The organism is Variovorax sp. W2I14 (assembly GCF_050435205.1).
Lineage (GTDB): Bacteria > Pseudomonadota > Gammaproteobacteria > Burkholderiales > Burkholderiaceae_C > Variovorax > Variovorax paradoxus_C.
This window is the reverse complement of record NZ_JBNDJX010000001.1, coordinates 228,177-282,616: the sequence shown is the minus strand read 5'-3', so window position 1 is coordinate 282,616 and position 54,440 is coordinate 228,177. Positions and strand designations below refer to the sequence as shown.

The following is a 54,440-nucleotide window of genomic DNA, read 5'->3' as shown; positions in this document are numbered from 1 at the left end:
CCCTTGGTGCGGGGCGTGATCTTGGCGCGGATGTCGTCCAGGTTGGGCATCCAGCCATTGGCCTCGTCGCACAAGTAATGCACCGGGGTGCCGCCCGAGAGGCTGGTGGAGGCGGTCCACAGGGGGTAGTCGGGGGCTGGCAGGAGGAGCTCGTCGCCGTCGTCGAGCAGCGCGTTCGTGGACATCGCGATGAGCTCGCTGGCGCCGTTCCCCAGGTAGATGTCATCGAGCGTGACGCCGGCAATGCCCTGCTTCTGGGTCTCGTGCATCACGGCCTTGCGCGCGGCGAAGACGCCCTTGCTGTCCGAATAGCCCGCCGAATTCGGCAGGTTGCGGATCATGTCCTGCTGAATCTCCTCGGGCGCATCGAAGCCGAACACGGCGAGATTGCCGATATTGAGCTTGATGATCTTCTGGCCGTCGTCCTCCATCTGCTTGGCCGCGTCCATGATGGGACCGCGGATGTCGTAGAGAACGTTGGCCAGCTTGGCCGATTTCTTGAGCTGCTTCAAAGGGCCCTCCCGGGCGGGTTTACGCGAGGATCAAAGGCCCCTGCAGGCCTCGTGTCACTGGGGAAAACCTATAATTTGACCACAGTTCACAGTGACCAGATGAAGCTCCAGCCAGACAAATCAGACGCCCAGTCCCTCACCGCACACGGCCCCGGCTGGGTCGCGATCAACAACGAAAAGGTCGAGGGCAGCGTGGTGGTCGGCTCCCGCGGGGAGCGTTTCGAGTGGAATTGCACCCGTTTCGACGAACTCGGTCCGGAACACTTCGCGCAGCTTGCCGAGCTCGGGGCCGAATTGATCATTTTCGGCAGCGGAACCCGCATCCGCTTTCCGCAGCCTGCCTGGCTCCAACCCCTGATGGCGCGGCGCACCGGCGTCGAGACCATGGACACCCCGGCGGCCTGCCGGACCTACAACATCCTGGCCGGCGAAGGCCGGCATGTGATTGCCGCCCTGCTGATCGAGAGCCCGTCGGCTGACTGAGAGGGGTATTTTCGGGGTAAAATAGCGGGTTGCGAACAGGCCAGCTACCCCAAAGTTAGCAACGACCAATCCTCCGTGCATCGAGTCTGCCCCGAAGAACTTGATCCATGGAATCTAACGGAGAAAACAAGTTTCATGGCGATCGTTGTCAACAAACCCATTCCTGAATTCGACGCCAACGCCACGGGCGGCCTCAAGGTCTCGAATACCTCGCATCTCGGCCACGTGCTGGTCATGTATTTCTACCCGAAAGATAACACCCCGGGTTGCACGACCGAAGCGATGCAATTCCGCGACCGCTACAAGGATTTCGAGAAGGCCGGCGCCACCGTTTTCGGCGTTTCCCGTGACAACATGAAGTCGCACGACGAATTCAAGGCCAAGCTCGAATTGCCCTTCGAACTCATCGCCGACACCGAAGAGAAGATGTGCCACATGTTCGGCGTGGTCAAGAACAAGATCATGTACGGCAAGAAGGTCAAGGGCATCGAACGCAGCACCTTCCTGATCGGCGCTGACGGCATCCTGAAGGCCGAATGGCGCGGCCTGAAGGTTCCGGGCCACGTCGACGACGTGCTCAAGGCAGTCAAGGCGCTCAAGAAGGCCGCCTGACGCCGCAAGACGCGACGAGGGGCCGCTTTGATGGATTGCGTGGGGAATGCCCAACGCAGTACGTAAAAGCCGCAAAGAGCCTCTGGCGCGTCATCTGCGGTGTGCATAATGGCCTCATGCCGTTGAGCTCCACGACCGCATCCCCCGAACAAAGCCGCCTTGGTCTTCAGGCGGCTTTTTCGTTTCTTGGTTTCCACTTTCCTGCGAGCGACTCCACACATGCCATTGCCTCCCGCCCCCACGAAACGCGCCGCATTGCTCTCGCCGGACGCGATCGACGCGCCCGCCCGGTCCTCGCACAGGGGGTCGCGCCGCTCCGGCGACCAGCGCGCTGACGAAACGACATCGAACGGACCACAGCCGCTGGAGTTGTTCGACAACCTGAGCTCCGAGGCAGCAGGTGGCGGCGAAGCCTCGCGTCCGTCGCGCCGGGCCAAGTCGCGGCCGGCGCCTGCATCCGCCCCCGCTCCGCAGCAACCTGCCGCCATCCAGGTCGAGACCCGGGTCCCCACAACACCCGCCCCGACCTACGCTCCCGCAGCGGCCGCGCCCCAGGCCCCCGCACGCCCCAAGCGCAGCAAGTCCGCCGGTCCAGCCAAGCTGTTCGTACTCGACACGAACGTGCTGCTGCACGATCCGATGTGCCTGTTCCGCTTCGAAGAGCACGACATCTTCCTGCCGATGATCGTGCTGGAAGAGCTCGACGGTCACAAGAAGGGCACCACCGAAGTCGCCCGCAACGGCCGCCAGACCAGCCGCACGCTCGATGCGCTGGCCGGCGCGCAGGACGCCGACATCGACAAGGGCCTGAAGCTCGACACCACCGGCCATCGCGAGGCTGGCGGCCGGCTGTTCTTCCAGACCGCCCCGCTCGACTACTCGCTGCCGATCAGCCTGCCCCAGGGCAAGGCCGACAACCAGATCCTGGGCGTCGTGCACGCATTGCGCGACGAATACGCCAAGGACCGCCCCGGCAAGCCGAAGCAGGAAGTGGTGCTGGTGTCGAAAGACATCAACATGCGCGTCAAGGCGCGCGCTCTGGGCCTCGCCGCCGACGACTACCAGAACGACAAGACGCTGGAAGACGGCGACCTGCTCTACGCCGGTTCGCTCGCCCTCCCGCCCGACTTCTGGACCCGCCAGAGCAAGACCGTCGAGAGCTGGCAGAGCGGCAGCAACACCTTCTACCGGATCAGCGGTCCGATCGTGCCCAACCTGTACATCAACCAGTTCGTCTTCTTCGAGGCGCCGGGCGAGCCGAGCATGTACGCGCGCGTCACCGAGATTCGCGACAAGACCGCGGTGCTCAAGACGCTCAAGGACTACAGCTCGGGCAAGAACGCGGTGTGGGGCGTGAACACGCGCAACCGTGAGCAGAACTTCGCGATGAACCTGCTGATGGACCCCGAGATCGACTTCGTCACGCTGACCGGCACCGCCGGCACCGGCAAGACCCTGATGGCGCTGGCCTCGGGCCTCACGCAGGTGCTGGACGACCGCCGCTACACCGAGATCATCATGACCCGCGCCACGGTGAGCGTGGGCGAGGACATCGGCTTCCTGCCCGGCACCGAGGAAGAAAAGATGGGCCCCTGGATGGGCGCGCTGGACGACAACCTCGAGTTCCTGGCCAAAGGCGATGGCGGCGGCGCCGGCGAGTGGGGCCGCGCGGCCACCAACGAGCTGATCCGCAGCCGCATCAAGGTCAAGAGCATGAACTTCATGCGCGGGCGCACCTTCCTGAACAAGTACGTGATCATCGACGAGGCGCAGAACCTGACGCCCAAGCAGATGAAGACGCTGATCACCCGCGCCGGCCCGGGCACCAAGATCATCTGCATGGGCAACCTGGCGCAGATCGATACGCCGTACCTCACGGAAGGCTCCTCGGGCCTGACCTTCGCGGTCGACAAGTTCAAGGGCTGGCCGCACGGCGGGCACATCACGCTGGCGCGCGGCGAACGCTCGCGACTGGCTGACTTCGCGAGCGACGTGCTCTAAAAAGCGCCTTCCTCGATCCCATCGAACCCGCGCATGCTCCCAGGGGCATCGCGGGTTTTTTTCGTCCCGTGTTGACAGGCTCCTGACAAGACGTTGTCAGGAGGCGGCTCGCACCATCAGGGCTCCTTCCAACACAACGAAAGAGAGCTCCTCATGCAGAACGCAATCACCTGGTTCGAGATTCCGGTCGCCGACTTGGATCGCGCCCAAGCCTTCTACGAAACCGTGCTGGCGCGCAAGCTGCGCCGTGAAAGTCTCGGCGGCGAAGCGTTGGCTATTTTTCCGTATGACGCTCCGGGTGTCGGCGGAGCCTTGCAGGCCGGCGCAAGTGCCTCTGCTCGCGCGGGCAGCAGCACCCGCATCTACCTCGACTGCATGCCCAGCATCGACGCCGTGCTCTCGCGCGTCGAGGCGGCCGGCGGACAGATCGTGGCGCCAAAGTCGGCGCTGCCGCCGGGCATGGGCTTCATCGCCCACCTGCGCGACACCGAAGGCAACGAGGTCGGCCTTCACGCCCTCGCCTGAACCGCCATGGCACAGCGCAACTGGATTGCAGTCGCCAGCGCCGAGCATGCGCGGCGCGGGCGCGACCACCGGCCGCTCGGCTTCATGCAGGTCGGCCACGGCAAGCTGGGTCCGCTCAAGCGCATCGCTGCGGGCGACCGCGTGGCCTACTATTCGCCGGCCACGGTGTTCGGCGGCACGGACAAGCTGCAGAGCTTCGTGTCGATCGGCATCGTGCTGCCCGGTGAGCCGTACGAATTCGATATGGGCGGAGGCTTCATCCCCTGGCGCCGCGACGTGAGCTATGCGGCCTCGCACGAGGCGCCCATCGCGCCGCTGATCGAGCGCCTCGCCTTCATCGAGACGCCCAAGCAGTGGGGCTACAAGTTCCGCTTCGGCATGTTCGACGTGACCGACGCCGACATGGCGCTGATCGCCCGGACCATGAAGGCCGACCTGAAAATGCTCGCCCTTTGAGCGGCATCACCCGAACAGAACATCGCAGACGCAGGAGAAGAATTCATGGAACCCGCCCGCCAACACCACGACGCCTTCCGTGTCGCCGGCCTCACGGCCCGCACGACCAATCGCGAAGAGAACGATCCCGCCACCGCCCGCATCGGCGCGCTGTGGGGCCGCTTCTTCGGCGAGCAGACCTATGAATCGACGCCCCATCGCACGAGCGACACGCGCATCTTCGGTATCTACTCCGCTTACGAGTCCGATGCCCACGGCCCCTTTGACATCACCGTCGGCGTGGCGGTGTCGGACGGCACGGACAGCGTAGCGATCGAAGCCGGCGACTACCTTGTCTTCAACGACCAGGGCGAGATGCCGCAGATGGTGATCGCCACCTGGCAACGCATCTGGCAGTATTTCGAGGCGCACCCGGAAATCGCGCGCCGCTACCGCAGCGATTTCGAAGCCTACGAGGGGCCCGACAAGGTGGCGATCCATATCGGAGTTGCATGAGCATGAAGAAGAGCTGGCGCGACAGGCTCGCCGGCTACCCTCACCTGCCGAACGTCAAGGAGATCCCTCCGCCCATGCAGAAGCGCCACGGCGAGGGCACCATCGCCACGCCTTCCCCTCGCGAGGTCGAGGAGGCGATGCGCGGCGTGCCCGAGGGCCGGCTCGCGACCGTGCTCGGCATCGGCGAGGACATCGCTGCGCGCCACCGCGCCACCATCGGCTGCACCGTGACCACGGCGATCTTTGCGCACATGGTCGCGCACGCCACCGAAGAATCGAAGACTCAGGACGGGACGCCTTACTGGCGCACCCTCAAGATCGGCGGCGAACTCAACCCGAAGTACCCCGGCGGCATCGAGGCGCAGATGGCCAGGCTCGAAGCCGAAGGCCACACGGTCGTGCAGCGCGGCAAGCGCTACTTCGTCGAAGGCTTCGCGAAGAAACTCTCCGGAACGCGCTGATGCGCCGCGCCGACCGCCTCTTCCAGCTCGTGCAGCTCATCCGCGGCCGCCGGCTCACCACGGCCGCGTTTCTCGCGCAGCGCCTGGAGGTCTCGGAGCGCACGGTGTACCGCGACGTGGCCGACCTGCAGCACCAGGGCGTGCCGATCGAAGGCGAAGCCGGCGTGGGCTACCGGCTGGGCGTGGGCTTCGAGCTGCCGCCGCTGATGTTCACGCAGGACGAGGCCTCGGCGCTCGTGGCGGCGGCGCGGCTCGCGCAGAGCTGGGTCGATCCGGCGCTCGCGCGCGACATCGAATCGGGGCTGGGCAAGATCCTCTCGGTGCTGCCGCCAGCCGCACGCGTTTCGGCGGAGGCGCTGGCGCTCTACGCACCCGCGCTGGGGCTGGATGACGTCATGGGCGCCCGGCTGCAAGCCCTGCGGGAGGCCGTGCAGGCGCGCCAGAAGCTGCACCTCAACTATCGCGACGTGTCCGGCGATGCCAGCGAGCGCACGGTGCGGCCGCTCGGCTGCTTCTACTGGGGAAAGGTCTGGACGCTCTCGACCTGGTGCGAGCTGCGCAACGACTTTCGCGGCTTCCGCGTCGACCGCATGGACGCGGTCGAGGTGCTGCCCGATCGCTTTCGCGACGAACCGGGCAAGACGTTGGCCGATCTGTTGCGCCAGGTGAAGGCCCGGCAAGTGGAGACGACGCCGCCTGAACCGCAGACATGGCCGTCAAAGGCCCAGGGTCCTTCGGCTCTTTGACTCGCGTCAGTACTGGTCGCTGTGGCTGTAGCCTTCCAGGTTCTCGAACTTGGTGATCGGCTTCAGGAAGGCCAGCTTGACGGTGCCTGTGGGCCCGTTCCGGTGCTTGCTGATGATCACCTCCGCCACGCCCGGCTCCTTGCTGTTCTTGTCGTAGTAGTCGTCGCGGTAGATGAACATGATGATGTCCGCGTCCTGCTCGATGGCGCCGGACTCGCGCAAGTCGCTCATCATCGGGCGCTTGTCGGTGCGGCTTTCCACGCCGCGGCTGAGCTGCGAAAGCGCGATCACCGGGCACTTGAGTTCCTTGGCGAGCATCTTCAGTCCGCGAGAGATTTCGCCCACGGCCGTCGCGCGGTTCTCGTCGCCGCTCGAGCTGGTGGACATGAGCTGCAGGTAGTCGACCACGATCAGCCCCAGGCGCCCGTACTGGCGCGCGAGCCGGCGCGCATTGGCGCGCAGTTCGCTGGTCGAGAGACCCGGCGTCTCGTCGATGTGCAGCGACACGGTGCGCAGCTTTTCAATGGCTTCGGTCAGGCGCGGCCACTCTTCATCGCTGAGCTTGCCGGTGCGCAGATGCCCCTGATCGATGCGGCCGATCGAGCCGACGATACGCACCGCCAGCTGGGAAGCGCCCATTTCCATCGAGAACACGGCAACCGGCAATCCTTCATTGAGCGCCACATGCTCGGCGATGTTGATCGCCAGCGAGGTCTTGCCCATCGAAGGACGCGCGGCCAGCACGATCATGTCGCCCGGCTGCAGGCCCGAGGTCATCTTGTCGAAGTCGTGAAAACCGGTGCGCACGCCCGTGATGTCGTTCGGGTTCTCGGCCATCTCGGTCACACGGTCGAGCAGTTCGACCACCAGGGCGTCCATGCTCTGGAAGCCCTGCTTCATCCGCGAGCCTTCCTCGCCGATGTTGAAGATCTTCTGCTCGGCTTCGTCCAGGATCTTGTCGACCGGCTTGCCCTGCGGGTTGAAGGCGTTGGTGGCGATCTCGTCGCTGGCCGAGACGAGCTTTCGCAGGATCGAGCGCTCGCGCACGATTTCCGCATAGCGCCGGATGTTGCTCGCGCTCGGCACGTATTGCGCGAGCGAGTTCAGGTAGACCAGTCCGCCGATATCGTCGGCCTTGCCCAGGCTCTGCAACCGCTCGAAGACGGTGATGACGTCGGCCGCCTTGCTGGCATTGATCAGTCCGCCGATGGCGGCGTAGATCAGCTTGTGCTCATGACGGTAGAAGTCGTCGTCGACCAGCAGGTCGCCCATGCGGTCCCAGGCGCCGTTGTCGAGCAGCAGGCCGCCGAGCACGCTCGATTCGGCCTCGATGGAGTGAGGCGGAATGCGCAGTTGGGCGATCTGGCGGTCGGCCGACGGATTACCGTCGGAGTAGGAGAAAACGGCGGACATGGACTTCCCTTGCAACCCTGCATGCTAAGCCGCGCACGGCGCTGCGCTTGTGGACAAGGTTGTGAATAAACAGTGATCTTCCAGTGCAGCGCGCTGGAAAACTCAAGGCACAAAAAAGAAAAGCCGCCCGAAGGCGGCTTCTGCGGCAGCGCACGAGGCGCCGCGAACGATCAGGCGGTTTCGCCGTAGACCGTGACGGTGATCTCGACGACCACGTCGGTGTGCAGCGCAACGGCAACCGTGCTGTCGCCGACGACCTTGATCGGGCCGTTGGGCAGGCGCACTTGCGACTTGGCAACCTTGTAGCCTTGCTTGCCCAGTTCTTCGGCGATGTCGCCGTTGGTGACCGAGCCGAACAGACGGCCGTCGACGCCAGCCTTTTGCGTCAGCTTGACGGTCGTGCCGCCGAGCTTTTCGCCTTGTGCTTGCATTTCAGCCAGCTTGGCGGCCGCAGCCTTTTCGAGTTCGACGCGCTTGGCTTCGAATTCGGCCTTGTTGGCAGCGGTGGCGCGACGAGCGCGGCCCGACGGAATCAGGAAATTGCGCGCGTAACCGTCCTTGACCTTGACGATTTCGCCGAGGGTGCCGAGGTTGACGACCTTGTCCAGAAGAATGACTTGCATGGTGTCGGCTCCTTAGACGCGGTGTTGGTCGCTGTACGGGACCATGGCCAGGAAGCGGGCGCGCTTGATGGCGGTGTTGAGCTGGCGCTGGTAGATCGCGCGCGTGCCGGTCAGGCGTGCGGGGATGATCTTGCCGTTTTCGCTGATGAAGTCACGCAGCGTGTCGATGTCCTTGTAGTCGATTTCCTCGACGCCAGCGACGGTGAAACGGCAGAAGCGCTTGCGCTTGAACAGCAGCGACTGGGTGTTGCGCTTCGGGCGCTTGTCTTTGTTGAATTTCTTGAACGTGGCCATTTGGGGACCTCTTGTCGAAAATTAATCTTGCTGAAAATCCTGGATGTGCAGGACCGGATGCTTGCCGTTGCCCGGTGTCGCGAGAAAACCCTGAAAACGCCAGAGACTTCCCATCGACTGTCTTGCGAGCCGTTCGGCGATGGCGCCGAAGGCAACGGCCTTGAGGGCCGTCTTCACCTGCCGGGGTTTGCCTGCTTCATCGAGCGTGGACTCGTGTTCGAGTCGAAGGTCGATGGCGGGCAGGCCGGCGGGCGTGTATCGCAAGGCTCCGAGTTCGGCAACCGAGGCGGTCAGCAGCAGCTGATTGACACCGGTTGCCAGAGCGGCAGCAGTCACGCCATCAGTTGTTGTTGGCGGCGTATTCGGCCTGCTGGGCCTTGCGGGCTTCTTCGCGCTCGACCGTCTTCATCATCGACGAAGGACCGGTTTCAGCCTTCTTCTTCTGGACGGTGAGGTGACGCAGCACGGCATCGTTGAACTTGAACGCGTGTTCCAGTTCGCCCATCACGGCTTGCTCGGCTTCGATGTTGACGCACAGGTAGTGCGCCTTGTTGAGCTTGTTGATCTGGTAAGCCAGCTGGCGGCGGCCCCAGTCTTCAACGCGATGGACCTTGCCACCGCCGGCCGTGATCAGGCCCTTGTAACGCTCCAGCATGGCCGGAACTTGCTCGCTCTGATCCGGGTGGATCAGCAAAATGATTTCGTAGTGACGCATGGCACTCCTTGTGGATTCTTCCGAGGAAGAGGAAAAGCCACCTGCAGCGTCGGGCGCAGTGTGGCAAGGCAAAGCCGGCGATTATAGCCCTGGAATTGACAATCCGGCAAGGCACCTCAGTCGTTGAGGGCCTTGTCCAGAGCGGCGGCCTTCTCCGCGCCGACCGCGGCACGGATCTTGGGTGCCAGCGCCAGCAGGTCTTCGTAGCTCGTCGCGCCTTCGACCTGCAGATTGAGCCGGAACCCCATCAGGCCCAGGCTGCCGGTAAGCTGGATGGCGATGGGATAGGCGTCCTTGTAGCGCTGCTGCTTGCTGCGGCCGGAGGCGTCAGCCGCGGGTGCGGCCGGAGCGACCCGCTTCGCCGCCTCGGCGGGAGCGCTTCCCTCCGCCGGCTCCAGAAGCCCCAGCGCAACCATGTGGTCAATGTCCTCCCGGACGATGCCCATGCCGTTGGCGAGCACCTCGTCGACCGTGCGCTTGCCATCGAAAAGAATGAACGCCGAGCGCTGGCGCGGCGTCATGGGAACCGAGCGGTCCTTCAAGGCCTGCTGGCCCGCTGGCGTCTTCACAAGAATCATGATGGTCTTCCCCTTCCGGGATACGCCCGTGAGTCTCAGAAGTCTGGCATCAAATACGCAATTTGTTTCAAAAACACCCACACCCCGCGGGAATCCCCCCATGGGGATTTCCGCAATCCGGCGTGGGCCGAAGCTCAGCGCTTGGCGAGTTGCTGCCAGGTATCGATCACGCTGTCGGGGTTGAGAGAGATCGATTCGATCCCCTCTTCCGCCAGCCAGAGCGCGAAGTCCGGATGGTCGCTGGGCCCCTGGCCGCAGATGCCGACGTACTTGCCCTGGTCCTTGCAGGCCTTGATGACACGGCTCAGGAGCGCCTTGATGGCCGGGTCGCGTTCGTCGAAATCGGCCGCCAGCAGCTCGAGCCCCGAATCGCGGTCCAGGCCCAGCGTGAGCTGGGTCAGGTCGTTCGAGCCGATCGAGAAGCCATCGAAGTACTTCAGGAACTCTTCCGGCAGGATCGCGTTGCTCGGCACCTCGCACATCATGATCAGCTTGAGTTCGTTCTCGCCGCGCTTCAGGCCGTGCTCGCCCAGGAGCGAAGTCACGCGCTCGGCCTGGCCCAGGGTGCGCACGAAGGGCACCATGATCTGCACGTTGACCAGGCCCATGTCGTTGCGCACGCGCTTGAGCGCCTCGCACTCCATCGCGAAGGCCTCGCCGAAATCGGCGCTCAGGTAGCGCGCCGCGCCGCGGAAGCCCAGCATCGGGTTCTCTTCTTCCGGCTCGTAGCGGCTGCCGCCGATCAGCTTGCGGTACTCGTTCGACTTGAAGTCCGACAGGCGCACGATGACCTTCTTCGGCCAGAACGCCGCCGCGATGGTCGCGATGCCTTCGGCCACCTTGTCGACGTAGAAGGCGCGCGGCGAAGCGTGCCCGCGGGCCACCGACTCCACGGCCTTCTTCAGGTCGTTGTCGACGTTCGGATAGTCCAGGATCGCCTTCGGGTGCACGCCGATGTTGTTGTTGATGATGAACTCGAGGCGGGCCAGGCCCACGCCGTGGTTCGGCAGTTGCGCGAAGTCGAAGGCGAGCTGAGGGTTGCCCACGTTCATCATCAGTTGGATGTCGATCTCGGGCATCACGCCGCGCTGCACTTCGGTCACTTCGGTTTCGAGCAGGCCGTCGTAGATGAAGCCGGTGTCGCCCTCGGCGCAGCTCACGGTGACCAGCGTGCCGTCCTTCAGCAAGTCGGTTGCGTCGCCGCAGCCGACCACGGCCGGAATGCCCAGTTCGCGCGCAATGATGGCCGCGTGGCAGGTGCGCCCGCCGCGGTTGGTGACGATCGCGGCGGCGCGTTTCATCACTGGTTCCCAGTTCGGATCGGTCATGTCGGTGACGAGCACGTCGCCGGCCTGCACCTTGTCCATTTCGCTGATGTTGTGCACCAGGCGCACGGGGCCGGTGCCGATCTTCTGGCCGATGGCACGGCCTTCGGCGAGCACTGCGCCCTTGCCCAGCAGCTTGTAGCGCTGCTCGGCCTTGCCCTGCTGCTGGCTCTTCACCGTCTCGGGGCGCGCCTGCAGGATGTAGAGGTGGCCGTCGGTGCCGTCCTTGCCCCACTCGATGTCCATCGGACGGCCGTAGTGTTCCTCGATGACCAGTGCGTACTTGGCCAGTTGTTCGACGTCGGCGTCGCTCAGCGAGTAGCGGTTGCGCTGCTCGGCCTTGACGTCGGTGGTCTTCACCAGCTTGCCGGTCGCCTTTTTCTCTTCGGGCGTCGCGAACTCCATCTGGATCAGCTTGGAGCCGAGGTTGCGGCGGATGACAGCCTTCTTGCCGGCGCGCAGCGTCGGCTTGTGTACGTAGAACTCGTCCGGATTCACGGCGCCCTGCACCACCGTTTCGCCGAGGCCGTAGCTCGAGGTGATGAACACCACCTGGTCGAAGCCCGACTCGGTGTCGATGGTGAACATCACGCCGGCGGCGCCGAGGTCGGAGCGCACCATGCGCTGCACGCCCGCCGAGAGCGCGACCACGTCGTGCTCGAAGCCCTTGTGCACGCGGTAGCTGATGGCGCGGTCGTTGTAGAGGGAGGCGAACACCTCCTTCATCTTGTGCAGCACGTCGTCGATGCCGACCACGTTCAGGAAGGTTTCCTGCTGGCCCGCGAACGAAGCGTCGGGCAGGTCTTCGGCGGTGGCCGAGGAACGCACGGCGAACGAGGCTTCCGGGTTGCCGGCGCTCAGCGTGGCAAAAGCCTCGCCGATGGCTTTCTGCAGGTCGGCCGGGAAGGGCTGCGACTCGACCATGGCGCGGATCTCGGAGCCGGCCGTGGCCAGGGCGCGCACGTCCTCGGTGTCCAGCGCGGCGAGGCGCTTGCTGATCTTGTCGGCCAGGCCGTCGTGGGCCAGGAACTGGCGGAAGGCGTGGGCCGTGGTCGCGAAACCGGTGGGCACCCGCACGCCCTGGGGCAGCTGCGAGATCATTTCGCCGAGGCTGGCGTTCTTGCCGCCAACCGCCTCGACGTCGGTCATTCTCAGGTTTTCAAACGGTACGACCAGGGCGGTCGCGTCGAAAAGTGCAGACATGGGGAAGCTCCAGAAGTTGAAACCGGTGCTGCATGCAGGCGGCACGGCACGATCGTTGTCGTTGCTTTGGGTGCGGAAGCGGCGTGCATGAGAAGAATGGGGGGTCGGGAAAGCGGATTCCCGATAATGGACCGGATTGTAGGCGTGGCAAGGTCGCCCGCGCCGCAGGACAAGGCCGCAAGAGCAACACCATGCAGACACGCACTGTTTTCTTCATTTCCGACGGCACCGGCATCACCGCCGAGACTTTCGGCAACGCCGTGCTCGCCCAGTTCGAGATGAAGCCGCGCCACGTGCGGCTGCCTTTCACCGACACGGTCGACAAGGCGCATCAGGCGGTGCGGCATATCAACCACACGGCCGAACTCGAGGGCGTGCGGCCCATCGTCTTCACCACGCTGGCCAACATGGACGTGCTGGAAGTGATCGAAACCGGCTGCAAGGGCATGCTGCTGGACATGTTCGGCACCTTCGTGCGGCCGCTGGAAATCGAACTGGCGGTGAAGTCCAACCACCGCATCGGCCGCTTCAGCGACGTGAGCAAGAGCAAGGAATACAACGCCCGCATCGCCGCCATCGACTTCAGCCTGGCGCACGATGACGGCCAGAGCAACCGCGACCTGCAGGGCGCCGACGTCATCCTGGTCGGCGTGAGCCGCAGCGGCAAGACGCCCACCTCGCTCTACCTGGCGATGCAGCACGGCCTGAAAGCCGCCAACTACCCGCTGATTCCCGAGGACTTCGACCGTCGCCAGCTCCCGCCGGCCCTGATGCCGCACCGCAAGAAGATCTTCGGCCTGACGATCCAGCCCGAGCGCCTGAGCGAGATCCGCAACGAGCGGCGGCCCGATTCGCGCTACGCGAGCCTGGAAAACTGCCGCCACGAGGTGAGCGAAGCCGAAGCGATGATGCGGCGCGCCGGCATCCGCTGGCTCTCGACCACCACCAAGTCCATCGAGGAAATCGCGACGACGATCCTGCAGGAGCTGCGGCCGGAGCGGCTGACTTACTGAGCCGCGACTTCTAGGCAATGGGCTAGCCGAACAGGTACTGCACCGTGCCGTCCGCGCTCGTGACCGGCTGGCAGGGCATGCCCCAGACCGACTCGATCAACCCGGGCTGAAGCACCTCGGCGGTCGGCCCCTGCCGCAAACCGTCCGCGGCACCCAGCACCACCACCTCGTCGGCATAACGCCGCGCCAGGTTCAGGTCGTGCAGCACGGCCACCACGCCCACGCCGCGCGCCGCCCAGGCGCGCAGCAGGCGCATCGCGGAATGCTGGTGCGCCAGGTCCAGGGCCGCAGTGGGCTCATCGAGCAGCAGCCAGCGAGTGCCGCCATCGGGGCGTGGATGCCAGAGTTGCGCCAGCGCTCGCGCCAGATGCACCCGCGCCTTCTCACCGCCCGAGAGCGTGTTGAGAACGCGGGGCGCCAGCACCGTGACATCGGTCAGCGCCATCGCCTCGGCAATGATCCCGTCCTCGTCGCGATCGGGCGCCCGGCGGTGCGGGTAGCGCCCGAGCGCGACGATGTCATGGGCGGTGAAGTCGAAAGCGACCGCACTCTCCTGCGGCATCAGCGCGCGGCGCAGCGCCAGCGTCGGCATGCCGTGGTCCGCGAGCGGCCGGCCGTCGAGCGTCGCCCTGCGCCGCGTCGGTTCGCGCTGGCCGGACAGCACCGAGAGCAACGTCGACTTGCCCGCGCCGTTCGGCCCGAGGATCGCGGTCACGCGGCCCGGCGCCAGTTCGACGGAGGCATTCGCCAGCAGCGTCTTCGCGCCGATGCGCACCTCGACGCCCGTGCACGCCAGCGCGCGATGCCCCGCCGTCATATGCGTCCCCTGAAATGCCGCAGCATCAAGAGGAACATCGGCACCCCAATGAAGGCGGTGAGCACGCCCAGCGGCAACTCCGCAGGCGCCATCACTGTGCGCGCGACCGTGTCGGCCGCCAGCACCAGCGCAGCGCCCAGCAGCGCGGAGGCCGGCAGCACGATGCGGTGATCGGGCCCCGCCACCATGCGCACCCAGTGCGGCGCGATCAGCCCGATGAAGCCGATGATCCCGGTCGTGGCCGTCACCGCGCCGACGGCCACCGCCGTGATGACGATCGCCCGCCGCTTCGTCCGCTCGACGTCCACGCCGAGCAGCGCCGCCTGCGCCTCCCCAAGCGCAATGGCGTTCAGCGGCGATGCGAGCGAGGCCGCCGCCCAGCATGAGAGAAACACCGCCGCGCCCACCAGCATCACCGCGCTCCACCGCGCCCCGCCCAGGCTCCCCAGCAGCCAGAACTGCAGGCTGCGCAACTGTTCGTCGGTCGCCATCACGCTCAGCAACCCGAGCCCCGCGCCCGCCAACGCATTGATCGCAATGCCCGCCAGCAGCATCAGCGCCATCCGCGTGCCCCCCTCGCTGCGCGAGAGCCCGTAGATCAGCAGCGTCACGAGAAAACCGCCGCCGAAGGCCATGAGCACCAGCGTCCAGCTGCCGAGCGTGCGCGGCAGCACCGGCCACAGCCACGCGCCCAGCACGATGGTGATGCCGGCCGCCAGTGCCGCGCCGCTGCTGATGCCGATGAGCCCGGGGTCCGCCAGCGGATTGCGGAACAGCCCCTGCATCAGCGTGCCCGCCATGCCCAGCCCCGCGCCCGCCGCGACACCGAGCACGAGGCGCGGCAGCCGTATGTTGAAGAAGACGAGGTGCTCGGGCGACTGGTCGACACCGCCCTGCCCCAGCGAAGTCAGCACGTTCAAGAGCTGCGAAAGACTGATGGCGTAGGCACCTGACACGGCCCCCACCGCGAAGGCTGCGACGAGCAGCACTACGCTGCCGCCCAGCACGGCACGCGCCCCGAAGCGTTGGCTCATTGGGCAGCCTTCGCGCTTCGCGCTGCGGTATTCGCCTTGGGAGCGGTCCGACGGCTCATGCCAGCGCGGCCTGGAACTTGTCGTGCAGCTCGCCGATGGCGGCCGGCAGCCGAGGGCCGAAGCCCAGCAGCAGCAAGGCGTCTTGCGCGATCAGCGCGCGCTTCCTGTAGGCCGGCGTGAGCGCCAGTTCGGGCCGCTCCCAGAACCTGTCGATGCCGCCGTGCGCCTCGATGCCTTGCGTGCTCGTGAGGATGATGTCCGGTGCGGCGCTCGCCATCGCTTCGGCCGTCATCGGCCGGTAGCCCTGGAAGCCGCCCAGCGCGTTCACGCCGCCGGCAAAGCCGATCACCGAATGCGCCGCAGTCTTCTCGCCCGAGACCTGCGGGCTCGCGCTGTGCGAGAGCACGAACAGCACCTTGGGCTTGCGCCCCTTCGACGCGCCCACGCGCTGCTGCACCTGCGCCCATTCGGCATCGAGCCGGGCCTGCAGTTCGCGCGCCTCTGCTTCCTTGGCAGCGGCGCGGCCTACGGCCTGCACCTTGCGCTGCACTTCGGCCCAGGTGTGGTCGGCCTCGATGATCTCGACCTTGACGCCGGCCGTGCGGATCTGGTCGAGCACCACGGTCGGGCCCGACTCGTTGGTCGCGATGACCGCGTCGGGCTTCAGGGACAGAAGCCCTTCGGCCGAAAGCTGGCGCATGTAGCCCACCTTGGGCGTGCTGCGCGCGGCGGCGGGATAGAGGCTGGTGGTGTCGGTGCCCACCAGCTGACCCTCGGCGCCCAGGATGTACACCACTTCGGTGATCGCGCCGCTGACCGTCACCAGCCGGGGCAGGCGCTTGTTTTGCGCGAGCGCGGGCCAGGCGGCGGCGCCGAATGCCGACGCGGAAAGAACGCGCAGCACGTCGCGGCGGCGTGCCGATGGAGGAAGAAGCAGGTCGTGTCGTTCGGTCATGGAGTCGCAGCCAGCGAAAGGTGGAGGTGCAGATCAGCCGCGCCGGGGAATGTTGTGCGCGATGCGCCAGAGCACGCCGCTGGGGTCGGTCAGCGTGAAATCGACCATGCCCCACGGCCGCTCTGCGGGCGGCGTGGTGCTGACGCCGTAGCGCTCGGCCAGCCGCTGAGCCCGCACGCGAGCCCACCACGCATGCGCGTCGTCGACCAGCAGATGCATCATGAAATTCTCGGCATGGCGCTGCTCGTAGAACTGCTGCAGCAGGAAGCTGCTGTTGCCGTGCAGGAAGTAGGCGATGCCGTCTTCGTTCGACGCCATCGTGAAACCCAGGTCCCGGTAGAAGTCGCACGACAGCGCGAAGTCCTTCGCCGGCACGAAGGCCTTGATCTCCACGACGTTCAGCGCGGTGCTCACAGCGCCTCCTCCCCGGGGGTGGCCACGCGCGAGAGCTTGCGCACGATCTGGCGCCACTCCGCGCGCTCGGGAACGCCCGGCTTGCGGGCGCCGAAGAACATTGCCATCAGCTCACCCTCGCCGTCGAAGGCTTCGACCGAAGTGACGACACCATCGCTGGTCGGCTTCTCGACGATCCAGACGCTCGCGATTCGGTCTTCGCGCAGGTGCAGGTTGAAGTCGGGGTCGAGCACGTTGAGCCAGAGCATCCCGCGAATCTCCATCGGCTCGACGCGCACGATGGGACCGGAATGGATCTGGATGCAGCCCGGACTGCCGACGAACACCATGATGGGCGTGCCGTCGAACGTGGCCTCCTGCAGCAGCTCGCGCACCGCCGACGTTTCCGCGCGCTGCGTGAACTCGCCCTCGGTGAGACGAAAGCTCTGCTGGCGCTCGACGCCGAACTTGTTCAGGAGGCCGAAGAACTCGTGCGTGTCCTGCATGCCGCGCCAGGCTTCCGAGAGCCCGCTCGCGTCGATGGCGCTGTCGTCGCGCGGCGCGGCCTTGGGATCAGCCGGCACGAACTGCACGGGTGCGTCGGGTGTGGTGTAGGTGTCGATGACCGACTGGAACGCGTCGCGGTCCGTGGCCTCGCGCACGAAGATCTTGTGGACCGCCAGGCCGTTCGCATTGAAGAACTGCAGGCTCAGCGAAGGCGGCACGCCGGCATTGGCGGCCGCTTCGCTGACCGCGAACCCGGCATGCCAGCGGCTGAAGAAAAGACGCAGATCGATCGCCTCGCCCAGTGCGAGCCCCATCGCCTCGCTGCCGGAGACCTTCTCGTAGACACCGGTCTTCTCGTGCACCGTGGTCTCGTTGCGCGTGAGCGCGAGCACGGGGCCGCACAGTTCCAGCGCTTGCAGCAACTCGACCCACGGGCCCTTCAACGGCGTGGCGCGCAGGGGCTTGTCGTGCGTGCCCGCGTGTGCGGCGATGGCGGCGCCTTCGCTCAAGGCCATGGCCGCAGCGGCGTCCTTGTGACGCATGCCCTTGGCGCGCAGTTCGGAGAAGCGGGTCCGGATTTCTTCGGCGTTCATCGGGTTTCCTTTGTTGTCGGCGGTTGCGATGGCTGGATCAGAAATCCGCCACGAGCGAGACGTTGAAGCTGCGGCCCGGCTGGCTGTAGGCATCGCGCAGCGCCGATGTCGTTGTCAGCCCACGCACGTCGCTCCACATCCAGTAGCGCTTGTTGGTGAGATTGGTCACCGAGGCGTTCAGGCGCAGGTCCTTCTTGATGCGCCACTGCGCGCTGATGTCCAGCGTGGTGGCCTGCGGCGTGCGGAATTGCAGGCCGGTGGTCACCTCGCTGCGATCCACGTCGCTCCACTTCTTGGCGCCATGGTGAACCGCATCGAGGCGAACACTCCAGGCCGGCGCCTGGTACTTGAGGCCGGCGCTGAACTTCTGCGGGTCGATGGAATTGAGCGGCCGGTTGTCGGTGCGATCGCGCCCGCGCGTCTGGCCGTAGGCAAAGGGCACCGAGAAGCCGTTGCCGTTCTCGGTGAAGTCGAGTTCGCCCTTGATCTCGAAGCCGCTGATGCGCGCGCGCCCGACGTTGACCGACTGGAACGTCGCCGGATTGACGCGCGAGCCGAACACGCCGCCCACCTGCCGGTCGTTCTCGATCAGGTCCTTGTAGTCGCCGGTGAACGCAGCCACGTCGAAACTCAGCACGCCGGCCTTGCCACGCACGCCGAATTCGATGTTCTGGCTCTTCTCGGGCTTGAGGTTCGGGTTGGGAATCGTCCTGTAGCCCGAGATCACGTTCTCGAAGAAATTGTTGACCTGGAAGGCGTTGGGCGCCTTGAAGCCTGAGGCGTAGTTGCCGTAGATGCTGAACTGCGGCGTGGCGCGGAACAGCACGCCGAGCTTGGGCGACACCGCGGAGCCCGACAGCGACACCGCCTGCGCGTTGAAGCCCGCCTGCTTCGCATCGAGCGAGAAGCGGTCGAAGCGGATGCCGGGCGTGATGCTCCAGCGGTCGTGGATGAACTCGTCCTGCACATAGAAGGCCGACGAGGTCTCGCGGGTGTCGGGAAAGCGCTTGAGCGGATAGCTCTCGCCGGCCGGCGGCACGAGGCCGGTCTGCAGGTTCTCGACATTGGTGCGGGTGTAGTCGAATCCGTAGGTGATCTTCTGCGCCCAGTCGCCCATGCGGATGGTCTTGCCGGCCTGCAGGCCGAGCTGCCAGGTGTTCTCGTCGTAGGTGACGTCGCGCGTGCGGTCGGCGGCGGTGAAGCGGTCTTCGTAGATGTACTCGCGCGACTTGGCCTTCTGGTAGCTCACCACCGCGAGCAGGCTGTCGGCCACCGCGGTGTTCAGGCGCAGGCGCCCTTCGTAGGTGAGACGGTCGCGATCGAGATCGGTCTTCGCGTTGAGGCCGACGACCGAGATGGACGCATACGGCGGCTTGGCAACGCCGGAGAGCAGGTCGTAGCGGCTGCTCTTCTCGACGTGCTCGAAGGTGAACGAATGGCGCTGGTCGGCATTCGGCGTGAGGATGGCCTTGGCCAGCAGCGAGCGGGTGTTGTCGCGCTGCGGATTGGGCGTGGTTCGGTCGACGTTGGGCACGTCGAGCCGGCCCATGTTCTCGAGCTCGCTCGCGCGGCCGAGGTTGGCGGAGATGAGCCACTCGAGCGCATCGTTCGCCTTGCCAGCGAGCGTGACGCCGCCGCGCACGCCGTTGTCTTCGCCGCTGTAGCCGATGTTCGCGCTGCCGCCGAAGGTGCGGCCATCGCGCAGGAACGACGAGGGCTCGCGGGTGATGAAGTTGACGAGGCCAGCGAGACCGTCCGAGCCATAGAGCGCCGACGCCGGGCCCTTGATGATCTCGATGCGCTCGACAAGGCCGATGTCGAAGTAGTCGCGGCCGAAGGCGTTGGCGCTGAAGACATAGCTGCGCGGCGTGCGGATGCCGTCGGTCAGCAGCAGCACGCGGTTGCCGTCGAGGCCGCGGATGTTGAAGCCGGCATTGCCGTCGCGGCCGGTGTTGCCCTGCGCGAGCCCGAAGCGCGCGGGCGAGCGTTTGACCGAGACGTTGGGCAGGTCGCGCACCGCATCGCGGATGTCGTGGATCTGCTTGGATTCGATGTCGTCGCGGTTGATGACCTCGATGCTCAGCGGCAGGTCGTCCTTGGCCTGTTCCGAGCGCGATCCGCTCACCACCACTTCGCCGAGCGCCGCGACTTGCTGGGACCACGCCGAGGTCGTGGCCATGCCGAACCCGGAGGCGATCAGCAGCGGCAGGAGCGCGAGGCGATGAGGGGACGTGCGAGGGGATTGAGTGGCCACGAAAAAGGTCCAGAAAACAGTTGAAAAACTGCTTGCTGGACCCTGATGCGCAGCGAAACTGCGCGCGTGACCTGGCTGGCAATGAGGGGCGAAAAAGAGGTGTTCGCCCGCGCTTTTTATTCTATGAGAATAATTCTCATCTGAACAACTTAAGACTTACTCATGCAGGGGCCGAAGTGCGGATCAGATGGTCGAACGCACCAAGCGCCGCCTTCGCGCCGTCGCCGGCCGCGATGATGATCTGCTTGAACGGCACAGTCGTCACGTCGCCCGCCGCGAACACGCCCGGCACCGAGGTCTGGCCGCGCGCATCGACGACGATCTCGCCGTGCTTCGTGAGCTCGACCACGCCCTTGAGCCAGTCGGTGTTGGGCACGAGGCCGATCTGGATGAACACGCCTTCGAGCTCGACCTTCTTCAGTTCGCCGGTCGCGCGGTCCTTGTAGACGAGGCCGTTGACCTTCTGGTCGCCGGTGATCTCGGTGGTCTGCGCGTTGGTGAACACGTCGACGTTCTTCAGGCTCTTGAGCTTGCGCTGCAGCACCGCGTCGGCACGCAATGCGGTGTCGAACTCGATCAGCGTGACGTGGCCCACGATGCCGGCCAGGTCGATCGCCGCTTCGACGCCCGAGTTGCCGCCGCCGATGACCGCCACGCGCTTGCCCTTGAACAGCGGACCGTCGCAGTGCGGGCAGTAGGCCACGCCCTTGTTCTTGAACTCGTGTTCGCCGGGCACGTTGATGTTGCGCCAGCGCGCACCGGTCGAAATGATGAGCGACTTGGCTTTGAGCGAGGCGCCGCTTTCCAGTTGCACTTCGATCAGGTCGTTGCCGGGCACCAGGGCCTTGGCACGTTGCAGATTCATGATGTCGACGTCGTAGTCGCGCACATGCTCTTCGAGCGCATGGGCGAACTTCGGACCTTCGGTTTCCTTGATCGAGATGAAGTTCTCGATGCCCAGCGTGTCGAGCACCTGGCCGCCGAAGCGCTCCGATGCCACGCCGGTGCGGATGCCCTTGCGCGCTGCATACACAGCGGCTGCCGCGCCTGCGGGGCCGCCGCCGACGATGAGCACGTCGAACGGGTCCTTGGCGGCGATCTTCGCGGCTTCGCGCTCGACGCCGCTGGTGTCGATCTTGGCAAGGATTTCTTCCAGGCTCATGCGGCCCTGGCCGAATTCGGTGCCGTTCAGGAAGACGGTCGGCACGGCCATGATCTGGCGTTCCTTCACTTCCTCCTGGAAGGTGCCGCCTTCGATCATCGTGGTGCGGATGCGCGGGTTCTGGATCGCCATCAGGTTCAGCGCCTGAACGACGTCGGGGCAGTTGTGGCAGGTGAGCGAGACGTAAATCTCGAACTCGAAATCGCCGTCGAGCGCCTTGATCTGGTCGAGCACGGCCTGCTCGACCTTGGGCGGGTAGCCGCCGATCTGCAGCAGCGCAAGGATCAGCGAGGTGAATTCATGGCCCATCGGCAGGCCGGCGAAACGCGGGCCATGGTTTTCGCTCGGGCGATTGACCGAGAACGAGGGCTTGCGGTGGTTGTCGTCGCGGCTTTCGGTCAGCTTGACCAGCGGCGAGGACTCGGCCACGTCCTTCAGCAGCGACAGCATCTCGCCCGAGGCCTTGCTGTCGTCGAGCGAAGCGACGATCTCGATCGGCTGCGTGGCGCGTTCGAGGTAACTCTTCAATTGGGCTTTGGTGCTGGCGTCGAGCATGACGAACTCACTTTCGATAACTGAAAACTATCAACTGGGGACAAAAAAGCCCGGGGCCTCGTGAGCGCCCGGGCTTTCGCACGGGAGCGCTTAGATCTTGCCGACGAGGTCGAACGACGGAGCAATGGTCTTGTCGCCTTCGTTCCACTTGGCCGGGCAGACTTCGTTCGGGTGAGCGGCGGTGTAGACGGCTGCCTTCAGCTTGCGCAGCGTTTCCTTCACGTCGCGGGCGATTTCGTTGGAGTGCACTTCGGCGGTCTTGATGATGCCGTCAGGGTTGATCACGAAGGTGCCGCGCAGTGCCAGGCCTTCTTCGGGGATGTGCACGCCGAAAGCGTTGGTCAGCGTGTGGGTCGGGTCGCCGACCAGGGGGAACTTGGCCTTGCCGACGGCCGGCGACGTGTCGTGCCAGACCTTGTGCGAGAAGTGCGTGTCGGTGGTCACGATATAGACCTCGGCGCCCAGCTTCTGGAACTCGGGGTAGTTGTCGGCCGCGTCTTCGACTTCGGTCGGGCAGTTGAAGGTGAAGGCCGCCGGCATGAAGATCAGCACGGACCATTTGCCCTTGAGCGTCTCGTCGGACACATCGATGAACTTGCCGTTGAGGTAGGCCTGGGTCTTGAAGGGAAGGACTTGGGTGTTGATCAGGGACATGGGTGATTCCTTGGATGCTGCGGGTGGACAAAAAAAGTGCGAGCCATGAGTATAACTACCAATATATAGTTTTCAATAGATATCAACTATTAAAAGTATTGGAGCTTGCTATGTTTGCGATGGGCCGGATGCGGCTTTCGGCAGGCCGCAATACGAACGTGTATCACCATCACACGCATGCAGACCGGCGCAGCATGGGATTGCTTGCAAGCACGCATCCGCCCCTCTGACAATCACTGCTTTCAGAATAAGGAAAAATCATGAAGGGCGACCCCAAGGTCATCGAACATCTGCAGGCGCAGCTCAAGAACGAGCTCACCGCAATCAACCAGTACTTCCTGCACTACCGCATGCTCAAGCACTGGGGTCTGGACAAGCTGGCCAAGAAGGAATACGAGGAATCGATCGGCGAAATGAAGCACGCCGACAAGCTGATGGACCGCATCTTCATGCTCGACGGCCTGCCCAATCTGCAGGATCTCGGCAAGCTGAACATCGGTGAAGACGTGCCCGAACTGCTGCGCTGCGACCTGGGCGCCGAAACCGGCGCGCAAGCCACCATCAAGGACGGCATCCAGCATTGCGAATCGGTGCGCGACTATGTCTCGCGCGACCTGCTCCAGGAGATTTTGGACGACACGGAAGAGCACATCGACTTCCTCGAAACCCAGATCGATTTGATCGACCGCGTCGGCTTGCAGAACTACCTGCAATCGCAAATGGGCGAACTCGAATAAGCGCGATCTTTCGACCTCATGCAACGGGACTTCGGTCCCGTTTTTTATTGCTTTACGTAACTTAACCGCCGCCAAATAGCAGTCATTCTCATTCGCACGGATAGAATCCGCGCCTTCGATGACTGCCGCCGCCCGCCCCGACAACCGCCGCCGTGCCTACTGGCTCAAGACCCTGCACGAATGGCATTGGGTGAGTTCGGCGATCTGCCTCATCGGCATGATCCTGTTCAGCATCACCGGCTTTACTCTCAATCACGCGGGGCAGATCGAGGCGAAGCCGGAAATCACGAAGCTGAACGGCACGATCGACCAGCCCCTGCGCGCCCGGCTCGAACAGCAACTCCCGGCCGCCAAGGCACAGAAAGGCAAGGCGCCCCTGCCCGCCGAGCTGCAAGGCTGGGTCCAGAAGAACTGGGACGTCAGCACCGCCGGCCACGATGCCGAATGGTCCGATGACGAAATCTATCTCTCGCTCCCCCGCCCCGGCGGCGACGCCTGGCTGCGCCTGAGCCTGGCCGACGGCGAGATCGAATACGAGCGCACCGACCGCGGCTGGCTCTCCTATTTCAACGACTTGCACAAGGGCCGCAACACCGGTGCCGCCTGGAGCTGGTTCATCGACATCTTCGCGGGCGCCGCGCTGGTCTTCTCGATCACCGGACTGTTCATTCTCAAGATGCACGCGGGCAACCGGCCGTTCACCTGGCCGATGGTGGGCATGGGCCTCGTCGTGCCTGTGCTGCTCGCGCTGCTGTTCATTCATTGATCTTCGATTCAGGAAAAAGAGGTTTTCCCGTGCACGTTCGCTACTCACTCGCGCCGATCGCCATGTCGGCGTTGCTCGCAACCCCGGCCTTCGCGGCGAGCTTGGCCGTCAACATCGAGATTCCCCGGCTGAACGTTTCCGAGTACCACCGCCCCTATGTGGCGACCTGGATCGAGCGCGCGGACAACACGGTCGCCAGCACCCTCGCCGTCTGGTACGACGTGCGCACCAAGACGAACAACCCCGAAGGCGAAGGCACGAAGTGGCTCAAGGACATGCGCCAGTGGTGGCGTCGCGGCGGCCGCGAACTGGCGGTGCCGGTCGATGGCGTGACCGGCGCGACCAAGCCTGCCGGCAAGCATCAAATGAGCTTCACCGAAGGCTCTGCACCGATGCCCAAGCTCGCACCCGGCGCCTACAAGCTGGTGGTCGAAGCGGCGCGTGAAGTCGGTGGCCGCGAGGTCGTGAGCATTCCGTTCCAGTGGCCGCCCACCGCGGCGGCACAGCCGACCGCGGCGGGCAAGGAAGAGCTCGGCGAGATCAAGCTCGAACTCAAGCCCTGATCGACGACGAACCTCCCTTCTCCGCAAGCTTCATCCATCAAGGACCTCCCATGACCCGCTCCATCCTGCGTGCCACCGGCCTCGCCATCGCCCTGTCGGCCATCGCTTCCGCTTCCATGGCGCACAACGCCTGGCTGCTGCCCTCGTCCACCGTGTTCTCCAAGGCCGACACCGTGTCCGTCGATGCCGCCGTGTCGAACGACCTGTTCGTCGCGAACCACGCGCCGCTGCGGCTCGAAGGCCTGCAGATCACCGCCCCCGATGGCAGCACCGTCAAACCCGAGAGCGAAGCCAAGCTCAAGCTGCGCAACGTGTTCGACGTGAGCGTGGCGCAGCCGGGCACCTACCGCATCGCCGTGGTCAACGCAGGCGCCTTCGCGAGCTGGAAGGACAAGGCCACGGGCCAGAACAAGCGCGCACGCGGCACGGCCGAGACCATCGGCAAGGAAATTCCGGCCGATGCGCAGGAGGTCGCCATCACGCAGTCGTCGGGCCGCGTCGAGACCTTCGTGACGGTCGGAAAGCCCTCGCCGCTCAAGCCGATCGGCCAGGGGCTGGAATTGATCGTGGCCGGCAGCCCGACCGACCTGGTCAAGGGCGAGAAAGCCAGCTTCACGCTGAACCTCGATGGCCAGCCCGCGAAGGACCTCGAAGTGACGGTCACCGCCGGCAACACGCAGTACCGCGACAAGCTCGAGGAAATCAAGCTCAAGACCGACGACAAGGGCCAGTTCAGCGTGACCTGGCCGACGGCCGGCATGTACTGGCTCGATGCCAGCACCAAGGACAACAAGACCACCGTGCCGCAAGCCAAGGAACGCCGCCTGAGCTACGCGGCCACGCTTGAAGTGATGCCCTGATCCCTGAGACGGCGCGCTCCCTTGGGACTTTCGTTCAGCACCTGGCGCGCAGGCGGTTACGCCAACGCGGCCGTCCCGCGTCGCGCCGACCCTGCCCGCCTGCAGCAACTGGGCGGGCAGACGATGGGCACGACCTGGTCGCTGCGCTTCGACAACCCGCGGATGCTTCCGCTGGAACAGGTGCGCGAAGCGGTCGATGCGGCGCTTGCGCGGGTCATCGCGCAGATGAGCCACTGGGAGCCGGCGTCGGACATCAGCCGCTTCAACTTTGCGCCTGCGGGCTCGCGGCACGCGCTGCCCGAGGAGTTCGCCGAGGTGATGCGCTGCGCCCTTCACTGGGCGCGCGTCAGCGGAGGCGCGATCGATCCGACTGTCGGCCCGCTGGTGGCTTGCTGGGGCTTCGGCCCTGACGCGGAAGAGAACAGCTTTCCCACGCCCGAAGCTGTCGCCGAACTGCGCACTCGCACGGGCTGGCAGCAGCTGGAATTCGACGAAGCGCGCGGCACCCTGCTGCAGCCGGGGAACGTCGCGCTCGATCTCTCGGGCATCGCCAAGGGTTTCGCAGTCGATCACGGCGTCGATGCCTTGCGCGGGCTCGGCCTCACCGACCTGCTCTTCGAGATCGGTGGCGAACTGCGCGGCATCGGTCGCCGTCCGGATGGGCAGCCGTGGCAGGTGCTGGTCGATGGCGAGTCACCTGCCGCGCAGCGCATTGCGCTGGCCGACATGGCCATCGCCACATCGGGCGACCGCTGGCATCGCCGCGAGCACGAAGGTCGCCGCTGGTCGCACACCATCGATCCGCGCAGCGGCGAACCGGTCGCGCACGCGCTGGCGAGCGTCACGGTGCTGCATGCGCACTGCATGCAGGCCGACGCGCTGGCCACCGTGCTGATCGTGCTGGGGCCGGACGACGGCCTCGCCTTCGCAGAGCGCCACGACATTGCGGCCCTGTTCATCGCCCACGACGACGTAGGTCCGCGAGCCACGCGAGCCTGGATCGCGCAGAACGGCGCATGACCGAGGCGATGTTGCGCACGCTGGGCGCGGGCGCCACGGCGACGGCCTATGCGGCGCTGTGCATTGCCATCTACGCGCGGCAACGACGGCAGCGCACCGCGGCAGTCCGCGAAGCGGCAGCGCTGTCGACCGACAGCGAAACGCCCCCGACCCTCGTGCTGTTCGCCAGCCAGACCGGCCAGGCGGAGACGATCGCCTGGCAGACGGCGCGGCAACTGCGTGCAGCAGGCACGCCGGTGCGCGTGATGGAGCTCAACGCACTCGATGCCAGCACGCTCGCCTCTGCAGACCGCGCGCTCTTCGTGGCAAGTACGTACGGCGAAGGCGATGCGCCCGATGGCGCCAGCGTGTTCGCGGAGCGGGTGATGGATTCACCCGTCGCCTTGTCTTCGCTTCGCTATGCCGTGCTGGCGCTCGGAGACCGCCAGTACAAGAACTTCTGCGGCTTCGGTCGCGCACTCGATGCGTGGCTGCATGCGGCCGGTGCCAGGCGCGATTTCGCATGCCTCGAGGTCGACAACAGCGACCCTGCCGCACTGGCCGACTGGCAGGCTCGATGGGGCGACGTTGCCGCCGATCAAAAAGACCCGGTCGACGCATTCGCGCCGTGGCGACTCACGACACGCGAGCTGCTCAACGCCGGCAGCGCCGGTGCGCCGGTCTTCCAGCTGGGCCTGGTGCCGCAGTCGGGCGCGATGCCTCACTGGGCTTCAGGCGACTTGGTACAGATCGCCGTTGCAAGCGACCCAGCGCGGCCTCGCGACTATTCGATCGCGTCGCTGCCCGCCGATGGCGAACTGCAGTTATTGGTGCGCCAGGAACAGCACCCCGATGGCACGTTCGGTGCCGCGTCCGGGCTGCTCACCTCTACGCTCACTCTCGGCGACACCGTCGCCTTGCGCCTGCGGCCACATCGCACCTTCCGCCTCGACGGCAATGAAACGCGGCCGCTGATCCTCATTGGCAATGGCACCGGGCTGGCCGGCCTTCGCGCTCATCTGCGCGCCCGTGCGGCGGCAGGCCGCAACGACAACTGGCTGGTGTTCGGCGAACGGCAGGCTGCTCATGACTTCCTCTGCCGCGAGGAAATCGAGACCTGGCAATCTTCCGGCGTGCTGCAGCGGCTCGACATGGTGTTCTCGCGCGATCAGCCCGAACGCCTTTATGTGCAGCACCGGCTGCTGCAAGCGGCCGATCAACTGCGCGCATGGCTGGACAACGGCGCGGCCGTTTACGTTTGCGGGAGCTTGCAAGGCATGGCGTCGGGAGTGGATGCAGCCTTGAAGCAGATTGCGGGCCCTGCACGCTGGGCGGAGTTGTCGGTCGCCGGACGATATCGCCGCGACGTCTATTGACCTTCGAGCGGACTCGCAGGCGGGTCAGTTGCTTACTGACAACAGTGCGGCAAAACTTATGGCTTAAGTTTGCAAATGTCTCTCAAAAGTTAATGAGAAACACTATTATTCGCATCGCTTTGCGCTCCTGCGCAAATTGACTCACCCAGCCAGTCCAGCGGTTTTCTCAATCTGAAAGCGTGCGTGCGGACATCGCCAGTCGAGTCCTTCAGTTCGCCGCCCCTTTTCGGAGAAAACTACATGGCCTACATCAAGAGCCGCAAACACGCCGTCGCGCGCGCCGTTCCCCACCTCTCCGGCGCTGCCGCCGCAACGCTGATGGCCATTGCGGCCCCCGCCGCCTTTGCGCAGGCAAACAGCGCACTGCCCGAAGTTCGCGTGCAGGACTCCGCAGGCGTCGACTACAAGACCGATACCTCGGCCAACCCCAAGTTCACGGCACCGCTGCTGAACACGCCGCAAACCGTGCAGGTGATCAAGGAACAGGTCATCCGCGAACAAGGCGCGACGACGCTGACCGAGGCGCTGCGCAACACGCCCGGCGTGGGCACCTTCTTCCTCGGGGAGAACGGCAACACGAACACCGGCGACGCGGTCTTCATGCGTGGCTTCGACAGCTCGAGCAGCATCTTCGTGGACGGCATCCGCGACCTCGGCTCGGTCTCGCGCGACGTCTTCAACATCGAGCAGGTCGAAGTCGTGAAGGGCCCGTCGGGCACCGACGTCGGCCGCACCTCGCCTACCGGCTACATCAATCTCGTCAGCAAGAAGCCGAAGCTCGAAGACAGCTTCCTCGGCTCGATCGGCTTCGGCAGCGCCGACTACAAGCGCGGCAGCATCGACTGGAACAAGTCGCTCAGCAGCGCCAACGGCATCGGCGCGGCATTCCGCCTGAACGCGGTGACGGAAGACTCGGGCGTTGCGGGCCGCGACTTCGTCAAGAACAAGCACACGGCCATTGCACCGTCGATCGCGCTCGGCCTGAACTCGCCCACGCGCTTCTACTTCGACTACCTGCACGTCGACCAGGACAACGTCCCCGACGGCGGCGTGCCGACCATTGGCCTGCCCAGCTACTCGAACCCCGATCCGACGGCGCTCGGCGCACGTCGCCGCAGTTTCCTGAACTACGCTGCACCGGTCGATTCGAAGAACTTCTACGGCACGTCGTACGACTTCAACAAGGTCACGGCGGACATGTTCACCGCGCGCGTCGAGCACGACTTCACGCCCGATGTCACGCTGCGCAACACCACGCGCTACGGCAAGACGAAGCAGGACTACATGCTGACGTCGTTCATGCTGGGCGGTCTCACGGCCACGGGCGCGCGGCCGAACGCGGGCACGGCCTTCCTCGACACGCCGATTCCTGGCCTGCCGTCCACCTGGACGGTCACGCGCAACTCGCCGACCAGCAAGACCCAGGAAAACACGATCTTCGTCAACCAGACGAACGTGACCGCCAAGTTCGACACCGGCAGCGTGAGCCACTCGCTGAGCGCAGGCGTCGAACTGATTCGCGAAGAACAGACGAACCTGGGCTACTTCGCCCCCGGCGCGCTGTTCAACGGCAAAGCGATCCAGAACGGCGCCTGGCCGGCTGCGAACCTCTACGCACCGAACCCCTATGTCAACGGCTACAGCCGCGTACAGAGCAGCGCCGACAGCAAGGGCGTGACCAACACCGTCGGCCTCTATGCCTTCGACACCATCAAGCTCAACGAGCAGTGGCAGATCACGGGCGGCCTGCGCTTCGATCACTACAACACGTCGTTCCAGGGCTCGACGCTGTCGACCGCAACGACCAACCCGGGCCTGCCGGTCGGCACGCTCGTGCCCTCGTCGCTCAAGCTCTCCGACAACCTGTTCACCGGCAAGATCGGCGTGGTCTACAAGCCCGTGAAGAACGGCAGCATCTACGCGGCCTACGGCACGTCGGCCCAGCCCCCGGGCGGCGCGAACTTCTCGCTGTCGGCCGCCGGTTCGGGCAACAGCGCCGCGCGCACCGACTTCCTGCCGCAGAAGGCCAAGACCTTCGAAATCGGCACGAAGTGGGACGTGATGAACGACAAGCTGTCGCTGACCGGCGCGATCTATCGCACCGACGTGACCAATGAAGTGGTGCAGGACCCGACCAACACCTCGGTCTACTACCAGAGCGGCAAGAAGCGCGTCCAGGGCATCGAACTGGGCCTGGCAGGCAGCATCACCGAACGCTGGGGCGTGACGGCCGGGTTCACGACGATGGACACCAAGGTTCAGAGCGGCCCCAACGTCACTGCCGACGGCACCAACGTGCTGGTCTACACCCCGAAGAACGCCTTCACGGCCTGGACCACCTACCAGTTCCCGTTCGGCCTGACCATCGGCGGCGGCGCGCGCTACAACGGCAAGCTGCACCGCGGCACCGATGGCGCGGTGGGTACGCCGGCCTACATCGACGCTTATTGGGTCTTCGACGCGATGGCTTCCTACCGCATCAACAAGAACGTCGATATCCAGCTGAACATCTCCAACCTGTTCGACAAGGAATACGCGGCAGCCATCAACAAGAGCGGCTACCGCTACACGCCGGGTACGCCTCGTTCGGCAAAGATCACGGCGAACTTCGCGTTCTGATCCTGTTGCGTGCGGGGTCCGCCCGGCGCGGTGCGAAACTTGAGCCCCGGCCTCCGCCGGGGCTTTTCTATTTGCGGAGTGCCTGAAAAATGATGCTGCATGTGCCCGACGTCTTGAGCCCCGCCCAGGTGCGCGATATGCGCGCCGCACTGGATGCGACGAACTGGATCGACGGCCGCGAGACGGTCGGCGCGCAAGGCGCACAGGTCAAGCGCAACCGGCAACTGCCGGAGTCATCGGATGTCGGACGCGAACTCGGCGCCACGGTTCTCGCTGCGCTGGCGCATCATTCGCTCTTCTTCTCAGCCGCACTGCCCTCGCGGTTTGTTCCGCCGCTCTTCAATCGCTATGAAGGGGGTGAGCACTACGGCGTCCACATCGACGGCGCGGTGCGCGCGCTGCCCGGAGGTGGCCAGCAGCTGCGCACCGACCTGTCCTGCACGCTGTTCCTGTGCGATCCGGAAGACTACGACGGCGGCGAGCTCGAGGTGATCGACACCTATGGCTCGCACGAGGTGAAATTGCCGGCCGGCGACCTCATTCTTTATCCGGCAAGCAGCCTGCACCGCGTTCACCCTGTGACGCGCGGGGCGCGGGTTTGCTCGTTCTTCTGGCTCCAGAGCATGGTGCGCAACGACCAGCAGCGCAGCATGCTGTTCGAACTCGACCAGAACATCCAGAAATTGCGCGCCCGGCTGGGCGAATGCGAGGAGACGGTGGCGCTGACGGGCCACTATCACAACCTTTTGCGGCTCTGGTCGGAGGTATAGCGGGGCTGCTGGAGAGTCATCGATAAGCCCAGTAACACCATAGTTATTGCAAATGCGATGGATTCTTATTTATAATCGGGCAACCAACAGCCAGCCAACTGCCCGCTTCACAGCCATGATCGTTTGCGTCTGCCATCGAGTTTCTGACCGTGAAATCGCACGCCATGTGCGAGCCGGCATGACTTTTGACGAAGTGCAATTCGAGCTGGGCGTGGCCACACAATGTGGCCAATGTGAAGGTTGTGCGCGCGATATCGTCGCGCAATGCAGCGCTTCGCATCCGACCGCCGCGTTGAATCGCGAATCGGGTCCGAGGGCGATCCAGCTTGCCAACTCCATCACGGAAAGCAAAGCATGGAACTCGTCTCGGCACTCGGCGGCAGCCTGATCCTGGTCGCAGGCTCGGTCTGGTGGATTTTTCGCAAGTAACGTCGTAGCGGTTTTGCTGCAATCGGGGCACGTTTTGGCGTGCCCGCATTCGAATGGTTGATCGTGTCTGACCGCTTTGCCCCTCCCCCCTCGGTTTTTGGTCTCTCGCGCAATGTCGTCATTGCGAGCGGTGTCGTCCTGTTTCACGCAGCCGCGCTCTGGGCGTTGCAAAGCGGGCTGCTTCGGCGGGCCGCGGAAGTGGTGATCCCGGTCGAAATAATGAGCCAGTTCATCGAAGCGCCAAAGCCCAAGGTGGAGCCTCCGCCACCTCCGCCGCCGCCGCCGAAAGTGACCAAGGCGCCGCCGCCCCCGCGACCGCAAGCCATTCGCGAACCCAAGCCCACGCCGGCGCCACAGGCGCCTGTCGGTACCACGGAGCCGCCGCCTCCTCCCGCGCCGCCTGCGCCGCCCACGCCCCCGGCTCCTCCCGCGCTGCCGCCCGCACCTCCGGCCCCACCGGCCGTTCAGCTGCCGTCGAGCAACGCCGACTACCTGCAGAACCCCAAAGCGGTCTATCCGGCCATGAGCAAGCGGCTCGGCGAACAGGGCAAGGTGATCGTCAAGGTCCTCGTCGGCGCGGACGGCCTGCCGAAAAGCGCCGAGATCAAGAAATCCAGCGGCTTCGAACGCCTGGACGAAGCTGCCATCGAATACATCATGAAATGCCGGTTCGTGCCCGGCAAGGTCAACGGCGTGGTTCAGGCCATGTCCTATGACGCCCCCGTCAACTACGTCCTGAACTAATTTTTCTCTGGAGCAACTTCGTATGGATTCCCAATTTGGCTTGATGAACGTCTGGAATCAGGGCGATTTCGTCACCAAGGCCGTCGCGGTGCTGTTGATCGGCATGTCGCTTGCGTCGTGGATCGTGATCATCGTCAAGGCGCTCGACGTCATCAAATACAAGCGCCTGGCCAAGAATTCGCAGGATTTCTGGCACAGCGAAGACTTCGCCACCGCCCTGAACAAGCTCGGCAAAGACGACGGCAATCCCTTCCGCGCACTCGCGCTCGAAGGCCGCGAGGCAGCAGCCCACCACCGCAACACCAAGGCCCACCTGCACGATGCGCTCGACGTGAGCGACTGGATCACGCGCGCCCTCCGCAACGGCATCGATGCATTCACTGCCCGCCTTCAAACCGGCCTGGCCATCCTGGCATCTGTGGGTTCCACGGCGCCGTTCATCGGCCTCTTCGGCACCGTTTGGGGCATCTACCACGCGCTGATGAGCATCGGCTCGGCCGGCCAGGCCACCATCGACAAGGTGGCGGGCCCCATCGGCGAGGCGCTGATCATGACGGCGCTCGGCTTGGCCGTGGCGATTCCCGCGGTGCTCGGCTACAACGCACTGGTTCGCGGCAACAAGTTCGTGCTGACCAAGCTCAACAGCTTCGCGCACGACCTGCATGCCTACTTCGTGACCGGCGCCCGCGTGCAAAGCGGTAGCGGCGACGCGATCGTGGTTCCGCTCAAGAAGGGCTGAACGCCATGGCTTTCGGAACACAAGACGAACCCGATGAGGTGATGAACGAGATCAACATGACGCCGCTGGTCGACGTCATGCTGGTGCTCCTGATCATCTTCATCATCACCGTGCCGGTGATGAAGCACGCGGTCAACATCGACCTGCCGCGCGCCAGCAGCGAGCCCGAGCAGCCCAAGCCGCAGAACATCCTGTTCAGTGTCACGGCAGACGGCAGCTACTACTGGAACGAGCAGAAAATCGACGACAGCGAGCTGCCCAACCGCCTTGCCGCCGAAGCCGCCAAGGAGCCGCAGCCCGAACTGCACATCCGCGGCGACAAGGCCGTGCGCTACGAGCGCGTGGCCAAGGCCATGTCGGAAGCGCGGGAAGCCGGCGTCAGGAAGATCGGTTTCATCACCGAACCCGACGCGAAGTGAACTGAATTCGAAGCGTGTGAAAAAAATCAATCTTCGCGATTGACTTCTTGTTGAGAATCATTATCATTCACTCATCGCTTCGATAAGGGAACCTCAAATGCCAGCCACACCGAATGCCTTCACTGTTCTGAACCATCCTTCGCTCGACCAATCGGGTGGCGGCCATGCGTCGATCCAGGCATCGCGTCCGGTGCCAATGGTCGAAAGCACGGAGCTTCTCAAAGGAAGCAAGACCGTGGGCATCATGCACAACGGTTCGCTCTACCGGCTCCAGGCCACCAAACTCGGCAAGCTGATCCTGACCAAGTAAATAAGTCACTCAGCCCGCCCTTCGCGCAAGTTTCATCGTGGGGCGACTCAAGGAGATTTATCTCCGAAGGGTCGTTTTTTGCTAGCCAACGGTTCGCCGACTAGCCAAGCTTTTTTTCACGCTGAACGCTCCAAAGAAAACGCCGACCTCGAAGTCGGCGTTTTGCTTTGTGCGGAGAGAAAAGACTCAGAGGCCGATTGCGGCAATGCCCGCCTTGGCAATCTGCGCGTCTTCGTTCGATTTGACGCCGCTCACGCCGACTGCGCCGATGACCTGGCCGTCCTTCACGATCGGCACGCCGCCTTCGAGCAGGCCCTGAACCGCGGGCGCCGTCAGGAAGGCCGTCCGGCCGCCGTTGATGATGTCTTCATAGACCTTGCTCTCGCGCCGGCCCATGGCAGCCGTGTGCGCCTTGGCCGGGGCGATGTGCGACGACAGCGCCGCGGCACCGTCCAGGCGCTGCAGCCAGAGCAGGTTGCCAGCATCGTCCGAGATGGCGATGGTCACGGCCCAGTTGTTCTTGAGAGCCTCGGCTTCGGCCGCTGCGGCGATGGCCTTGACGTCGGCGAGTTCGAGGAATGATTTGGTCTTCATGTTGAGCTCTGGTTGCGTAAAAACCCGACAGCATAACGGCCGCCCGCCTCGAAACCGCCAGGACGCTTAAGAACAACCTGGATACGGTCTTTAGCGCCCCCTCCTCTTGCAGACACCTAGAATGCGCCCAACTGCGCAGCAGCAACCACAGGAGCTTCGGCCATGAACGACCGCGTCACCACCCTCGACACTTCCACAGGCTACGGCCAGACGTTGCCGCAGGCGGAGCGCCAACGCGTCCTGCGCAATACCTATTGGCTGCTGGCACTGAGCCTGCTGCCCACCGTGCTGGGTGCCTGGTTCGGCGTGAGCACCGGACTCACGCGCTCGCTCACCGGCGGACTCGGCCTGATCGTCTTCCTCGGCGGCGCCTTCGGCTTCATGTTCGCCATCGAGAAGACCAAGAACTCGGCAGCCGGCGTGCCGGTGCTGCTGGCCTTCACCTTCTTCATGGGCCTGATGCTGTCGCGCCTGATCGCGATGGTGCTCGGCTTCAAGAACGGCTCCGAACTCGTCATGACCGCCTTCGGTGGCACCGCAGGCGTGTTCTTCGTCATGGCCTCGCTGGCCACCTTCATCAAGCGCGACCTGTCGGGCATGGGCAAGTTCCTGTTCGTCGGCGCGATGGTGCTGATGTTCGGCGCGATCATCAACGTGTTCGTCGGCTCGACCACGGGCATGCTGGTCATCTCGGTGGCCGCCATCGGCATCTTCTCTGCCTACATGCTCTATGACCTGAAGCAGATCATGGACGGCGGCGAAACCAACTACATCACCGCCACGCTGGCCCTGTACCTCGACCTCTTCAACGTGTTCCAGAGCCTGCTGGCGCTGCTGGGCATCTTCGGCGGCGAACGCGACTGAGCGAGCGAAAACCGCGCTCAAGGACAAAGGGCCCTTTCGGGCCCTTTTTCATTCCAGGTCGAAGACGGCAATCGACTCGACGTGCGCCGTGTGCGGGAACATGTTGACCACCCCCGCGAAGGTGCATCGATAGCCCGCTTGATGCACCAGCAAACCAGCATCGCGCGCAAGCGTCGATGGGTTGCAGCTCACGTACACGATGCGCTTGGGCGGCGTCCATCCATCGGTGCGCAACTCGGGCTGCTGATGCAGGTCGGCCATCGCCTTGGCGAGCGCGAAAGCGCCTTCGCGCGGCGGATCGACCAGCCACTTGTCGGCGCTGCCGTCGGCGACCAGCATGGCCGGCGTCATCTCGAACAGGTTGCGCGCGACGAACGTGGTCGGCGAGAGCGCCCGCCGAGCGCTCGTTGCGGGCTCGTTCTTCCTGAGGTTGTCGGTCGCGCGCGCCACGAGCGTGTCGCTGCCTTCGATGCCCAGCACCTCGCGCGCCCGGCTCGCCAGCGGCAAGGTGAAATTGCCGAGACCGCAGAACCAGTCGATGACCCGCTCGTCGGACTGCACATCAAGCAGCCGAAGCGCCTTGCCCACCAGCGCGCGGTTGATGTGCGGATTCACCTGCGTGAAATCGGTGGGCTTGAACGGCATCGTGACGCCGAATTCGGGCAGCCGGTAAGCCAGCGGCATGCCGCCCTCTTCCAGCAGCTTCACCGTCTCCGGCCCCTTGGCCTGCAACCACCACTGGACACCTTCGTTCTGGGCGGCAAATGCCTTGAGCCGGTCAATGTCGGCGCGCGACAGGGGCTCCAGGTGCCGCAGCACCAGCGCGATCGTGCCAAGTGCGGTGGAGTCCGGCGCATCGCCGCAAGCCAGCTCGATTTGCGGGCAGGTCTCGCGCGCATCCATCGAGCCGATCAGTGCGCGCAACGGCATCAGCATGTCGCTGACCTGCTTGGGCAGCACCGGGCACACCTGCATGTCGGCGAGGTAGCGGCTCTTGCGCTCGTGAAAGCCGATCAGCACCGTGCCCTTCTTGACCACGTGGCGCACCGACAACCGCGCGCGGTAGCGGTAATGCCATGCCGGGCCTTCGAGCGGACGCAACACGTTTTCAGGGCGCACCTTGCCCAGGTGCCAGAGGTTGTCTTCCAGCGCGCGCTGCTTCACGGCCACCTGCGCCGCGGCGTCCAGGTGCTGCATCTTGCAGCCGCCGCAAGCCCCGGTGTGCAGGCCGAAATGCGGGCAGCCCGGGCGCACCCGCTGCGACGATTCGCGCCGGATGTGGGTGACCGTGCCTTGTTCCCAGTTGTTCTTGCGGCGATGGACGTTGAACTGCACTTCCTCGAAAGGCAATGCGCCTTCGATGAAAACGACCATGCCGTCGGCCTTGTGGGAAACGCCCTGCGCATCGAGGTCGAGCGACTCGACTTTCAGCCATTCTTCGCCGGGATTCGTGGGGACTTTCTTTTCTTCGATGGGTTCCGTCATTCCCCGATTGTCTCAGCGCGGCCGCCCCGTTTTTTTGCCTCCGCTAGAACAGCGCGTCCCGCCCGATGCCCGAGCGCGCCAACTGCCGGCGCATCTTGGCCAGCGCCTCGTTCTGGATCTGCCTGACGCGCTCGCGCGTGAGGCCCAGGCGCACGCTCAGCACTTCGAGCGTTTCGGGTTCTCGGTCATGCAGGCCATAGCGGCCTTCCAGCACCTCGCGCTCGCGTGCGTCGAGCGCGTGGATCCACTGGTCGAGCAGACGCTCCACCTCGTGTGCCTGGGTCACGCCGCCAGGATTGCCCTGCTCATCGTCGGATGCCACCGTGTCCGCGAGCGTGAAGCCCTCCTCCCCGCGCGCATCGCCGGCATCGAGCGAGCGCGGCGCTTCGGAAAGCGCCAGCAGGTCGGCCACGTCCTGCACGTCGCGGCCGAGCAGCGCCGCGATGTCCTCCACGCGCACACCATCGGGGCGGCGCGCAACGAACTCGGCATCGCCTTCGAGGGCACGGCGCGCGCGCAGCACCTGCTGCAGCTCGCGCACCACATGCACCGGCAAGCGAATCGCGCGCGCCTGGGTCATGACCGCGCGTTCGACCGACTGGCGAATCCACCAGGTCGCATAGGTGGAGAAGCGAAAACCGCGCTCGGGCTCGAACTTGGTGATGGCGTGCATCAGTCCGAGATTGCCCTCTTCGATGAGGTCCGAGAGCGGCACGCCGCGGCCGAGATACCCCTTGGCAATGTTGACCACGAGCCGGAGGTTGTGCTCGATCATCGATTGCCGCGCCGCGAAGTCGCCGGACCGCGCGGCGCAGGCGGTCTGGAATTCCTCGTCGGGGGTGAAGAGCTCGGTACGCCGGACCTGGCGCAGGTAGATGGTCAGCGCGTCAGCGCCTTCGCCACCGATCAGCTCGGCCTTGGCGCCGCGCGGCAGCGCCGCGTTGAGCTCCACAGGGTCGGCCGGAATATTCTCGTCGGGCGAGATTTCCTTGTCGCCGGAAGACCTGCCACCTCTGCCCGCCAGCCCGCGCACAGGCAGCGTGCGACGGGGGCGGGAGGCAGCCATGGCATCACCGGCCGGGCAGGTAGCGTGACGGGTCGACGGGCTTGCCCTGGCGGCGGATCTCGAAATGCAGCTTCACGCGATCGGCGTCGCTGTTGCCCATTTCGGCGATCTTCTGGCCCTTCTGAACCGACTGGTCTTCCTTCACGAGCAGCGCCTGGTTGTGCGCATAGGCCGTGAGGTAGGTGTTGTTGTGCTTCAGGATGATGAGGTTGCCGTAGCCGCGAAGGCCCGCGCCCGCATACACCACACGACCGTCGGCCGCAGCCAGCACGGGGTCGCCCGCCTTTCCGCTGATGTCGTAGCCCTTGTTCTTGGCTTCATCGAAGCCGGCGATGAGCGAACCGCTCGCGGGCCAGATCCAGCCGAGGTCTTCGTCGCCCGAACTTCCGCTGCCGGGACTTGCCGGAGAAGCCGTGACAGGCGTCGCCGGCTTCACCGGCGTGCTTGCGCCGCTGGCTGGAACAGGTGCGATCCCCGGGGGCGGCGTCACGGGCTTGGTGACGGCGCCTTCCGAACCCGAAACTGCGGGAGCGGTTGCAACGGCCGTGCCCGAACCCGACGGCGGAATCACGCGCAGCACCTGGCCCACTTCGATCAGGTCGGGGTTGTCCAGATTGTTCCAGCGGGCGATGTCCTGCCAGCGTTGTCCGGTGTCGCTGCCGATGCGGCGGATCGTGTCGCCGGGTCGCACGGCGTAGTAGCCAGGCTTGCCGTAGTTCTCGATGCCCTGGAGCGGCTTGCCGTTGGCATCGACGGTGATGGGAGGACCACCCGGCGTGGCACCGGGCGCTCGCGACATGGTGCCGCGGTCCTCGACGGGTGCCGGCCCGCGCGGTGCGGAGCAGCCCGCGATCACGAGCACAACGGCCAACGTGATGCCCGCGAACAAACTCCGATTGCCAAAACCCTGCATTTGTTATTCCTTCAAGCGATGCCCGATTTTAGGGGGACAAAGTGAACCGCCTCAAGAATGAGACGCTCCAGTCCTCGGGCGGTTTTGTCGATGACGACGAGGGCTTGTCCGCCCTTGTCCGAATGGGTCGGCGCGACGATGCGCCCGCCGACCGCGAGTTGTGAAATCCAGGCCTCCGGAACGGCTTCGCCGCCGGCCGCCGCGATGATGCCCGCGTAGGGCGCGCCCTTCGCATAGCCGATCATTCCGTCGCCCAGCATCAGGTGCACCGTGGCCAGCCGGAAGTGCCGCAGGTTCGTGCGCGCACGCTCGTGCAGGCCGCGCAGGCGCTCGATGCTGTAGACCTCGGTCGCCACATGGTTCAGCACAGCGGCCTGGTAGCCGCAGCCGGTGCCGATCTCGAGCACGCGGCCAAGGCGGTCCTGCGGCTTGCCAGCCAGCGCGGGCGCAGCAAGCAGGAGCTCGATCATTCGGGCCACCACGCTCGGCTTGGAGATCGTCTGCCCCAGGCCGATCGGCAAGCTGGTGTCTTCGTACGCCTGGTTGACCAGCGCGCTGTCGACGAAGCGATGCCGCTCGACGGCCCCCATCGCGCGCAGCACGCGCGGATCGGAAATGCCCTGCGCCGCGAGCTTCTGCACCATGCGCGCGCGCACGGCGTCGGAGGCCATCGAGGGCGTGGACGGCACCATCGGCTTGGCCGGCACGGCAGGCATGCGCCCGCGCGTGGCTGCCGAAGCGGTGGGTGTCAGGCGAACCGGGAAACTCGGCCGTTGCGTGGCCATGTCAATTGCCGAGACGGGCCACCGTCTCGCGCCATTGGCCCAGGTTGGCGTGGTCGGTCAGGTCGATCTGCAGCGGCGTGAGGGCAATGTGGCCGGCGGCGGTGGCGTGGAAGTCGGTGCCTTCTCCGCTGTCCTTGGCGCCGCCCGCGCCGGCAATCCAGTACATCGTCTCGCCGCGCGGGCTGTCCTGGGTAATGACCTTCTCCGCAGCGTGCCGGCGGCCGAGCCGGCAGACCTTGACCGGCTTCAGCTCGTCGAACGGCCGGTTCGGCACGTTCACGTTGAGCAGGAAGGCCGGGCCGCCGATCATCCTTTCGCGCTCGACCTGCTGCACCAGACGACGCGCGACTTGCGCTGCCGCATCCACATGCGCCCAACCCTTTTCGATCTGCGAGAAAGCAATCGCCGGAATGCCGAAGAGGTAAGCCTCCATGGCCGCGCCGACGGTGCCTGAATAGATGGTGTCGTCGCCCATGTTGGCGCCGTTGTTGATGCCGGAGACCACGAGGTCGGGCCGGTAGTCGAGCAGGCCCTTGAGCGCGATGTGCACGCAATCGGCCGGCGTGCCGGTGACGTAGCGAAAACCGTTGTGCGCCTTGTGCACGTAAAGCGGTGCGGCCAGCGTGAGCGCGTTCGACTTGGCGCTGTTGTTGTGTTCGGGTGCGACCACCTCGACGTCGGCGATGTCCTTGAGCGCGTCGTGCAGTGCGACGATGCCCGGCGCCTGGAAGCCGTCGTCATTGGAAATAAGTATCTTCATGGTGCTTTTCGGTGCACCGGATTGTAGGCGTCGGGTGCGTCGCAGCAGGGACAAGGACGCCCTGCCGCGGCACCTATCATGCCCGCAGTCATTGCCTCAACATTACCCATCCGAAGGAGACCCGAGCATGCACGCATGGCTTTGCGAAAACCCCGTTGGCGTCGACGCGCTCACCTGGAAAGAACTGCCGACACCCACGCCGGGCCCGGGGCAGGTGCTGATCGAGATCAAGGCCGCCAGCCTGAATTTCCCCGACCTGCTGATCGTGCAGAACAAGTACCAGATGAAGCCGCCCCTGCCCTTCGTTCCCGGCTCGGAATACGCGGGCGTCATTCAGGCGGTCGGCGAAGGCGTGACGCACCTGAAGGTGGGCCAGAACGTGGCGTGCCTCTCGGGCACCGGTGGTTTCGGCACCCACACGCTGGCCCCCGCGGCGCTGTGCATGCCGCTGCCCGAGGGCTTCGGCCATGTCGACGCGGCCGCGTTCATCATGATTTACGCCACCTCGTGGCACGCGCTCATGGACCGCGCGCAGCTCAAGGCCGGGGAAACCGTGCTGGTGCTGGGTGCAGCAGGTGGCGTGGGGACCGCAGCCATCCAGATTGCAAAGGCCGCCGGTGCAAAAGTGATTGCAGCCGCCTCGACCGATGAGAAATGTGAGCTCTGCCAGTCCATTGGCGCCGATGCGACGATCAACTACACGACGCACGCATTGCCCAACGGTTTTCGCGATGCCATCAAGGCCGCCACCGACGGCAAGGGCCCGGATGTCATTTACGATCCCGTCGGCGGCGATTTTGCAGAACCCGCTTTTCGCTCCATTGGCTGGCGCGGCCGCTATTTGGTGGTGGGTTTTGCGTCGGGTCCCATTCCGTCGCTGCCATTGAATCTGACGCTGTTGAAAGGCGCATCGCTCGTGGGCGTGTTCTGGGGCGATTTCGCCAGACGCGAACCCAAGGCCAATGCGCAGATGATGGCCGAATTGGCACAGTGGTACGGCCAGGGAAAGATCAAGCCGGTGATCGACAGCACGATGCCGATGGCTGAATTGAAGGCCGCATACGCACACATGGGTTCGCGCGGCGTCAAAGGAAAACTGGTGATGGTGAACTGAGCGAACCTCGTTTCAACCGCCCAATAAAAAAGCCCGCGCATGCGGGCTTTTTTATTGATAAAAGTTCGGCGATTCGCAGCGCTTACTTGATCTCGTAATCAGAAAGCGACTTGCCGGCAGCCAATGCTTCGGTCACCCAGCGCGGCTTGCGGCCACGGCCGCCAGACCAGGTTTCGCCGGTCGGGCCGCGGTATTTGGCGGCTGCCTTGGGCGCTGCGGCACCTGCACTGCGTTTGACGGCTGCACCGCGGCCGCCGAGTTTCAGGTCGGAAGCGGTCAAACCGAATTCCGCGATCTTCTTGCGCAACTCTTCGATCACGCCCGCGCGTTCTTGGTTACGGAGGTCTTCAGCCTGCTTCCGCAATTGAGCAATCTGCTCGTCGTGCTTCTTGATCTGGGAATTGATATCGGCAAGGGAAGCCATTGTTGGACTCCTGTAAATTGAAAACGGGTGGATTTTAATTCAGTTTGCATTTGTCACAAGCACATTGGCACCAGAAAAAATGCCTGCCCAACGGGTTAATGCAACAGCGCGCAACGTAAAGCGAACCGCTTTGCCTCTGTATATCGAGGAGAACAAGAGGAGAGAAGTCGACGGACAACTGCTGCAACGAACAGGGTGCCGGAAATGACAACGCCGGGTAAACCCGGCGTTGGAATCCCTTGATTGCTATTGCGAAATAGCGACAGGGAGATATTTTTTGGGGTGGCTGATGGGACTCGAACCCACGACGACCAGAATCACAATCTGGGACTCTACCAGCTGAGCTACAGCCACCGCAGAGCCCGCAATTGTAGCGTCAAAAATCGCGGTTTTGACTCCAGCGAGTCGCAACGTGGTTGAAATTCACATTCAGCCCGCCGCCAGAGGGCCCGGGGCGCCGACGGCCTCTTCTATCTTGATGGAGCCATCGGATCGCTCGCACGTGCCGATCAGCAGGCCGCTGGCAACAGCGTGGTCGCGCAATTCGCCGAATACTTCATCGCGCCCTGGCTCTTCGGAAAACACAGGAACGCTGTCGAGCGCGAACAACTGGAAAGCGTAGCGATGCACACCGTGGCCGGGCGGCGGGTCCGGCGGCAGCCAGGTGGCCTGCAGGCTCGAATTGCGCCCGACGTGCAAACCGGCGCCTTCCTGATCGTTGCCGGGAATGGCGGCCTCCACCAGCCTGTCGTCCTCGGGCCTCAAGCCGACCACGATGGCATGCACCAGCGGATTCGGCGTGGGGGAATCGGCGTCCTCCACGATCAACACCAGCGATGCGACGCCTGAAGGCAGCCCCGTCCATTGCAAAGGCGGCGAGACGCCCTCTCCATCGGCTGTGTAGCGCGGCGGTATCGGCGCGTGATCGGCAAAGGCCACGCTGGTCACCGCAATCGACGCCATGCCTTCGCGCAGGCCGAGCGTGTTGAAAACGATGTTGTCCAGACCAGCGCGCACGCCGTGCAATGCGCGGCCGACGGCTTCGGGTAATTTTTCAAGCATGCATCCGGTATAGCCCGGCATGCATCCATGTTCTGTAGGACGCCGCAGCGCACTCGCCACCGACCTTGCTGCAGAAATTCGCGTTCACATGCGCCGATGCCCATCGCTGGTGCGACGGCTCACATGGCTCCGCTATCATCGATGCGGCCCGCGCAGACGGGCTCGGCTTTTCGCCACTTCCACTTCACCGCCAAAGGAATTTCTTCATGAGCATCGTTTGGACTATTCTGATCGGGTTCGTCGTGGGTCTGGTGGCACGCGCCGTCAAGCCGGGCGACGATTCCGCAGGCTTCATCGTCACGACGCTGATCGGCATTGCGGGTTCGCTGATCGTCACCTACGTCGGCCAGGCCATGGGCTGGTACACCGCAGGCCAGGGCGCCGGCTTCATCGCTTCCGTGCTGGGCGCGATCGTGCTGCTGATCCTCTATGGCCTGATCAAGCGCAAGAGCTGATACCCGCGCGGCCTTGCCGAAGCCGCACCGTGCGGCCAGGCCGCGACCCCCATGCCCCGCAAGCCACGCGCCAAGCACCACGTCTACGTGGTCGAACTCGATGATCGCGTGTGGAACAGCAGCCGCTTCAGGCGCGCCAACCCCGACTACCAGTTCGGCAAGCCCTTCGTTTATGTGGGCATGACCGGGCTGGATCCCGACATCCGCTTCGACAAGCACAAGGCCGGCATCCAGGCCAACAGCTTCGTGCAGGAGTTCGGCGTGCGCCTGCTGCCCGCGCTCTATGAGCGCTACAACCCGATGCCCTACGACGACGCGCGCCTGATGGAGGTCGACCTCGGCATCGCCTTGCGCAAGGCCGGCTACGGCGTCTGGCAGGCCTGACGCGGCGCAGCGCGACTCAGGGAAATATCAGGAGTACGTGACCCAGTCCTCGTACGTCGGCCCATCGAGATGCGGCAGCGTGTTGTAGGTCACCAGCATGTGGCGCTTCGGCGTGAACGCGAACTCCGTCACCGAGGTGTTGCGGATGCGCAGGTTGAGTTCGATGGTCGTCTCTGCGCTCGTGCCCAGCACGTGGCCGACCGCAGTGCTGATCGGCCCTCCGCTCGACACCACCAGCACCTTCGCGCCGTGATGCCGGTCACGCACATGATCAAGCGCAGTCGTCACACCGGCGAGAAAGTCGACATAGCTCGGCATCCCGGCCGGCGCCGTCTTGCCCTGCATCCAGGCGCCCAGGCCTTGGCGCAGCAGGCGGAAGTGATGGCGGTACATCTCGGGTGAATCCGGCTTCTCTAGCTTGCCTTCGTGAATCGTGGCGATGATCGCTTCGCTGTCGTATTCGTTGAGCCCGGGCCACGGCAGCACGTCGTCGCGCTCCAGGCCCAGGCCCTTGGCGATGCCCTCCCATGTCTGGCGATGCCGCTTCAAGGTGCCGGTGATGACGGCATCGAATGCCATGCCTCGCTCGCGCCAATATTCACCCATGCGCACGGACTGCCGATGGCCGAGCTCGCTCAGGTTGTCATAGTCGGCAGCGCCGAAACTGGCTTGCCCATGGCGCACGAGGTAGAGGGTTCCCATGCGCCGGATTCTGGCAAGAAGCGCAGGCCGCGCTTGTCCCACGTGCGACCAAAAAAAAGCCCGGGTCATCGACCCGGGCGTTCGTTTTGCGGAGCAGCCTCGCGTCAGCGGGCGGATGCCACAGGCAGCGTGTCCGCCGGCTTCGGCACGAGGATCTCGGCCTTGAAGCGTTCCTTCAGCAGCTTGTAGTACGCATCGGCCTCCGCTGCCGTCACCGACTGGCCGACCTGCGCGCTCTCTTGCTGCGCCTGCTCGGGCGGCGGCGGTGTGCGCGGAACCACCTTGGTCACACGCACCACCGCGTAGCCTTGCGCGCCCAGGTCGACGCCCACCAGCGAAGGCAGCTTGGCTGCATTGGCGCGGAGCGCAGCGTCGATCACCGGCATGGGTTGCGACTGCGCATCGATGCGCGAGACGGTGACCGGGGCAGCGAAGGTCGCACCATCCGCCTTGGCGGTCCAGGCCGCGAGCTTGGCTTCGCCTTCGGTCTTGGCCAGCACGGCTGCGCGCTCGGTGACGAGCTGCGCACGAATCTTGTCCTTGACCTCGGCCAGCGGGATCGGATGCGCGGGCGTGTACTGCGTCACGCGGCCCGAGGCGAGCTGGCTGGAGCCGACCTCGATTGCTTCGGTGTTCTGCTTGCGCTCGAGCGAGTCGCCGGCATACAGCGCGCTCAGGAAGTTGCGGCTGGCCAGCGGGCCCTTGGCGCCCGGCGCGGGGGTGCGCGGGACATTGGTCGCGGTCTGGATCGTGAGCTTGAGCTTTTCCGCAGCGGGCTTGAGGCTGTCGGGCTGTTGGTACACCGCATCGGTGAACACCTCGGCGGCCTTCGCGAATTCCTGCGCGGCCTGCGCGGCGCGGACTTCGCTTTCGATGGTTGCACGAACCTGCTCGAAGGGCGGCACAACGGCCGGCTTGATGTCGACGAGATGGATGATGTGATAGCCGAACTCGGTTTCGACGACGCCGCTGATCTCGCCCTTCTTCAGCGCGAACATCGCGTCTTCGAACGGCTTGACCATCGCGCCCCTGGTGACGAAATCGAGGTCTCCGCCCTTCTCTGCCGAACCGGGGTCCTGCGAGTTCTTGCGCGCCACGTCGGCGAAAGTGTTCGGTGCCTTCTTCACGTCGGCGAGCAGCTGCTCGGCCTTGGCCTTCGCCTTTTCGCGATCGGCGGCGGACATGCTGGCCGGCGCGGTGATCAGGATGTGGCTCGCGCGGCGCTCTTCCTTCGTGCCGAAGCGCGCGGTGTTCTGTTCGTAGTAGGTCTTGAGGTCGGCTTCGCTGACGACGACGTTCTTCTTGGCCGCGTCGAGATCGAGCACGAGATATTCGATGCTGGCCTGTTCGGGCGCCTGGAACTGCGAGGTGTGGTCCTTGTAGTAGGCCTCGATGTCGGCGTCGCTCACGGTCACCTTCGAGGCGAAGCTCTCAGGGGCGAAGCGGGCCACCTGGATTTCGCGGCGATCGTAGAAGGCGTTGACCGTGGCGGCCACCAGTGCCGGCGGCGTGAGGGCCGTGCCCGACACACCGAGCAGCACCTGCTGCGTGGACATGTCGGCGCGCACCTGCGCTTCGTATTGCTCGGGCGTGCGGCCCGTCACGCGAAGGAAGGTCTCGCGGTCGAACTTGCCGTCGGGCGTGCGGAAGGACGCCAAGCCCGGGTCCTGCGCGAAGATCCGCGAGAGACGATCTTCGGAGACGGTCATGTTCGCCTTGGCGGCGGCTGCGGCCAGCACGCGGTCGCGCACCATGCGCTCCAGCGTGGCATAGCGCAAGGCGTCCGAATCGAGCACCGTCGGATCGACGTTGGGCGACTGCTGGCGGATGCGGTCCGTCTCGATGCGATGCTGCGCATCCCATTCCGGCTTGGTGATGTCGCCGCCTTCGATGTGGGCAACCTTCTCGTCGCGGCCGGAGCCCTGGTAACGCTCCACACCGAAGAGCACGAACGAGGGAATGATCAGCAAGAACAAGAAAATCATGACGATCTTGTTGTACTTGCGGAAGAAATCAAACATGCTTGAACACTCTTTTTCGACGGATGTCGGACGGCAATAAAAAAGGCGAACTGGTGTTCGCCTTTGCATCTGGGTGGTGGTGGGTGCTGAGGGGCTCGAACCCCCGACCTACGCCTTGTAAGGGCGCCGCTCTACCAACTGAGCTAAGCACCCCACCGGAATACTCTCCGAGTCTAGTCTCAGTTCAGCGCGTCTTTCAGCGCCTTGCCCGGACGGAACTTCGGAATCTTGGCTGCCTTGATTTTAATCGCGTCGCCGGTGCGGGGATTCCGGCCGGTGCGGGCGGCCCGTTTGCCTACTGCGAAAGTGCCGAAACCGACGAGCGAAACGGAGCCGCCCTTTTTGAGCGTGGTACGAATGGCGCCGATGGTGGATTCGAGCGCGCGCGTGGCAGCTGCTTTGGAAATATCGGCGTTCTTTGCGATGTGCTCAATCAGTTCGGTCTTGTTCACAAGGGCCCCTTGTAGAGAAAAAGTTGGTCGGCTTTCGTCAGCTGCGACCTGGCCGCGGGTGGGTGCGACTCAAGAGCTTGGCAGGCCTGACGCCTCGGCAGCGCGCTGCCAGCGAGGATTACAACCACTGCCCTGCAGGGTGTCAATAAGACACGACGGCACGCAGAACAGCGGAGCGCGCGATTTTAGGGGCGTTTTGTCGCGCACTTTCCGGCGCGTTTCGTGAAGTACTTTTCAAAGCGCTTCAGCGATTGCCTTTCCGAGGTCGCTGGTGCTCGCGGTGCCGCCGATATCCGGTGTACGCGGTGCTCCGCTTTGGGGCGCGAGCACCTTCTCGATGGTCGAGAGGATCGCATCGTGCGCTTCCTTGTGGCCGAGGAACTCCAGCATCATCGCGCCGCACCAGATCTGCCCGATCGGGTTCGCGATGCCCTTGCCCGCGATGTCCGGCGCCGAGCCATGCACCGGTTCGAACAGCGACGGCGTGGTGCGCTCTGGGTTCAGGTTGGCGCTCGGCGCGATGCCGATGGTGCCGGTGCAGGCCGGCCCGAGGTCCGAGAGGATGTCGCCGAAGAGATTGCTCGCCACCACCACGTCGAAGAAGTCGGGACGCTGAACGAAGTGCGCGGTGAGGATGTCGATGTGGAACTTGTCGAGCTTCACGCCCGCGTAGTTCTTCGCCATCTCGGCCACGCGCTCGTCCCAGTAGGGCATGGTGATCGAGATGCCGTTCGACTTGGTGGCGCTCGTCAGGTGTTTCTTCGGCCGCGATTGCGCGAGCTCGAACGCGAACTTGAGCACGCGGTCCACGCCCACGCGCGACATCACCGTCTCCTGCACCACGATCTCGCGCGGCGTGCCTTCGTACATGCGCCCGCCGATGCTCGAGTACTCGCCTTCGGTGTTCTCGCGCACGATGTACATGTCGATCTCGCCGGGCTGGCGCGGCGTGCCGTCGCGGCGCACCACGGGCGCAATGATGCCGGGCATGAGGCGCGCGGGGCGCAGGTTGATGTACTGGTCGAACTCGCGGCGGAACAGCAGCAGCGAGCCCCAGAGCGAGATGTGATCGGGAATCTTCTCGGGCCAGCCGACCGCGCCGAAGAAGATCGCATCGTGGCCGCCGATCTGGTCCTTCCAGTTGTCGGGCAGCATCTTGCCGTGCTTCTCGCAGTAGTCCCAGCTCGAAAAATCGAAGTGGTCGAATTTCAGATCGATGCCGAACTTGCGCGCCGCCGCATCGACCACGCGCAGGCCCTCTGGCATGGTCTCCTTGCCGATGCCGTCGCCGGCGATGACTGCGATTCTGTGGGTGCTCATGGAGTGGCTCCTGCTTGTTGGATGGGTGAAAAGAATGCGAGCGCCTCGGCGAGCAATTCGGCCGGGGCTTCTTCGGGAATGTAGTGGCCGCACGGCAGCGCGCGGCCCGAGATGTCGTTGGCGCACGCGCGCCATAGCGCGAGCACATCGAAGCACTTGCCCACCGCGCCGTGCTCGCCCCAGAGCACGCGCAGCGGTTGCGCGAGCTTGCGGCCGGCGGCGAGGTCCGCGCGGTCATGCACGAGATCGATGGTGGCGGAGGCGCGGTAGTCCTCGCAGATGGATTCGGCCGTGCCGGGAATGCCGGCGCATCGCTCGTACTCGGCCAGCACCTCGGGTGCGAAAGGCGCGAGGCCTGCGTGCCGACCGCCCATCACGCTGCGTACGTAACGCGCCGGATCGGAAGCGATCAGCGCCTCGGGCAACGGCGGCGGCTGGATAAGAAAGAACCAGTGCCAGTAGGCTTTCGCGAAAGCCTCGGAAGTGTTCTCGTACATCGCGAGCGTGGGCGCGATATCGAGCAGCAGCATGCGCTCGACCGCAGCCGCATGGTCCACCGCGAGCCGGTGCGCCACGCGTGCGCCGCGGTCGTGCGCCAGCACGCCGAAGCGTTCGAAGCCGTGGTGCCGCATGGCGGCGAGCGCATCGAGCGCCATTTCGCGCTTGCTGTAGACCGCGTGCTCGACATCGGCGGTCGGCCGGCCCGAGTCGCCGTAGCCACGCAGGTCCACTGCGACCACGGTGAACTGCTCGGCCAATTGCGGTGCCACGCGATGCCAGATCGCATGCGTCTGCGGATGGCCGTGCAGCAACAGCAGCGGCGCGCCCCTGCCGCCGACGCGGCCATGGATGCGCACGCCGTTGCGCTCGATGTCGAAGGTGGGAAAGGTGAGGAAGGAGTTGGTCACGGAACGATTGTGCGTTGCGCCCCGGCGATCATCAAGCAACAATCAGCCAATTCATACTTTCCAGATTGGCATGAATTCATCCTCGCTGGAACGCGGCGATCTCGAACTGGTGCTGGCAATTCGCGACCAGGGCAGCCTCGCCGGCGCGGCCGCCACGCTAGACGTCGTGCCCTCTGTCATCACCAAGCGACTGGGTGCGCTCGAGGGCCGGCTCGGGCAGCGGCTGTTCGACCGGACCACACGGCGCCTCAACGTCACTGCCGAAGGCGAGGCGGTGTGCCTGCATGCGCGCGCGTTGCTCGAAGGCTTTGCCGCGCTCGAAAGCGAACTCGGCGAGCGGCAGAACGCGCTGGTCGGCACGATCCGCCTTGCCGCGACCTTCGGCTTCGGCAGGCGCTGGCTAGGGCCGGCACTTGCTACCTTCCAGGCCCGGCACCCCGCCCTTCAGATCGAACTGCTGCTGACTGAGCAACTCCCCGACCTCGGCGCCGAAGGCTACGACGGCGCGCTTTGGCTGTGGGCCGTGCAGCAACACCGTGCGGCCGACTGGATCACGCGCCGCATCGCGCGCAACCAGCGCGTGCTGGCGGCCGCGCCGTCGTACATTGCGCAGCACGGCACGCCGGCCACGGTCGACGCGCTGACCTCGCACGCCTGCCTGGTCGCGCGCGAGAACGGCGAGATCAACCAGCGCCAGTTCGTACTCTGGACGCTGCGTCATGTGCGCGACGGCAGCACCGCGCGCGTTCGCGTGCAGGGGCCGCTCGCGAGCAATTCGGGAGAGATGGTGCGCGACTGGTGCATGGCGGGCCACGGCGTCATGCTGCGCAGCCTCTGGGACATCGCGCCGCAACTGGCCAGCGGCGAACTGGTGCGCGTGCTGCCGCAGTACACGATGCCCGATGCCGACATCCACTGGGTCGCGCCCTGGCGGCCGAAGACACCGCGCCGCGTGCGGCTGTTGGTCGATCACCTCGCAGAGCAGTTTCGCGGCGAGCCGTGGAAGCCGGCGAAGGCGGGGAAGACGGGGACGACGGGCGAGCGCTGAGGTTCAGCGCTCGCCGCGCACCACCAGGCTCACACCGATCGCGGTGAGCCCGATGCCCAGCAACGTCACCAGCGTGATCGGCTCCGCGAACAGCAGCCACGCCATCACCGCCGTGCATGGCGGCACGAGGTACAGCAGGCTGGTGACGGCCGTGGCCGTGCCGCGCTGGATCAGCATGTAGAGCAGCGAACTGCCGCCCAGCGACAGCGACAGCACCGACCAGGCCATTGCGCCGGTCGAGTGCGCGTTCCATTCGATGCTTTGCGACTCCATGGCCGCAAAGGGCAGGGTCACGAGCAGCGCGGCCGCCATCTGCACGGCACTCGCGCTGCGCACGTCGCACGGTGCGACGAAACGCTTCTGGTACAGCGTGCCCGCCGTGATCGACAAAAGCGCGAAGACGGTGAGCGCCATCGTCAGCGCGCTGACCTCGGTGCCCTGGCCGAACTTGCGCGAGACCACGAGCACCAGGCCTGCGAACCCCAGAACGAGTCCGGCCCACTGCCGCTTCGAAATGCGCCCGCCGTTGAAAGAAAGCCAGATCGCGGTGAGCACCGGCTGGATGCCGACCAGCAACGCCACCAGCCCCGCGCCCATGCCAGCGTGTACCGCGGCCCAGACACCACCGAGATACCCCGCCTGCATCAGCACGCCCGTGACTGCGAGATGCCCCCACTGCGATCGCTCCTTCGGCCACGCGACCTTCGCGAGCGCGACCCAGATGCCGAAGCACAGGAGCGAGAGCGCATAGCGCACAGCAAGAAACTTGAGGGGCGGCGCATAGGGCATGCCATAGCGCGCAACGATGAAGCCGGTGCTCCAGATCAACACGAAGACCGCCGGCATGGCCCGCAGCCACCCCGAGCCGCCCGGGCCGGGTCCAGGGGCCACCGCCGTCATTTGGAGTGCGCCCGGATCTCCGGAATGGCCTTCTGCAGGTAATAGACCATCGACCAGACGGTGAGCACCGCCGATATCCAGATCAGCCACTGGCCCCAGAGGCCGGTGTCGATCACCTTGAAGAGGTGCCCGTCATAGAGCAGGAATGGAATCGCGACCATCTGCACGGTCGTCTTGACCTTGCCGATCATGTGGACCGCCACGCTCTTGCCGGCACCGATGCGCGCCATCCATTCGCGCAGCGCAGAGATGGCGATCTCGCGGCCGATGATGATGAGCGCCACGAACACATCGGCGCGCTGCAGATGCACCAGCACCAGCAGCGCGGCGCACACGAGGAACTTGTCGGCCACCGGGTCGAGGAAGGCGCCGAAGGCCGAGGTCTGGTTGAGCTTGCGCGCCAGGTAGCCGTCGAGCCAGTCGGTGGCCGCGAAGACGATGAACATGACGGTGGCGATCAGGTTGCGCATCGGCTCGGCCATCGGCAGGTAGAACACGCCGACGATCAAAGGGATCGCGACGATGCGCGTCCAGGTCATGATGGTCGGTAGGGTCCAGAACATGCGGGCGATTGTGTCATGGCGGGATGACCCCGCAGCTTGGCTCGTCTCTCAGTGCAAAGCCTTGTAGATCTCCTCGGCCAGTTCAGCAGCGATGCCCTCGACCGAGGCGATGTCTTCCATGCTCGCCGCAGCCACGCCGCGGATGCCGCCGAAGCGCTGCAGCAATCGCGCCCGGCGCTTCGGGCCGATGCCAGGAATGTCTTCCAGCTGGCTGCCGCCCACGCGCACCTTCGCGCGCTTGGCCCGCATGCCGGTGATGGCGAAGCGGTGCGCTTCGTCGCGGATCTGCGCGACCAGCATCAGCGCCGCCGAATCCTTGCCGAGGTAGACCTTCTCGCGGCCGTCGGCGAATACGAGTTCTTCGAGACCGACCTTGCGGCCCTCGCCCTTCTCGACCCCGACGATCAACGACAGCGGCAGGCCCAGTTCGCTGAACACCTCGCGTGCCATCGACACCTGGCCCTTGCCGCCGTCGACCAACACCAGCTCGGGCATGCGCGCGGTCCGGGTCTTGGGCGACGCCTCGCTGCCCTCTATGCCTTCGCTCTCTGCGTCGCCGGGCGGCAACGCCTCGGTCTCGGCCGCCATCGCCTCGGCCAGCTTGCCGTAGCGGCGGTGCAGCACCTGGCGCATCGCGGCGTAGTCGTCGCCCGGCGTGATGCCTTCGATGTTGTAGCGGCGGTATTCCTTGTTCTGCATCGTGTGGTGCTCGAACACCACGCACGAGGCCTGCGTGGCTTCGCCGGCCGTGTGCGAGATGTCGAAGCATTCGACGCGGAAGTTGTCCAGATCGTCGCACGCGAGCTCGAGCGCCTCGACCAGTGCGCGGGTGCGCGCCTGCTGCGAACCTTCTTCGGCCAAGAGGCGAGCCAGCTGCAGGCCCGCGTTCGTCTCTGCCATCTCGAGCCAGTGGCGACGCTGCTCGCGCGGCTGGAACACCGCTGTCACGCGCCCGCCGGCCTGCTGCGAGATCGCCTCGATCAGTTCGCGGCTCACGAGGTGGCTCAGCACCAGCGTGGCCGGCACCGGCACGTCGATGTAGTGCTGGGCGATGAAGGCTTCGAGCACCTGCACTTCGATGGGGTCGGCCGCGACTGCTTCGACACCCTCTTCCGCATCCATCTCGCCATGGTGGATCTGCGCGGCGTCTTCCACGTGCACCGGAAAGTAGGGCCGGTCGCCCAGGTGGCGCCCGCCGCGCACCATCGCAAGGTTCACGCAGGCCCTGCCGCCCTGCACCTTGACCGCGAGGATATCCACGTCCTTGTCCGACGCGATCTCGATCGATTGCTGGTGCAGCACCCGCGAGATCGCCGACATCTGGTTGCGCAGCTCGGCCGCCTGCTCGAACTCGAGCTTCTCGGCGTGCGTGGTCATGCGCTGCTCCAGCTTGGAGAGCACGAGTTGCGTGTCGCCCATCAGGAAGGCCTCGGCGCTCGCCACATCCTGCGCATAGGCTTCGGGCGTGATGTAGCCGACGCAGGGGCCGGTGCAGCGCTTGATCTGGTACAGCAGGCAGGGCCGCGTGCGGTTCGCATACACCGTGTCCTCGCAGGTGCGCAGCTTGAACACCTTCTGCAGCAGCTGGATCGACTCCTTCACCGCCCAGGCGCTCGGGTATGGACCGAAGTAGCGGTGCTTCTTGTCGACCGAGCCGCGGTAATAGGCGAGCCGCGGAAACGCGTGCGACGCGATCTTCAGGTAGGGGTAGCTCTTGTCGTCGCGAAACAGGATGTTGTAGCGCGGCTTGAGCGTCTTGATGAGGTTGTTCTCGAGCAGCAGCGCCTCGGCCTCGGAGCGCACCACGGTGGTCTCCATGCGCACGATCTTCGAGATCATGTGGCCGATGCGGGTGCCGCCGTGGCTCTTCTGGAAGTAGTTGGCGACCCGCTTCTTGAGGTTGCGCGCCTTGCCCACGTAGAGCACCGCGCCGGCGGCGTCGAAGTAGCGGTACACGCCCGGCAGTTGCGGCAGCGCCGCGACCTCGCTGAGCAGTTGATCGGAATGCACGTCTGACATGGCGGCTATTGTGGCGTCACGCGGAACCCGCGTCGCAGGCCTGCGCGCAAACCCCGAGGTGGCTGGAATGAAATGTGCTGATGATGAAGATGGGCGCGAGGAGCGCCCGTGTCGTTTCATCAAAACCATTGGGGAAGAATTCCATGACGAAGAAGATCCAGGCGCGCGCCTGGTGGGTGCTTTCACCCCTGGCGCTTGCATTGACCGTGGCCGGTTGCGGCGGCGGCGATGGTGGCGGACAGAACAACAACGCTGCGGTGATCGCGGCGATCGTCGCGGCCAACGCCGCAAACGAAGCTGCCGCTGCGGCCGAAGCCGCCAAGGGCTGCCTGATCGGTGACAGCGGCAGCCCGGTCGTGGTGGGCTCCGGCAATCCGGGCGACCCCGCCGCGCCTGAACCCGCCTCGGGCTATGTGCTCGGCCACAAACTGGTCTACGCGAAGAACTACATGGTGGTGGCCAACCATCCGCTGGCCACGCGCGCGGGCTGCGACGTGCTCAAGGCCGGCGGCAGCGCGGTCGACGCGGCGGTGGCGGTGCAGGCCGTGCTCGGCCTGGTCGAGCCGCAATCGAGCGGCCTGGGCGGCGGTGCGTTCATGCTGCACTACGACGCGAAAACGAAGAAGGTACAGGCCTACGATGGCCGTGAAACGGCACCCGCCGCGGCCACCGAGAACTACCTGCGCTACATCGACGATGTGAGCGACAAGACCGCGCCCAAGCCCTCGCCGCTGCGCGCGAGCGGTCGCTCCATCGGCACGCCGGGTGCGGTTCGCATGCTCGACATCGCCTACAAGGACCACGGCAAGCTGCCTTGGAAGGACCTCTTCAGCTACGGGATCACGCTGGCATCGGACGGCTTCTCGATCGGTGGCCGCATGGCCGCCGCGA

61 protein-coding genes and 2 tRNA genes (2 of these 63 cut by a window edge) are annotated in these 54,440 nt (G+C 65.0%); 28 read left to right on the top strand and 35 right to left on the bottom strand.

All coding sequences use genetic code 11. From position 1 onward, the window contains the following. Positions 1–512, bottom strand: partial view of a pyridoxal phosphate-dependent aminotransferase gene (locus QF040_RS01345; protein WP_429609433.1) — the 5' end (the start) only. The gene continues 721 nt to the left of window position 1, outside the view; only the first 512 of its 1,233 coding nucleotides appear in the window; the start codon lies at positions 510–512; its stop codon lies beyond the left edge, outside the window. A gap of 99 nt (positions 513–611) precedes the next feature. Between QF040_RS01345 and QF040_RS01340 the strand changes: the two genes are divergently transcribed. The 8 genes from QF040_RS01340 to QF040_RS01305 all read left to right on the top strand — a co-directional run bounded on the left by QF040_RS01340 (position 612) and on the right by QF040_RS01305 (position 6,291). Next, positions 612–995 (top strand): Mth938-like domain-containing protein, encoded by a 384-nt coding sequence (locus tag QF040_RS01340; RefSeq protein WP_013540533.1) that lies wholly within the window; start codon positions 612–614, stop codon positions 993–995. 135 nt (positions 996–1,130) lie between these two features. Next, positions 1,131–1,607, top strand: a complete 477-nt coding sequence (locus tag QF040_RS01335; protein WP_007830801.1) for a peroxiredoxin — start codon at positions 1,131–1,133, stop codon at positions 1,605–1,607. Positions 1,608–1,826: 219 nt separating this feature from the next. Continuing rightward, entirely contained in the window at positions 1,827–3,608 is a 1,782-nt protein-coding gene (locus tag QF040_RS01330) for a PhoH family protein (protein ID WP_429609431.1), read from the top strand. 153 nt (positions 3,609–3,761) lie between these two features. Further along, positions 3,762–4,133, top strand: a complete 372-nt coding sequence (locus QF040_RS01325) for a VOC family protein (protein ID WP_429609429.1) — start codon at positions 3,762–3,764, stop codon at positions 4,131–4,133. 6 nt (positions 4,134–4,139) lie between these two features. After that, positions 4,140–4,589 carry an EVE domain-containing protein gene (locus tag QF040_RS01320; protein WP_429609427.1) on the top strand — a complete coding sequence of 150 codons (450 nt, stop codon included), beginning with the start codon at positions 4,140–4,142 and terminating at the stop codon, positions 4,587–4,589. Between the two features lie 45 nt (positions 4,590–4,634). Next, the gene (locus QF040_RS01315) at positions 4,635–5,084 is read left to right on the top strand and encodes a GyrI-like domain-containing protein (protein ID WP_429609425.1); all 450 of its coding nucleotides are present in this window, start codon (positions 4,635–4,637) and stop codon (positions 5,082–5,084) included. After that, positions 5,081–5,545, top strand: a complete 465-nt coding sequence (locus tag QF040_RS01310; RefSeq protein ID WP_429609423.1) for a 6-O-methylguanine DNA methyltransferase — start codon at positions 5,081–5,083, stop codon at positions 5,543–5,545. Before QF040_RS01315 ends, QF040_RS01310 begins: the two co-directional genes overlap by 4 nt. Continuing rightward, positions 5,545–6,291: a helix-turn-helix transcriptional regulator gene (locus QF040_RS01305; protein WP_429609421.1), complete on the top strand. Its 747-nt coding sequence runs from the start codon at positions 5,545–5,547 to the stop codon at positions 6,289–6,291. The genes QF040_RS01310 and QF040_RS01305 overlap by 1 nt, the downstream gene beginning before the upstream one ends. Before the next feature lie 6 nt (positions 6,292–6,297). Here QF040_RS01305 and dnaB read toward each other — a convergent pair whose 3' ends face one another. From dnaB to ppsA, 7 genes are all read right to left on the bottom strand, one after another. Beyond that, the gene (gene dnaB / locus QF040_RS01300; RefSeq protein WP_429609420.1) at positions 6,298–7,704 is read right to left on the bottom strand and encodes a replicative DNA helicase; all 1,407 of its coding nucleotides are present in this window, start codon (positions 7,702–7,704) and stop codon (positions 6,298–6,300) included. Positions 7,705–7,874: 170 nt separating this feature from the next. Continuing rightward, positions 7,875–8,327 carry a 50S ribosomal protein L9 gene (gene rplI, locus QF040_RS01295; RefSeq protein WP_013540525.1) on the bottom strand — a complete coding sequence of 151 codons (453 nt, stop codon included), beginning with the start codon at positions 8,325–8,327 and terminating at the stop codon, positions 7,875–7,877. Positions 8,328–8,339: 12 nt separating this feature from the next. Next, entirely contained in the window at positions 8,340–8,621 is a 282-nt protein-coding gene (rpsR, locus tag QF040_RS01290; RefSeq protein WP_007830781.1) for a 30S ribosomal protein S18, read from the bottom strand. A 21-nt stretch (positions 8,622–8,642) separates the two neighbouring features. Beyond that, on the bottom strand, positions 8,643–8,957 hold the full coding sequence (gene priB, locus QF040_RS01285; RefSeq protein WP_013540524.1) for a primosomal replication protein N: 315 nt from the start codon (positions 8,955–8,957) through the stop codon (positions 8,643–8,645). A gap of 4 nt (positions 8,958–8,961) precedes the next feature. After that, positions 8,962–9,336 carry a 30S ribosomal protein S6 gene (gene rpsF, locus QF040_RS01280; protein WP_007830775.1) on the bottom strand — a complete coding sequence of 125 codons (375 nt, stop codon included), beginning with the start codon at positions 9,334–9,336 and terminating at the stop codon, positions 8,962–8,964. 116 nt (positions 9,337–9,452) lie between these two features. Next, on the bottom strand, positions 9,453–9,914 hold the full coding sequence (locus QF040_RS01275) for a hypothetical protein (protein ID WP_429609417.1): 462 nt from the start codon (positions 9,912–9,914) through the stop codon (positions 9,453–9,455). Between the two features lie 134 nt (positions 9,915–10,048). Beyond that, positions 10,049–12,442 carry a phosphoenolpyruvate synthase gene (ppsA, locus tag QF040_RS01270; protein ID WP_429609415.1) on the bottom strand — a complete coding sequence of 798 codons (2,394 nt, stop codon included), beginning with the start codon at positions 12,440–12,442 and terminating at the stop codon, positions 10,049–10,051. Between the two features lie 191 nt (positions 12,443–12,633). On the opposite strand from ppsA, the gene ppsR reads away from it, so the two are divergent. Next, complete coding sequence (gene ppsR / locus QF040_RS01265) at positions 12,634–13,455, top strand: posphoenolpyruvate synthetase regulatory kinase/phosphorylase PpsR (protein ID WP_306877557.1); 822 nt, start codon at positions 12,634–12,636, stop codon at positions 13,453–13,455. A gap of 22 nt (positions 13,456–13,477) precedes the next feature. Here ppsR and QF040_RS01260 read toward each other — a convergent pair whose 3' ends face one another. The 8 genes from QF040_RS01260 to ahpC form a co-directional block, all read right to left on the bottom strand. Further along, positions 13,478–14,272: a heme ABC transporter ATP-binding protein gene (locus tag QF040_RS01260; RefSeq protein ID WP_429609414.1), complete on the bottom strand. Its 795-nt coding sequence runs from the start codon at positions 14,270–14,272 to the stop codon at positions 13,478–13,480. Continuing rightward, the gene (locus tag QF040_RS01255) at positions 14,269–15,306 is read right to left on the bottom strand and encodes a FecCD family ABC transporter permease (RefSeq protein ID WP_429609412.1); all 1,038 of its coding nucleotides are present in this window, start codon (positions 15,304–15,306) and stop codon (positions 14,269–14,271) included. Before QF040_RS01255 ends, QF040_RS01260 begins: the two co-directional genes overlap by 4 nt. A 55-nt stretch (positions 15,307–15,361) precedes the next feature. Further along, positions 15,362–16,261, bottom strand: coding sequence for a heme/hemin ABC transporter substrate-binding protein (locus tag QF040_RS01250; protein WP_429609410.1), 900 nt, complete (start codon positions 16,259–16,261; stop codon positions 15,362–15,364). Between the two features lie 33 nt (positions 16,262–16,294). Beyond that, positions 16,295–16,675 (bottom strand): VOC family protein, encoded by a 381-nt coding sequence (locus QF040_RS01245; RefSeq protein WP_429609408.1) that lies wholly within the window; start codon positions 16,673–16,675, stop codon positions 16,295–16,297. Further along, positions 16,672–17,754, bottom strand: coding sequence for a hemin-degrading factor (locus QF040_RS01240; RefSeq protein WP_429609406.1), 1,083 nt, complete (start codon positions 17,752–17,754; stop codon positions 16,672–16,674). Before QF040_RS01240 ends, QF040_RS01245 begins: the two co-directional genes overlap by 4 nt. A gap of 37 nt (positions 17,755–17,791) precedes the next feature. Further along, entirely contained in the window at positions 17,792–20,008 is a 2,217-nt protein-coding gene (locus QF040_RS01235; protein ID WP_429609404.1) for a TonB-dependent hemoglobin/transferrin/lactoferrin family receptor, read from the bottom strand. Positions 20,009–20,168: 160 nt separating this feature from the next. After that, complete coding sequence (gene ahpF / locus QF040_RS01230) at positions 20,169–21,725, bottom strand: alkyl hydroperoxide reductase subunit F (protein WP_429609402.1); 1,557 nt, start codon at positions 21,723–21,725, stop codon at positions 20,169–20,171. Positions 21,726–21,815: 90 nt separating this feature from the next. Further along, a complete protein-coding gene (gene ahpC, locus QF040_RS01225) occupies positions 21,816–22,379 on the bottom strand; it encodes an alkyl hydroperoxide reductase subunit C (protein WP_013540513.1) in 564 nt (187 codons plus the stop codon). 260 nt (positions 22,380–22,639) lie between these two features. Between ahpC and bfr the strand changes: the two genes are divergently transcribed. From bfr to hemP, 13 genes are all read left to right on the top strand, one after another. After that, complete coding sequence (gene bfr, locus QF040_RS01220) at positions 22,640–23,116, top strand: bacterioferritin (protein ID WP_013540512.1); 477 nt, start codon at positions 22,640–22,642, stop codon at positions 23,114–23,116. 118 nt (positions 23,117–23,234) lie between these two features. Next, a complete protein-coding gene (locus QF040_RS01215; protein WP_429609400.1) occupies positions 23,235–23,882 on the top strand; it encodes a PepSY-associated TM helix domain-containing protein in 648 nt (215 codons plus the stop codon). Positions 23,883–23,944: 62 nt separating this feature from the next. After that, the gene (locus tag QF040_RS01210; protein ID WP_429614594.1) at positions 23,945–24,445 is read left to right on the top strand and encodes a DUF2271 domain-containing protein; all 501 of its coding nucleotides are present in this window, start codon (positions 23,945–23,947) and stop codon (positions 24,443–24,445) included. A 50-nt stretch (positions 24,446–24,495) separates the two neighbouring features. Further along, the gene (locus tag QF040_RS01205) at positions 24,496–25,305 is read left to right on the top strand and encodes a DUF4198 domain-containing protein (protein ID WP_429609398.1); all 810 of its coding nucleotides are present in this window, start codon (positions 24,496–24,498) and stop codon (positions 25,303–25,305) included. Between the two features lie 21 nt (positions 25,306–25,326). Further along, the gene (locus QF040_RS01200; RefSeq protein WP_429609396.1) at positions 25,327–26,325 is read left to right on the top strand and encodes an FAD:protein FMN transferase; all 999 of its coding nucleotides are present in this window, start codon (positions 25,327–25,329) and stop codon (positions 26,323–26,325) included. Next, positions 26,322–27,680 (top strand): sulfite reductase subunit alpha, encoded by a 1,359-nt coding sequence (locus QF040_RS01195; protein ID WP_429609394.1) that lies wholly within the window; start codon positions 26,322–26,324, stop codon positions 27,678–27,680. Before QF040_RS01200 ends, QF040_RS01195 begins: the two co-directional genes overlap by 4 nt. A 240-nt stretch (positions 27,681–27,920) precedes the next feature. Next, positions 27,921–30,299 (top strand): catecholate siderophore receptor Fiu, encoded by a 2,379-nt coding sequence (locus QF040_RS01190; protein ID WP_429609392.1) that lies wholly within the window; start codon positions 27,921–27,923, stop codon positions 30,297–30,299. A gap of 89 nt (positions 30,300–30,388) precedes the next feature. After that, positions 30,389–31,069: a Fe2+-dependent dioxygenase gene (locus tag QF040_RS01185; protein ID WP_429609390.1), complete on the top strand. Its 681-nt coding sequence runs from the start codon at positions 30,389–30,391 to the stop codon at positions 31,067–31,069. Between the two features lie 115 nt (positions 31,070–31,184). Further along, positions 31,185–31,457, top strand: coding sequence for a (2Fe-2S)-binding protein (locus tag QF040_RS01180; protein ID WP_013540504.1), 273 nt, complete (start codon positions 31,185–31,187; stop codon positions 31,455–31,457). 101 nt (positions 31,458–31,558) lie between these two features. Further along, a complete protein-coding gene (locus QF040_RS01175; RefSeq protein WP_429614593.1) occupies positions 31,559–32,242 on the top strand; it encodes an energy transducer TonB in 684 nt (227 codons plus the stop codon). A 22-nt stretch (positions 32,243–32,264) separates the two neighbouring features. Then, positions 32,265–32,981: a MotA/TolQ/ExbB proton channel family protein gene (locus tag QF040_RS01170; protein WP_429609388.1), complete on the top strand. Its 717-nt coding sequence runs from the start codon at positions 32,265–32,267 to the stop codon at positions 32,979–32,981. Positions 32,982–32,986: 5 nt separating this feature from the next. Continuing rightward, positions 32,987–33,400: an ExbD/TolR family protein gene (locus QF040_RS01165; protein WP_013540501.1), complete on the top strand. Its 414-nt coding sequence runs from the start codon at positions 32,987–32,989 to the stop codon at positions 33,398–33,400. A gap of 97 nt (positions 33,401–33,497) precedes the next feature. Beyond that, positions 33,498–33,710, top strand: coding sequence for a hemin uptake protein HemP (hemP, locus tag QF040_RS01160; RefSeq protein ID WP_013540500.1), 213 nt, complete (start codon positions 33,498–33,500; stop codon positions 33,708–33,710). A 186-nt stretch (positions 33,711–33,896) separates the two neighbouring features. Here hemP and QF040_RS01155 read toward each other — a convergent pair whose 3' ends face one another. Further along, on the bottom strand, positions 33,897–34,304 hold the full coding sequence (locus QF040_RS01155; RefSeq protein ID WP_013540499.1) for a GlcG/HbpS family heme-binding protein: 408 nt from the start codon (positions 34,302–34,304) through the stop codon (positions 33,897–33,899). Between the two features lie 162 nt (positions 34,305–34,466). Between QF040_RS01155 and QF040_RS01150 the strand changes: the two genes are divergently transcribed. Continuing rightward, positions 34,467–35,168 carry a Bax inhibitor-1/YccA family protein gene (locus QF040_RS01150; protein WP_429609386.1) on the top strand — a complete coding sequence of 234 codons (702 nt, stop codon included), beginning with the start codon at positions 34,467–34,469 and terminating at the stop codon, positions 35,166–35,168. 48 nt (positions 35,169–35,216) lie between these two features. On the opposite strand, the gene rlmD is transcribed toward QF040_RS01150, so the two are convergent. From rlmD to surE, 5 genes are read right to left on the bottom strand one after another with little or no spacing between them, the layout of a single operon-like run. Beyond that, on the bottom strand, positions 35,217–36,653 hold the full coding sequence (rlmD, locus tag QF040_RS01145) for a 23S rRNA (uracil(1939)-C(5))-methyltransferase RlmD (protein ID WP_429609385.1): 1,437 nt from the start codon (positions 36,651–36,653) through the stop codon (positions 35,217–35,219). 43 nt (positions 36,654–36,696) lie between these two features. Beyond that, positions 36,697–37,719, bottom strand: a complete 1,023-nt coding sequence (locus QF040_RS01140; protein WP_429609383.1) for a sigma-70 family RNA polymerase sigma factor — start codon at positions 37,717–37,719, stop codon at positions 36,697–36,699. Positions 37,720–37,723: 4 nt separating this feature from the next. Further along, positions 37,724–38,632, bottom strand: coding sequence for a peptidoglycan DD-metalloendopeptidase family protein (locus tag QF040_RS01135; protein ID WP_429609381.1), 909 nt, complete (start codon positions 38,630–38,632; stop codon positions 37,724–37,726). 11 nt (positions 38,633–38,643) lie between these two features. Continuing rightward, the gene (locus QF040_RS01130) at positions 38,644–39,417 is read right to left on the bottom strand and encodes a protein-L-isoaspartate(D-aspartate) O-methyltransferase (protein ID WP_306877577.1); all 774 of its coding nucleotides are present in this window, start codon (positions 39,415–39,417) and stop codon (positions 38,644–38,646) included. A 1-nt stretch (position 39,418) separates the two neighbouring features. Beyond that, positions 39,419–40,177 (bottom strand): 5'/3'-nucleotidase SurE, encoded by a 759-nt coding sequence (surE, locus tag QF040_RS01125; RefSeq protein WP_429609379.1) that lies wholly within the window; start codon positions 40,175–40,177, stop codon positions 39,419–39,421. A 127-nt stretch (positions 40,178–40,304) separates the two neighbouring features. Between surE and QF040_RS01120 the strand changes: the two genes are divergently transcribed. Beyond that, positions 40,305–41,291, top strand: a complete 987-nt coding sequence (locus QF040_RS01120) for an NADPH:quinone oxidoreductase family protein (RefSeq protein ID WP_429614592.1) — start codon at positions 40,305–40,307, stop codon at positions 41,289–41,291. A gap of 82 nt (positions 41,292–41,373) precedes the next feature. On the opposite strand, the gene QF040_RS01115 is transcribed toward QF040_RS01120, so the two are convergent. From QF040_RS01115 to QF040_RS01105, 3 genes are all read right to left on the bottom strand, one after another. Next, positions 41,374–41,715, bottom strand: coding sequence for an H-NS family nucleoid-associated regulatory protein (locus tag QF040_RS01115; RefSeq protein ID WP_429609377.1), 342 nt, complete (start codon positions 41,713–41,715; stop codon positions 41,374–41,376). Positions 41,716–41,993: 278 nt separating this feature from the next. Next, positions 41,994–42,069, bottom strand: a tRNA-His gene (locus QF040_RS01110). Positions 42,070–42,144: 75 nt separating this feature from the next. Next, positions 42,145–42,837 (bottom strand): YbhB/YbcL family Raf kinase inhibitor-like protein, encoded by a 693-nt coding sequence (locus tag QF040_RS01105; protein WP_429609375.1) that lies wholly within the window; start codon positions 42,835–42,837, stop codon positions 42,145–42,147. A gap of 146 nt (positions 42,838–42,983) precedes the next feature. On the opposite strand from QF040_RS01105, the gene QF040_RS01100 reads away from it, so the two are divergent. Then, positions 42,984–43,232, top strand: coding sequence for a GlsB/YeaQ/YmgE family stress response membrane protein (locus QF040_RS01100; RefSeq protein ID WP_013540415.1), 249 nt, complete (start codon positions 42,984–42,986; stop codon positions 43,230–43,232). A gap of 51 nt (positions 43,233–43,283) precedes the next feature. Further along, entirely contained in the window at positions 43,284–43,616 is a 333-nt protein-coding gene (locus QF040_RS01095; RefSeq protein ID WP_429609374.1) for a hypothetical protein, read from the top strand. 27 nt (positions 43,617–43,643) lie between these two features. Here the strand turns inward: QF040_RS01095 and QF040_RS01090 are convergent, their stop codons facing one another. From QF040_RS01090 to QF040_RS01065, 6 genes are all read right to left on the bottom strand, one after another. After that, on the bottom strand, positions 43,644–44,318 hold the full coding sequence (locus tag QF040_RS01090; RefSeq protein WP_429609373.1) for a histidine phosphatase family protein: 675 nt from the start codon (positions 44,316–44,318) through the stop codon (positions 43,644–43,646). Between the two features lie 104 nt (positions 44,319–44,422). Beyond that, positions 44,423–46,339, bottom strand: a complete 1,917-nt coding sequence (locus QF040_RS01085) for a peptidyl-prolyl cis-trans isomerase (RefSeq protein WP_429609372.1) — start codon at positions 46,337–46,339, stop codon at positions 44,423–44,425. A gap of 77 nt (positions 46,340–46,416) precedes the next feature. Next, a tRNA-Val gene (locus tag QF040_RS01080) sits at positions 46,417–46,492 on the bottom strand. Between the two features lie 26 nt (positions 46,493–46,518). Continuing rightward, positions 46,519–46,791, bottom strand: coding sequence for an HU family DNA-binding protein (locus QF040_RS01075; RefSeq protein ID WP_007830705.1), 273 nt, complete (start codon positions 46,789–46,791; stop codon positions 46,519–46,521). Between the two features lie 234 nt (positions 46,792–47,025). Continuing rightward, positions 47,026–48,111 carry a tartrate dehydrogenase gene (locus QF040_RS01070; protein WP_013540411.1) on the bottom strand — a complete coding sequence of 362 codons (1,086 nt, stop codon included), beginning with the start codon at positions 48,109–48,111 and terminating at the stop codon, positions 47,026–47,028. After that, a complete protein-coding gene (locus QF040_RS01065; RefSeq protein WP_429609369.1) occupies positions 48,108–49,019 on the bottom strand; it encodes an alpha/beta fold hydrolase in 912 nt (303 codons plus the stop codon). The genes QF040_RS01070 and QF040_RS01065 overlap by 4 nt, the downstream gene beginning before the upstream one ends. Before the next feature lie 70 nt (positions 49,020–49,089). Between QF040_RS01065 and QF040_RS01060 the strand changes: the two genes are divergently transcribed. After that, entirely contained in the window at positions 49,090–50,067 is a 978-nt protein-coding gene (locus QF040_RS01060) for a LysR substrate-binding domain-containing protein (protein ID WP_429609367.1), read from the top strand. Between the two features lie 3 nt (positions 50,068–50,070). Here QF040_RS01060 and QF040_RS01055 read toward each other — a convergent pair whose 3' ends face one another. The 4 genes from QF040_RS01055 to QF040_RS01040 are packed head-to-tail and all read right to left on the bottom strand — an operon-like array spanning position 50,071 to position 53,694. Then, positions 50,071–50,967, bottom strand: a complete 897-nt coding sequence (locus QF040_RS01055) for a DMT family transporter (protein ID WP_429609365.1) — start codon at positions 50,965–50,967, stop codon at positions 50,071–50,073. After that, the gene (gene pgsA, locus QF040_RS01050; RefSeq protein ID WP_042578517.1) at positions 50,964–51,530 is read right to left on the bottom strand and encodes a CDP-diacylglycerol--glycerol-3-phosphate 3-phosphatidyltransferase; all 567 of its coding nucleotides are present in this window, start codon (positions 51,528–51,530) and stop codon (positions 50,964–50,966) included. Before pgsA ends, QF040_RS01055 begins: the two co-directional genes overlap by 4 nt. Before the next feature lie 48 nt (positions 51,531–51,578). Continuing rightward, positions 51,579–53,549 carry an excinuclease ABC subunit UvrC gene (gene uvrC, locus QF040_RS01045; RefSeq protein ID WP_429609363.1) on the bottom strand — a complete coding sequence of 657 codons (1,971 nt, stop codon included), beginning with the start codon at positions 53,547–53,549 and terminating at the stop codon, positions 51,579–51,581. Between the two features lie 16 nt (positions 53,550–53,565). Further along, complete coding sequence (locus tag QF040_RS01040; RefSeq protein WP_429609361.1) at positions 53,566–53,694, bottom strand: hypothetical protein; 129 nt, start codon at positions 53,692–53,694, stop codon at positions 53,566–53,568. Here QF040_RS01040 and ggt point away from each other — a divergent pair. Beyond that, on the top strand, positions 53,693–54,440 hold the beginning of the coding sequence (gene ggt, locus QF040_RS01035) for a gamma-glutamyltransferase (protein ID WP_429609360.1). The gene runs 1,301 nt beyond the window's last position; 748 of the gene's 2,049 nt are visible here — the first part of the coding sequence; its start codon is at positions 53,693–53,695; the stop codon falls past the right edge of the window. The two genes, QF040_RS01040 and ggt, sit on opposite strands and share 2 nt — an antisense overlap.

What these genes read in the sequence shown, in the direction of transcription:
- QF040_RS01340 (WP_013540533.1), top strand. Translation starts at nt 612, where the DNA reads ATGAAGCTCCAGCCAGACAAATCAGACGCCCAGTCCCTCACCGCACAC.
- QF040_RS01335 (WP_007830801.1), top strand. Translation starts at nt 1,131, where the DNA reads ATGGCGATCGTTGTCAACAAACCCATTCCTGAATTCGACGCCAACGCC.
- QF040_RS01330 (WP_429609431.1), top strand. Translation starts at nt 1,827, where the DNA reads ATGCCATTGCCTCCCGCCCCCACGAAACGCGCCGCATTGCTCTCGCCG.
- QF040_RS01325 (WP_429609429.1), top strand. Translation starts at nt 3,762, where the DNA reads ATGCAGAACGCAATCACCTGGTTCGAGATTCCGGTCGCCGACTTGGAT.
- QF040_RS01320 (WP_429609427.1), top strand. Translation starts at nt 4,140, where the DNA reads ATGGCACAGCGCAACTGGATTGCAGTCGCCAGCGCCGAGCATGCGCGG.
- QF040_RS01315 (WP_429609425.1), top strand. Translation starts at nt 4,635, where the DNA reads ATGGAACCCGCCCGCCAACACCACGACGCCTTCCGTGTCGCCGGCCTC.
- QF040_RS01310 (WP_429609423.1), top strand. Translation starts at nt 5,081, where the DNA reads ATGAGCATGAAGAAGAGCTGGCGCGACAGGCTCGCCGGCTACCCTCAC.
- QF040_RS01305 (WP_429609421.1), top strand. Translation starts at nt 5,545, where the DNA reads ATGCGCCGCGCCGACCGCCTCTTCCAGCTCGTGCAGCTCATCCGCGGC.
- dnaB (WP_429609420.1), bottom strand. Translation starts at nt 7,704, where the DNA reads ATGTCCGCCGTTTTCTCCTACTCCGACGGTAATCCGTCGGCCGACCGC.
- rplI (WP_013540525.1), bottom strand. Translation starts at nt 8,327, where the DNA reads ATGCAAGTCATTCTTCTGGACAAGGTCGTCAACCTCGGCACCCTCGGC.
- rpsR (WP_007830781.1), bottom strand. Translation starts at nt 8,621, where the DNA reads ATGGCCACGTTCAAGAAATTCAACAAAGACAAGCGCCCGAAGCGCAAC.
- rpsF (WP_007830775.1), bottom strand. Translation starts at nt 9,336, where the DNA reads ATGCGTCACTACGAAATCATTTTGCTGATCCACCCGGATCAGAGCGAG.
- QF040_RS01275 (WP_429609417.1), bottom strand. Translation starts at nt 9,914, where the DNA reads ATGATTCTTGTGAAGACGCCAGCGGGCCAGCAGGCCTTGAAGGACCGC.
- ppsA (WP_429609415.1), bottom strand. Translation starts at nt 12,442, where the DNA reads ATGTCTGCACTTTTCGACGCGACCGCCCTGGTCGTACCGTTTGAAAAC.
- ppsR (WP_306877557.1), top strand. Translation starts at nt 12,634, where the DNA reads ATGCAGACACGCACTGTTTTCTTCATTTCCGACGGCACCGGCATCACC.
- QF040_RS01260 (WP_429609414.1), bottom strand. Translation starts at nt 14,272, where the DNA reads ATGACGGCGGGGCATCGCGCGCTGGCGTGCACGGGCGTCGAGGTGCGC.
- QF040_RS01255 (WP_429609412.1), bottom strand. Translation starts at nt 15,306, where the DNA reads ATGAGCCAACGCTTCGGGGCGCGTGCCGTGCTGGGCGGCAGCGTAGTG.
- QF040_RS01250 (WP_429609410.1), bottom strand. Translation starts at nt 16,261, where the DNA reads ATGACCGAACGACACGACCTGCTTCTTCCTCCATCGGCACGCCGCCGC.
- QF040_RS01240 (WP_429609406.1), bottom strand. Translation starts at nt 17,754, where the DNA reads ATGAACGCCGAAGAAATCCGGACCCGCTTCTCCGAACTGCGCGCCAAG.
- ahpF (WP_429609402.1), bottom strand. Translation starts at nt 21,725, where the DNA reads ATGCTCGACGCCAGCACCAAAGCCCAATTGAAGAGTTACCTCGAACGC.
- ahpC (WP_013540513.1), bottom strand. Translation starts at nt 22,379, where the DNA reads ATGTCCCTGATCAACACCCAAGTCCTTCCCTTCAAGACCCAGGCCTAC.
- bfr (WP_013540512.1), top strand. Translation starts at nt 22,640, where the DNA reads ATGAAGGGCGACCCCAAGGTCATCGAACATCTGCAGGCGCAGCTCAAG.
- QF040_RS01215 (WP_429609400.1), top strand. Translation starts at nt 23,235, where the DNA reads ATGACTGCCGCCGCCCGCCCCGACAACCGCCGCCGTGCCTACTGGCTC.
- QF040_RS01210 (WP_429614594.1), top strand. Translation starts at nt 23,945, where the DNA reads ATGTCGGCGTTGCTCGCAACCCCGGCCTTCGCGGCGAGCTTGGCCGTC.
- QF040_RS01205 (WP_429609398.1), top strand. Translation starts at nt 24,496, where the DNA reads ATGACCCGCTCCATCCTGCGTGCCACCGGCCTCGCCATCGCCCTGTCG.
- QF040_RS01195 (WP_429609394.1), top strand. Translation starts at nt 26,322, where the DNA reads ATGACCGAGGCGATGTTGCGCACGCTGGGCGCGGGCGCCACGGCGACG.
- QF040_RS01190 (WP_429609392.1), top strand. Translation starts at nt 27,921, where the DNA reads ATGGCCTACATCAAGAGCCGCAAACACGCCGTCGCGCGCGCCGTTCCC.
- QF040_RS01185 (WP_429609390.1), top strand. Translation starts at nt 30,389, where the DNA reads ATGATGCTGCATGTGCCCGACGTCTTGAGCCCCGCCCAGGTGCGCGAT.
- QF040_RS01180 (WP_013540504.1), top strand. Translation starts at nt 31,185, where the DNA reads ATGATCGTTTGCGTCTGCCATCGAGTTTCTGACCGTGAAATCGCACGC.
- QF040_RS01170 (WP_429609388.1), top strand. Translation starts at nt 32,265, where the DNA reads ATGGATTCCCAATTTGGCTTGATGAACGTCTGGAATCAGGGCGATTTC.
- QF040_RS01165 (WP_013540501.1), top strand. Translation starts at nt 32,987, where the DNA reads ATGGCTTTCGGAACACAAGACGAACCCGATGAGGTGATGAACGAGATC.
- hemP (WP_013540500.1), top strand. Translation starts at nt 33,498, where the DNA reads ATGCCAGCCACACCGAATGCCTTCACTGTTCTGAACCATCCTTCGCTC.
- QF040_RS01155 (WP_013540499.1), bottom strand. Translation starts at nt 34,304, where the DNA reads ATGAAGACCAAATCATTCCTCGAACTCGCCGACGTCAAGGCCATCGCC.
- QF040_RS01150 (WP_429609386.1), top strand. Translation starts at nt 34,467, where the DNA reads ATGAACGACCGCGTCACCACCCTCGACACTTCCACAGGCTACGGCCAG.
- rlmD (WP_429609385.1), bottom strand. Translation starts at nt 36,653, where the DNA reads ATGACGGAACCCATCGAAGAAAAGAAAGTCCCCACGAATCCCGGCGAA.
- QF040_RS01140 (WP_429609383.1), bottom strand. Translation starts at nt 37,719, where the DNA reads ATGGCTGCCTCCCGCCCCCGTCGCACGCTGCCTGTGCGCGGGCTGGCG.
- QF040_RS01135 (WP_429609381.1), bottom strand. Translation starts at nt 38,632, where the DNA reads ATGCAGGGTTTTGGCAATCGGAGTTTGTTCGCGGGCATCACGTTGGCC.
- QF040_RS01130 (WP_306877577.1), bottom strand. Translation starts at nt 39,417, where the DNA reads ATGGCCACGCAACGGCCGAGTTTCCCGGTTCGCCTGACACCCACCGCT.
- surE (WP_429609379.1), bottom strand. Translation starts at nt 40,177, where the DNA reads ATGAAGATACTTATTTCCAATGACGACGGCTTCCAGGCGCCGGGCATC.
- QF040_RS01120 (WP_429614592.1), top strand. Translation starts at nt 40,305, where the DNA reads ATGCACGCATGGCTTTGCGAAAACCCCGTTGGCGTCGACGCGCTCACC.
- QF040_RS01115 (WP_429609377.1), bottom strand. Translation starts at nt 41,715, where the DNA reads ATGGCTTCCCTTGCCGATATCAATTCCCAGATCAAGAAGCACGACGAG.
- QF040_RS01100 (WP_013540415.1), top strand. Translation starts at nt 42,984, where the DNA reads ATGAGCATCGTTTGGACTATTCTGATCGGGTTCGTCGTGGGTCTGGTG.
- QF040_RS01095 (WP_429609374.1), top strand. Translation starts at nt 43,284, where the DNA reads ATGCCCCGCAAGCCACGCGCCAAGCACCACGTCTACGTGGTCGAACTC.
- QF040_RS01090 (WP_429609373.1), bottom strand. Translation starts at nt 44,318, where the DNA reads ATGGGAACCCTCTACCTCGTGCGCCATGGGCAAGCCAGTTTCGGCGCT.
- QF040_RS01085 (WP_429609372.1), bottom strand. Translation starts at nt 46,339, where the DNA reads ATGTTTGATTTCTTCCGCAAGTACAACAAGATCGTCATGATTTTCTTG.
- QF040_RS01070 (WP_013540411.1), bottom strand. Translation starts at nt 48,111, where the DNA reads ATGAGCACCCACAGAATCGCAGTCATCGCCGGCGACGGCATCGGCAAG.
- QF040_RS01060 (WP_429609367.1), top strand. Translation starts at nt 49,090, where the DNA reads ATGAATTCATCCTCGCTGGAACGCGGCGATCTCGAACTGGTGCTGGCA.
- QF040_RS01055 (WP_429609365.1), bottom strand. Translation starts at nt 50,967, where the DNA reads ATGACGGCGGTGGCCCCTGGACCCGGCCCGGGCGGCTCGGGGTGGCTG.
- pgsA (WP_042578517.1), bottom strand. Translation starts at nt 51,530, where the DNA reads ATGTTCTGGACCCTACCGACCATCATGACCTGGACGCGCATCGTCGCG.
- uvrC (WP_429609363.1), bottom strand. Translation starts at nt 53,549, where the DNA reads ATGTCAGACGTGCATTCCGATCAACTGCTCAGCGAGGTCGCGGCGCTG.
- QF040_RS01040 (WP_429609361.1), bottom strand. Translation starts at nt 53,694, where the DNA reads ATGGAATTCTTCCCCAATGGTTTTGATGAAACGACACGGGCGCTCCTC.